Origin of the sequence: Pseudomonas arsenicoxydans, assembly GCF_006438915.1 — a bacterium.
Taxonomy (GTDB): Bacteria; Pseudomonadota; Gammaproteobacteria; order Pseudomonadales; family Pseudomonadaceae; genus Aquipseudomonas; species Aquipseudomonas arsenicoxydans_A.
In genome coordinates this window covers 343457-401127 of sequence record NZ_RCZE01000003.1, presented here as the reverse complement: position 1 = coordinate 401127, position 57671 = coordinate 343457, and the positions used below count along the sequence as shown (strand labels likewise).

Annotated in this window: 43 protein-coding genes (2 of these 43 running past the window's edge); 24 read left to right on the top strand and 19 right to left on the bottom strand. The window is 59.8% G+C overall.

Annotated features, from left to right (window positions below; translation table 11 throughout):
* Together EAH78_RS08450 and EAH78_RS08445 are read right to left on the bottom strand one after the other, a co-directional pair.
* A protein-coding gene (locus tag EAH78_RS08450; protein WP_140667159.1) for an inactive transglutaminase family protein crosses the window boundary here: on the bottom strand, positions 1–912 show its 5' portion. It extends 624 nt beyond the left edge of the window; 912 of the gene's 1536 nt are visible here — the first part of the coding sequence; the start codon lies at positions 910–912; its stop codon lies beyond the left edge, outside the window.
* A gap of 5 nt (positions 913–917) precedes the next feature.
* The gene (locus tag EAH78_RS08445) at positions 918–1454 is read right to left on the bottom strand and encodes an ATP-dependent zinc protease family protein (protein ID WP_140667158.1); all 537 of its coding nucleotides are present in this window, start codon (positions 1452–1454) and stop codon (positions 918–920) included.
* Between the two features lie 300 nt (positions 1455–1754).
* On the opposite strand from EAH78_RS08445, the gene EAH78_RS08440 reads away from it, so the two are divergent.
* From EAH78_RS08440 to prpD, 6 genes are all read left to right on the top strand, one after another.
* A complete protein-coding gene (locus EAH78_RS08440; RefSeq protein WP_430539923.1) occupies positions 1755–2471 on the top strand; it encodes a GntR family transcriptional regulator in 717 nt (238 codons plus the stop codon).
* Positions 2468–3358: a methylisocitrate lyase gene (gene prpB / locus EAH78_RS08435; RefSeq protein ID WP_140667156.1), complete on the top strand. Its 891-nt coding sequence runs from the start codon at positions 2468–2470 to the stop codon at positions 3356–3358. The genes EAH78_RS08440 and prpB overlap by 4 nt, the downstream gene beginning before the upstream one ends.
* A 42-nt stretch (positions 3359–3400) precedes the next feature.
* Positions 3401–4528 (top strand): bifunctional 2-methylcitrate synthase/citrate synthase, encoded by a 1128-nt coding sequence (gene prpC / locus EAH78_RS08430; protein WP_140667155.1) that lies wholly within the window; start codon positions 3401–3403, stop codon positions 4526–4528.
* Positions 4529–4735: 207 nt separating this feature from the next.
* Positions 4736–7330 carry a Fe/S-dependent 2-methylisocitrate dehydratase AcnD gene (gene acnD, locus EAH78_RS08420; RefSeq protein WP_140667154.1) on the top strand — a complete coding sequence of 865 codons (2595 nt, stop codon included), beginning with the start codon at positions 4736–4738 and terminating at the stop codon, positions 7328–7330.
* A gap of 66 nt (positions 7331–7396) precedes the next feature.
* The gene (gene prpF / locus EAH78_RS08415; protein WP_140667153.1) at positions 7397–8587 is read left to right on the top strand and encodes a 2-methylaconitate cis-trans isomerase PrpF; all 1191 of its coding nucleotides are present in this window, start codon (positions 7397–7399) and stop codon (positions 8585–8587) included.
* A gap of 219 nt (positions 8588–8806) precedes the next feature.
* Positions 8807–10291, top strand: coding sequence for a 2-methylcitrate dehydratase (prpD, locus tag EAH78_RS08410; RefSeq protein WP_140667152.1), 1485 nt, complete (start codon positions 8807–8809; stop codon positions 10289–10291).
* On the opposite strand, the gene EAH78_RS08405 is transcribed toward prpD, so the two are convergent.
* Positions 10260–11213 carry a DMT family transporter gene (locus EAH78_RS08405; RefSeq protein ID WP_140667151.1) on the bottom strand — a complete coding sequence of 318 codons (954 nt, stop codon included), beginning with the start codon at positions 11211–11213 and terminating at the stop codon, positions 10260–10262. The genes prpD and EAH78_RS08405 overlap by 32 nt on opposite strands.
* A 91-nt stretch (positions 11214–11304) precedes the next feature.
* Here EAH78_RS08405 and EAH78_RS08400 point away from each other — a divergent pair, with 91 nt between their 5' ends.
* Entirely contained in the window at positions 11305–12714 is a 1410-nt protein-coding gene (locus tag EAH78_RS08400) for a PLP-dependent aminotransferase family protein (protein WP_140667150.1), read from the top strand.
* Positions 12715–12827: 113 nt separating this feature from the next.
* Here EAH78_RS08400 and ppsR read toward each other — a convergent pair whose 3' ends face one another.
* Complete coding sequence (gene ppsR / locus EAH78_RS08395; protein ID WP_027922552.1) at positions 12828–13646, bottom strand: posphoenolpyruvate synthetase regulatory kinase/phosphorylase PpsR; 819 nt, start codon at positions 13644–13646, stop codon at positions 12828–12830.
* Positions 13647–13820: 174 nt separating this feature from the next.
* Here ppsR and ppsA point away from each other — a divergent pair, with 174 nt between their 5' ends.
* From ppsA to EAH78_RS08355, 8 genes are all read left to right on the top strand, one after another.
* The gene (gene ppsA / locus EAH78_RS08390; protein WP_046027056.1) at positions 13821–16196 is read left to right on the top strand and encodes a phosphoenolpyruvate synthase; all 2376 of its coding nucleotides are present in this window, start codon (positions 13821–13823) and stop codon (positions 16194–16196) included.
* A gap of 91 nt (positions 16197–16287) precedes the next feature.
* Positions 16288–17277 carry an alpha/beta fold hydrolase gene (locus EAH78_RS08385; protein ID WP_140667149.1) on the top strand — a complete coding sequence of 330 codons (990 nt, stop codon included), beginning with the start codon at positions 16288–16290 and terminating at the stop codon, positions 17275–17277.
* Between the two features lie 121 nt (positions 17278–17398).
* Entirely contained in the window at positions 17399–17890 is a 492-nt protein-coding gene (gene rraA, locus EAH78_RS08380) for a ribonuclease E activity regulator RraA (protein ID WP_140667148.1), read from the top strand.
* A 24-nt stretch (positions 17891–17914) separates the two neighbouring features.
* Positions 17915–18910: a zinc transporter ZntB gene (locus EAH78_RS08375; RefSeq protein ID WP_140667147.1), complete on the top strand. Its 996-nt coding sequence runs from the start codon at positions 17915–17917 to the stop codon at positions 18908–18910.
* Positions 18911–18973: 63 nt separating this feature from the next.
* Positions 18974–19222 carry a hypothetical protein gene (locus EAH78_RS08370; RefSeq protein ID WP_027922557.1) on the top strand — a complete coding sequence of 83 codons (249 nt, stop codon included), beginning with the start codon at positions 18974–18976 and terminating at the stop codon, positions 19220–19222.
* 2 nt (positions 19223–19224) lie between these two features.
* On the top strand, positions 19225–20049 hold the full coding sequence (locus tag EAH78_RS08365; RefSeq protein ID WP_008048604.1) for a mechanosensitive ion channel family protein: 825 nt from the start codon (positions 19225–19227) through the stop codon (positions 20047–20049).
* An 87-nt stretch (positions 20050–20136) separates the two neighbouring features.
* Entirely contained in the window at positions 20137–20727 is a 591-nt protein-coding gene (gene sigX, locus EAH78_RS08360) for an RNA polymerase sigma factor SigX (RefSeq protein ID WP_010456518.1), read from the top strand.
* 107 nt (positions 20728–20834) lie between these two features.
* A complete protein-coding gene (locus tag EAH78_RS08355; RefSeq protein ID WP_140667146.1) occupies positions 20835–21878 on the top strand; it encodes an OmpA family protein in 1044 nt (347 codons plus the stop codon).
* An 85-nt stretch (positions 21879–21963) separates the two neighbouring features.
* Here EAH78_RS08355 and cobA read toward each other — a convergent pair whose 3' ends face one another.
* From cobA to EAH78_RS08315, 8 genes are all read right to left on the bottom strand, one after another.
* Complete coding sequence (gene cobA / locus EAH78_RS08350; RefSeq protein WP_140667145.1) at positions 21964–22728, bottom strand: uroporphyrinogen-III C-methyltransferase; 765 nt, start codon at positions 22726–22728, stop codon at positions 21964–21966.
* A gap of 10 nt (positions 22729–22738) precedes the next feature.
* Positions 22739–25456: a nitrate reductase gene (locus EAH78_RS08345; protein ID WP_140667144.1), complete on the bottom strand. Its 2718-nt coding sequence runs from the start codon at positions 25454–25456 to the stop codon at positions 22739–22741.
* Entirely contained in the window at positions 25456–25773 is a 318-nt protein-coding gene (gene nirD / locus EAH78_RS08340; protein WP_027922561.1) for a nitrite reductase small subunit NirD, read from the bottom strand. Before nirD ends, EAH78_RS08345 begins: the two co-directional genes overlap by 1 nt.
* Positions 25770–28223: a nitrite reductase large subunit NirB gene (nirB, locus tag EAH78_RS08335; protein ID WP_140667143.1), complete on the bottom strand. Its 2454-nt coding sequence runs from the start codon at positions 28221–28223 to the stop codon at positions 25770–25772. Before nirB ends, nirD begins: the two co-directional genes overlap by 4 nt.
* Before the next feature lie 421 nt (positions 28224–28644).
* Positions 28645–30318, bottom strand: coding sequence for a bifunctional protein-serine/threonine kinase/phosphatase (locus tag EAH78_RS08330; RefSeq protein WP_140667142.1), 1674 nt, complete (start codon positions 30316–30318; stop codon positions 28645–28647).
* A gap of 7 nt (positions 30319–30325) precedes the next feature.
* Positions 30326–31537 (bottom strand): nitrate/nitrite transporter, encoded by a 1212-nt coding sequence (locus tag EAH78_RS08325; protein ID WP_140667141.1) that lies wholly within the window; start codon positions 31535–31537, stop codon positions 30326–30328.
* 340 nt (positions 31538–31877) lie between these two features.
* On the bottom strand, positions 31878–32453 hold the full coding sequence (locus EAH78_RS08320) for an ANTAR domain-containing response regulator (RefSeq protein WP_140667140.1): 576 nt from the start codon (positions 32451–32453) through the stop codon (positions 31878–31880).
* Between the two features lie 15 nt (positions 32454–32468).
* The gene (locus tag EAH78_RS08315; protein ID WP_140667139.1) at positions 32469–33680 is read right to left on the bottom strand and encodes a CmpA/NrtA family ABC transporter substrate-binding protein; all 1212 of its coding nucleotides are present in this window, start codon (positions 33678–33680) and stop codon (positions 32469–32471) included.
* Positions 33681–33909: 229 nt separating this feature from the next.
* On the opposite strand from EAH78_RS08315, the gene EAH78_RS08310 reads away from it, so the two are divergent.
* Positions 33910–34929, top strand: a complete 1020-nt coding sequence (locus tag EAH78_RS08310) for a quinone-dependent dihydroorotate dehydrogenase (RefSeq protein WP_059181321.1) — start codon at positions 33910–33912, stop codon at positions 34927–34929.
* A 290-nt stretch (positions 34930–35219) separates the two neighbouring features.
* Here the strand turns inward: EAH78_RS08310 and rmf are convergent, their stop codons facing one another.
* On the bottom strand, positions 35220–35435 hold the full coding sequence (gene rmf / locus EAH78_RS08300; RefSeq protein ID WP_003223300.1) for a ribosome modulation factor: 216 nt from the start codon (positions 35433–35435) through the stop codon (positions 35220–35222).
* Positions 35436–35966: 531 nt separating this feature from the next.
* On the opposite strand from rmf, the gene rlmKL reads away from it, so the two are divergent.
* Together rlmKL and EAH78_RS08290 are read left to right on the top strand one after the other, a co-directional pair.
* The gene (rlmKL, locus tag EAH78_RS08295) at positions 35967–38237 is read left to right on the top strand and encodes a bifunctional 23S rRNA (guanine(2069)-N(7))-methyltransferase RlmK/23S rRNA (guanine(2445)-N(2))-methyltransferase RlmL (RefSeq protein WP_140667137.1); all 2271 of its coding nucleotides are present in this window, start codon (positions 35967–35969) and stop codon (positions 38235–38237) included.
* A gap of 142 nt (positions 38238–38379) precedes the next feature.
* Positions 38380–40779, top strand: a complete 2400-nt coding sequence (locus EAH78_RS08290; protein ID WP_140667136.1) for a sensor domain-containing diguanylate cyclase — start codon at positions 38380–38382, stop codon at positions 40777–40779.
* A 135-nt stretch (positions 40780–40914) separates the two neighbouring features.
* Here the strand turns inward: EAH78_RS08290 and dacB are convergent, their stop codons facing one another.
* Entirely contained in the window at positions 40915–42375 is a 1461-nt protein-coding gene (gene dacB / locus EAH78_RS08285; protein WP_140667135.1) for a D-alanyl-D-alanine carboxypeptidase/D-alanyl-D-alanine endopeptidase, read from the bottom strand.
* A 236-nt stretch (positions 42376–42611) separates the two neighbouring features.
* Between dacB and EAH78_RS08280 the strand changes: the two genes are divergently transcribed.
* Positions 42612–42956 carry a YggL family protein gene (locus EAH78_RS08280; RefSeq protein WP_140667134.1) on the top strand — a complete coding sequence of 115 codons (345 nt, stop codon included), beginning with the start codon at positions 42612–42614 and terminating at the stop codon, positions 42954–42956.
* A 65-nt stretch (positions 42957–43021) separates the two neighbouring features.
* Here EAH78_RS08280 and EAH78_RS08275 read toward each other — a convergent pair whose 3' ends face one another.
* Entirely contained in the window at positions 43022–44212 is a 1191-nt protein-coding gene (locus tag EAH78_RS08275; RefSeq protein WP_140667133.1) for a benzoate/H(+) symporter BenE family transporter, read from the bottom strand.
* A 360-nt stretch (positions 44213–44572) separates the two neighbouring features.
* Here EAH78_RS08275 and EAH78_RS08265 point away from each other — a divergent pair, with 360 nt between their 5' ends.
* A complete protein-coding gene (locus tag EAH78_RS08265) occupies positions 44573–45337 on the top strand; it encodes a GntR family transcriptional regulator (protein WP_140667132.1) in 765 nt (254 codons plus the stop codon).
* 166 nt (positions 45338–45503) lie between these two features.
* Here the strand turns inward: EAH78_RS08265 and guaD are convergent, their stop codons facing one another.
* The 4 genes from guaD to xdhA all read right to left on the bottom strand — a co-directional run bounded on the left by guaD (position 45504) and on the right by xdhA (position 51641).
* Positions 45504–46808, bottom strand: a complete 1305-nt coding sequence (gene guaD, locus EAH78_RS08260; RefSeq protein ID WP_140667131.1) for a guanine deaminase — start codon at positions 46806–46808, stop codon at positions 45504–45506.
* Positions 46809–46832: 24 nt separating this feature from the next.
* Positions 46833–47678, bottom strand: a complete 846-nt coding sequence (gene xdhC, locus EAH78_RS08255) for a xanthine dehydrogenase accessory protein XdhC (protein WP_140667130.1) — start codon at positions 47676–47678, stop codon at positions 46833–46835.
* 116 nt (positions 47679–47794) lie between these two features.
* Complete coding sequence (xdhB, locus tag EAH78_RS08250; protein ID WP_140667129.1) at positions 47795–50194, bottom strand: xanthine dehydrogenase molybdopterin binding subunit; 2400 nt, start codon at positions 50192–50194, stop codon at positions 47795–47797.
* Entirely contained in the window at positions 50187–51641 is a 1455-nt protein-coding gene (gene xdhA, locus EAH78_RS08245; RefSeq protein WP_140667128.1) for a xanthine dehydrogenase small subunit, read from the bottom strand. Before xdhA ends, xdhB begins: the two co-directional genes overlap by 8 nt.
* Positions 51642–51907: 266 nt before the next feature.
* Between xdhA and EAH78_RS08240 the strand changes: the two genes are divergently transcribed.
* The 4 genes from EAH78_RS08240 to ligA all read left to right on the top strand — a co-directional run.
* On the top strand, positions 51908–52567 hold the full coding sequence (locus tag EAH78_RS08240; protein WP_140667127.1) for a GntR family transcriptional regulator: 660 nt from the start codon (positions 51908–51910) through the stop codon (positions 52565–52567).
* A gap of 2 nt (positions 52568–52569) precedes the next feature.
* Positions 52570–56058: a chromosome segregation protein SMC gene (gene smc / locus EAH78_RS08235; protein ID WP_140667126.1), complete on the top strand. Its 3489-nt coding sequence runs from the start codon at positions 52570–52572 to the stop codon at positions 56056–56058.
* Between the two features lie 258 nt (positions 56059–56316).
* Complete coding sequence (zipA, locus tag EAH78_RS08230; RefSeq protein WP_027921742.1) at positions 56317–57171, top strand: cell division protein ZipA; 855 nt, start codon at positions 56317–56319, stop codon at positions 57169–57171.
* A gap of 233 nt (positions 57172–57404) precedes the next feature.
* Positions 57405–57671, top strand: partial view of an NAD-dependent DNA ligase LigA gene (gene ligA, locus EAH78_RS08225; RefSeq protein ID WP_140667125.1) — the beginning only. It continues 2091 nt past the right edge of the window; only the first 267 of its 2358 coding nucleotides appear in the window; the start codon lies at positions 57405–57407; its stop codon lies off the right edge, out of view.

The window sequence follows — 57671 nt, the reverse complement described above, 5'->3', positions numbered from 1 at the left end:
GTACAGCGAGTATTCGAGGAAGTTGGCGTCGGTGTTTTCGTCGGTCAGCTTGGCCAGGCGAATGGCGTTCATTTCGCTGTTGTTGAGGCTGAAGGTCACGTTGGCTTTTTTGCCGCCATCGACGGTGATCAGGTTTTCGTCGCCGGTCCACCACAGCAAACGGTCGGTCGGCAGGCCTTGCTCGCCGGTTTCCGGGTTGAAGTACAGCCAGTCAGTGCCGTTGAAGCTGCGCAGCCACAGTTCAGGCAGTTGTGGCTGGTCGGCCACCAGACGAATGGTGTGAACCTTTTCTACCGGCACGTGGGCGATGGACAGGACCAGCTCGACGATTTTTGCTTTGTTCGCGGTGGACGGATCGCCGCCCAGTAGCAGCTTTACATTGTCGTCACTGAGGTTGTTGACCCGCTTGATCGCTTCGCCGACGAAGGTTTCAACGTCGGCAGAGTGTTGGCGGATCGGCGCGAGCAGGGCTTCGGCAGCGATTTTTTCCGGGCCTTCGACGGCGATGCTGTCGCGGAAGGTCGGGCCCTTGACCTTGGATTTTTCACCGGAGTAACGCTTGGTCAGCACCAGGCGGTAATAAAGGGTTTGGTTGCCCTTGGCCCGGCGCGCCGACCAGGTGACCTTGCGGTTGCCGTCAACCCGGTTCACCGCCACGCCGTAGTTATTGGAGATGAAGCTCTCGTTGAGGCTGACGAAGTCGCGGCTCAGCGGCGGCACGAACATCTGGATCTTGACCGGGTCCTTGGCACTGGCGACGAACTCGACCTTGGCGTCGATGTTCCACAAGTCGTCGGTGGCGTCTTCGGTCACGGGAATCCCGAGCACGAAGATCTGATAGGCCGTAACTGAAATGCCCAGCACCACCAAGATGGCGATCAGCATTTTCAGATGGAGGTTAAGAGAGCGCATTGGAATTACTCTGCGGTATGTACGTCGGTGGCGCAGGCGGGTTTGCCAGCAGCGTATTTAAGACTGGGGTCGACCAGCGCATCGAAGCGCTTGAGCGCTTCGGAGCCGATCAACAGCGGATATTGGAAGGCGCTGCGGTCGGTCAGGTTCACTTCGATGCTGCGTAATGCCGAACCCATGCAGATGTCCAGTTCGATCACCGGGCGGGCCGTGTACTTCTTGCCTTCTTCCGGGTCGTAGTCACCGGCCCGGCGTTTGATCTTGCTGACGCGGGCCAGTGGCCGTTCGATCGGGTGCGAATGGGCGGCGTCGATGGCCAGGTAAAAGCGCACCCAGGACTCGCCGTTGCGCTTGAAGCGTTTGATGTCGCGGGCACTCAGTGAGGCGGTCTTCGCCCCGGTGTCGAGCTTGGCCGCGACTTCAAGGTCGATGCCATCCAGGGAGGCGTACTCGTTGAGGCCGTACACCGTCTTTTCCCCCGCCGCGGCAAAACCGGGCAGACACAGTAGATAAAGGAAGGTCGGGAAGGGCTTGAGTCTCATAAATCCTGGCGCAGCGGTCCGTACGTCGATTCAAGGCCCTGGCATTGCTGCGCAAGCTCCCTCGTATGCCTATCAGCTATTTGTGACAAACAGTGCAGATGTCACAAACAAATGCGGGCGGCATTCTAGCACGGTGGTTTGCTGGCGCCAGCGCTGGCGGGCGGCTATAAACCACTGTGCTGCTTTGTTATGGTGCGGCGGGTTATTAGACGATTGTCGACAATATCGAATTAACCTTTGACTGCGCGGCCTGTTTTCGCTAGTTTTTGCCGCATCAGCTTTCAAGGTGTCGACAATATGCTGGATCAACTGGATCCCCCGCTCACTCCCCAAGACGATTCGGAGACACTTTCCGAAAACGTCTTCCGGCGCATTCAAGCGGCCATCGTCAAGGGCGAGATCGCCCCGGGCAGCAAGATCTCCGAGCCAGAGCTGGCGCGCACCTATGGCATCAGCCGCGGTCCGCTACGTGAGGCGATCCACCGCCTGGAAGGCCAGCGTCTGCTGGTGCGTGTGCCGCATGTCGGGGCACGGGTGGTTTCGCTCAATCATGCCGAGTTGCTGGAACTCTACGAGATCCGTGAATCCCTTGAAGGCATGGCCTGCCGCCTCGCCGCCGAGCGCATGACGCTCGAAGAAATCGACGAGCTGCGCCGCGTCCTCGAAACCCACGAGCGTGACGAAGCGTTTCAGGCCGGGCGAGGTTACTACCAGCAGGAAGGCGATTTCGACTTCCACTACCGGATTATCCAGGGCAGCGGTAACCGCACCCTGACGCAAATGCTCTGCGGCGAGCTGTATCAACTGGTGCGCATGTACCGCATCCAGTTCTCAACCGTACCTAATCGCCCGCACCAGGCATTTGCCGAGCACCACCGAATTCTCGATGCCATCGCCGACCGTGACGGTGAGTTGGCCGAGTTGTTGATGCGCCGCCACATCGGCGCCTCCAAACGCAATATCGCCCGTCATTACCAGGACGGCGCCAACCCGACAGCCAAACGAGGTGAGTCATGAGTTTGAACAAGAGCACTCCAGGCCAGCGTTTCCGCGATGCGGTCGCCAGCGAGCATCCATTGCAAGTGGTCGGCGCGATCAACGCCAACCACGCGTTGCTGGCCAAGCGCGCCGGTTTCAAGGCGATTTACCTGTCCGGTGGCGGTGTGGCCGCGGGCTCCCTCGGCGTGCCGGACCTGGGCATTACGGGCCTGGATGACGTGCTGACCGACGTGCGTCGCATCACCGACGTCTGCGACCTGCCGCTGCTGGTGGACGTGGACACCGGTTTCGGTTCCTCGGCGTTCAACGTCGCCCGTACCGTGAAATCGATGATCAAGTTCGGCGCTGCCGCCGTTCACATCGAAGACCAGGTCGGCGCCAAGCGTTGCGGCCACCGTCCGAACAAAGAAATCGTCTCGCTGCAGGAAATGGTCGACCGCATTAAAGCGGCCGTGGATGCGCGTACCGATGACAGCTTCGTGATCATGGCGCGTACCGATGCCCTGGCGGTCGAAGGTCTGGAATCTGCTCTGGATCGCGCAGCGGCGTGCATCGAGGCCGGCGCCGACATGATCTTCCCGGAAGCCATCACCGAACTGGACATGTACAAGCTGTTCGCCAACCGCGTGAAAGCGCCGATCCTGGCCAACATCACCGAATTCGGCGCAACGCCGCTGTACACCACCGAGCAGCTCGCCGCTGCCGATGTATCGCTGGTGCTGTACCCGCTGTCCGCCTTCCGCGCGATGAACAAAGCCGCGGAAAACGTCTACACCGCCATCCGCCGCGACGGCACGCAACAGAACGTCATCGACACCATGCAGACCCGCATGGAGCTTTACGATCGCATCGACTACCACACCTTCGAGCAGAAGCTCGATGCGTTGTTCGCCGCGAAGAAGTAAGTCGAATAACTCCCTAATAAATTCAAGAAACTGGAGGCAGAAATGGCCGAAGCAAAAGTACTCAGTGGCGCCGGGCTCCGTGGTCAGGTTGCCGGGCAAACCGCACTGTCCACCGTGGGTCAATCGGGCGCAGGCCTGACCTATCGTGGCTACGACGTTCGCGAACTGGCGGCTGACGCGCAGTTCGAAGAAGTCGCCTACCTGCTGCTGTACGGCGAACTGCCGAGCAAAGCGCAACTGGCCGCCTACGTCAGCAAACTGAGCAAGCTGCGTGACCTGCCGCAAGCCTTGAAAGAAGTGCTGGAACGCATTCCCGCCGACGCCCACCCGATGGACGTGATGCGTACTGGCTGCTCGTTCCTGGGCAACCTGGAACCTGAGAACAACTTCTCCGAGCAGCACGACAAAACCGACCGTCTGCTGGCCGCGTTCCCGGCGATCATGACCTACTGGTATCGCTTCAGCCACGACGGCAAGCGCATCGACTGCGTGACTGACGAGCCATCCATCGGTGGTCATTTCCTGCACCTGCTGCACGGCGAGAAGCCGAGCGAGTTGCACGTCAAGGTGATGAACGTTTCGCTGATCCTCTACGCAGAGCACGAGTTCAACGCGTCGACCTTCACCGCACGTGTGTGCGCCTCCACGCTGTCGGATCTGTTCTCCTGCATCACGGCTGCCATCGGTTCGCTGCGCGGTCCACTGCACGGCGGCGCCAACGAAGCGGCGATGGAAATGATCGAACGCTTCAGCTCGCCGGAAGCGGCGATCGAAGGCACCCTCGGCATGCTCGAGCGCAAAGACAAGATCATGGGCTTCGGTCACGCGATCTACAAAGACAACGATCCGCGCAACGAAGTGATCAAGGGCTGGTCGAAAAAACTCGCTGACGAAGTGGGCGACAAGGTGTTGTTCGCGGTTTCCGAAGCCATCGACAAGACCATGTGGGAACAAAAGAAACTGTTCCCGAACGCCGACTTCTACCATGCCTCGGCGTACCACTTCATGGGCATCCCGACCAAGTTGTTCACACCGATTTTCGTCTGCTCGCGCCTGACCGGCTGGGCCGCCCACGTGTTCGAACAACGCGCCAACAACCGCATCATCCGCCCGAGCGCCGAGTACGTCGGCGTTGAACAGCGCAAGTTCGTGCCAATCGAACAACGCTGAATGGTGGGGGCTACCACACTGGTCGCTGAACGAACCGGAAACCAGTGTGGGAGCGGGCTTGCTCGCGAAGACGGACTGACATTCAACATTGATGTCGACTGATACACCGCTTTCGCGAGCAAGCCCGCTCCCACATTTGATCCGGTTTCAGTTCAAGCCCGGTGCCAGGCCCCACCCTTTGTATTTACCGTGACCCGAGTCCTGACGATGAACACAGAATTTCGCAAACAGCTGCCCGGCAGCCATCTGGATTACTTCGACGTCCGTGCGGCTGTCGAAGCCATTCAACCTGGCGCCTACGACACCCTGCCGTACACGTCCCGCGTGCTGGCGGAAAACCTTGTGCGTCGCTGCGACCCGGCCACGCTCACCGAATCCCTGAAGCAATTCATCGAACGCAAACGCGACCTCGATTTCCCTTGGTTCCCGGCCCGCGTGGTGTGCCACGACATTCTCGGCCAAACCGCACTGGTCGACCTCGCCGGTCTGCGTGACGCCATCGCCCTGCAAGGTGGTGATCCTGCGCAAGTGAACCCGGTGGTGCCGACGCAATTGATCGTCGACCACTCCCTGGCCGTCGAGCGCGGTGGTTTTGATCCGGAGGCGTTCGAGAAAAACCGCGCCATCGAAGACCGTCGCAACGAAGACCGCTTCCACTTCATCAATTGGACCAAGAAGGCGTTCAAGAACGTCGACGTGATCCCGCCAGGCAACGGCATCATGCACCAGATCAACCTGGAGAAAATGTCTCCGGTGATCCAGGTACGTGACGGCGTGGCGTTCCCCGACACCTGCGTCGGCACCGACAGCCACACCCCGCACGTCGATGCACTGGGCGTGATCGCCATCGGCGTCGGTGGTCTCGAAGCCGAGAGCGTGATGCTCGGCCGTGCGTCCTGGATGCGTCTGCCAGAAAGCGTCGGCGTCGAACTGACCGGCAAGCTGCAACCGGGCATCACCGCCACCGACATGGTGCTGGCGCTGACCGAGTTCCTGCGCCAGCAAAAAGTCGTGGGCGCATGGCTGGAATTCTTCGGTGAAGGCGCCGCGGCGCTGACCCTCGGCGACCGCGCAACCATCTCCAACATGGCCCCGGAATACGGCGCCACCGCGGCGATGTTCTACATCGACCAGCAGACCATCGACTACCTCAAGCTCACCGGCCGTGAAGACGATCAGGTGCAACTGGTCGAGCACTACGCCAAGACCACCGGCCTGTGGGCCGACAGCCTGAAGGGCGCGCAATACGAGCGCGGCTTGACCTTCGACCTGTCCTCGGTCGTGCGCAATATGGCCGGCCCGAGCAACCCGCACGCCCGTGTCGCGACCTCGGACCTGGCTGCCAAAGGCATCTCCGGCCAGTGGGACGATGTGCCTGGCCAAATGCCGGATGGCGCTGTGATCATCGCCGCCATCACCAGTTGCACCAACACCAGCAACCCGCGCAACGTGATCGCTGCCGGCCTGCTGGCGCGCAACGCCAACAAGCTCGGTTTGACCCGCAAGCCATGGGTCAAATCGTCACTGGCACCGGGTTCGAAAACCGTCGCGCTGTACCTGGATGAAGCCGGTCTGACCGACGAACTGGAACAGCTCGGTTTTGGCGTCGTCGCCTTCGCCTGCACCACCTGCAACGGCATGTCCGGCGCACTGGACCCGGTGATCCAGCAAGAGATCATCGACCGCGACCTGTACGCCACCGCTGTACTGTCCGGCAACCGCAACTTTGACGGCCGGATCCACCCGTACGCCAAGCAAGCGTTCCTCGCTTCGCCGCCACTGGTGGTCGCTTACGCCATCGCCGGGACCATCCGTTTCGACATCGAAAAAGATGTGCTGGCCGTGGTCGATGGCAAGGAAATTCGCCTGAAAGACATCTGGCCGAGCGACGAAGAAATCGACGCCGTGGTCAAGGCCTCGGTGAAGCCGGAGCAGTTCCGTCAGGTCTACATCCCGATGTTCGCCATCCACGAAGACACCGGCCCGAAAGTGACGCCGCTGTACGACTGGCGCGAGATGAGCACCTACATCCGCCGTCCTCCGTACTGGGAAGGCGCGTTGGCCGGCGCACGTCCGCTCAAGGGCATGCGCCCATTGGCGGTGCTGCCGGACAACATCACCACCGATCACCTGTCGCCGTCGAACGCGATCATGCTCGACAGCGCCGCCGGCGAATACCTGGCGAAAATGGGCCTGCCGGAAGAGGACTTCAACTCTTACGCGACTCACCGTGGTGACCACCTGACTGCGCAGCGCGCGACCTTCGCCAACCCGAAACTGTTCAACGAAATGGTTCTGGAAAACGGCAAAGTCAAACAAGGTTCGCTGGCGCGTGTCGAGCCGGAAGGCCAGGTCATGCGTATGTGGGAAGCCATTGAAACCTACATGGAACGCAAGCAGCCGCTGATCATCATTGCCGGCGCCGACTACGGTCAGGGATCGTCCCGCGACTGGGCGGCCAAAGGCGTGCGCCTGGCCGGTGTAGAAGCGATTGCCGCTGAAGGTTTCGAGCGCATTCACCGCACCAACCTGGTGGGCATGGGCGTGTTGCCGCTGGAATTCAAGGCCGGCACCAACCGCCACACCCTGGCCATCGACGGCAGCGAAACCTACGACGTGATCGGCGAGCGCACACCGCGCGCCGAGCTGACGCTGGTGATCAATCGCAAGAACGGCGAACGCGTCGAGGTGCCGGTGATGTGCCGCCTCGACACCGCCGAAGAAGTGTCGATCTACGAAGCCGGCGGCGTGTTGCAACGCTTCGCCCAGGACTTCCTCGAAGAGTCGGCAGTCGCCGTCTGACACACGCTGTGCTGACACGGGACTTCAAGTCCCGTGTCTGTTTTCAAGGTAAGGAGTAACGAGTACATGGCTCACGCAGCTCAGATCAAAATCCCTGCCACCTACATGCGTGGCGGCACCAGCAAAGGCGTGTTTTTCAGCCTCAAAGACTTGCCTGAAGCGGCACAAATTCCAGGCCCGGCCCGCGATGCGTTGCTGCTGCGCGTGATCGGCAGCCCCGACCCGTACGACAAGCAAATCGACGGCATGGGCGGTGCAACGTCCAGCACCAGCAAAACCGTGATCCTGTCGAAAAGCCTCAAGGCCGATCACGACGTCGACTACCTGTTCGGTCAGGTGTCTATCGACAAGCCTTTCGTGGACTGGAGCGGCAATTGCGGCAACCTGTCGGCAGCGGTCGGTTCCTTCGCGATCAGCAACGGTCTGGTCGACGCCAGCCGCATTCCGCACAACGGCGTGGCGGTGGTTCGCGTGTGGCAGGCCAACATCGGCAAGACCATCATCGCCCACGTGCCGATCACCAACGGTGAAGTGCAGGAAACCGGTGATTTCGAACTTGATGGCGTGACCTTTCCGGCCGCTGAAGTGCAGGTCGAATTCATGGACCCGGCGGCGGAAGAAGAGGGCGGCGGTGGCTCGATGTTCCCTACCGGTAACCTGGTGGATGACCTCGAAGTCCCCGGCGTCGGAACCTTCAAGGCAACCATGATCAATGCTGGCATCCCAACGATTTTCGTCAATGCCGAAGACATCGGTTACACCGGCACCGAGTTGCAGGGCGCGATCAACAGCGACCCGAAAGCGTTGCTGATGTTCGAAACCATCCGGGCTTACGGCGCATTGCGCATGGGCCTGATCTCGAACATCGACGAAGCGGCCAAGCGTCAGCACACGCCTAAGGTGGCCTTCGTGGCCAAGCCGGCGGATTACGTGTCGTCCAGCGGCAAAGCCGTTGCGGCAGCGGACGTCGACCTGCTGGTGCGGGCGTTGTCGATGGGCAAATTGCACCACGCGATGATGGGCACGGCGGCGGTGGCCATCGGCACGGCAGCGGCGATTACCGGCACGTTGGTCAACCTCGCGGCGGGTGGTGTCGAACGCAACGCAGTACGTTTCGGTCATCCGTCCGGCACGCTGCGTGTGGGCGCAGAAGCGAGCCTGGTCAACGGTGAATGGACCGTGAACAAAGCCATCATGAGCCGCAGCGCGCGGGTACTGATGGAAGGTTATGTTCGCGTGCCGGGTGATTCTTTCTAACCCACCGCAGAACCCATGTGGGAGCGGCGGTGCGACGATTCGACTTGCTCGCGAAGACGGACTGACATTCAGCATCAATGTCGACTAATAGACCGCTTTCGCGAGCAAGCCCGCTCCCACATTTGATCTCCATTTCCAGAATAAGAAAGTAGTAGGCCACCGAGATAAAAAACCTGAACCGAGGTCCCATCAACGAACCACTTCAAGAGTGAATCGAACATGAGTGCCAACGTCGACCAGAACATCCGCCCCGAGTACGACAGTGTCCTGCAGGACATTGCCGACTACGTCCTCACCTTCAACATCCAGTCCCAAGAAGCCCTCGACACCGCCCGCAACTGCCTGATGGATACGTTGGGTTGCGGTCTGCTGGCGCTGCGTTTTCCCGAATGCACCAAACACCTGGGGCCCATCGTCGAAGGCACCGTCGTGCCGTTCGGTGCCCGCGTGCCCGGCACCAGCTATCGCCTTGATCCGGTCAAAGCGGCGTGGGACATCGGTTGCATCGTGCGCTGGCTCGATTACAACGACACCTGGCTCGCGGCCGAGTGGGGGCATCCGTCGGATAACCTCGGCGCGATTCTCGCGGTGGCCGATCACCTCTCACAAAAACGCCTGGCCAATGGCGAGGCGCCGCTGACCGTTCGCGCGGTACTCGAAGCGATGATCATGGCCCACGAGATTCAAGGCGTGATCGCCCTGGAAAACTCCTTCAATCGCGTCGGCCTCGATCACGTCATTCTGGTGAAGGTCGCCTCGACGGCTGTCACCGCCAAACTCATGGATGCCAGTCGCGAGCAGCTGTTGTCGGCGTTGTCCCATGCGTTCGCCGATGGTCAGGCGCTGCGCACGTATCGGCATGCACCCAATGCCGGTTCGCGCAAATCCTGGGCGGCCGGCGATGCGACCAGTCGCGGCGTACGATTGGCAGACATTGCGATGCGCGGGGAGATGGGTATCCCCGGTGTGCTGACGGCCAAACAGTGGGGCTTTTACGACGTCTTGTTCAGCCACACCAACAATGATCTGGCGCTCAAACCCGAAGACAAACGGGCCTTCAGTTTCTCGCGGCCGTACGGCAGTTACGTGATGGAAAACGTGTTGTTCAAAATCAGTTTTCCGGCGGAGTTTCATGCGCAAACCGCCTGCGAAGCGGCCGTGACATTGCACCCGCAGGTTCGTAATCGGCTGCATGAAATCGACCGCATCGTCATCACCACACACGAGTCGGCGATCCGCATCATTTCCAAGGTCGGTCCTCTGGCTAATGCGGCGGACCGCGATCACTGCATCCAGTACATGACTGCCGTGCCGCTGGCGTTTGGCAATCTGGTGGCCGAGCACTACGAAGATGAATTCCATTCAGCGCATCCGTTCATCGATGTGCTGCGCGAGAAAATGGTCATCGTCGAAGACCCGCGCTTCACCCGCGAATACCTCGAAGCCGACAAGCGCTCCATCGCCAATGCGGTGCAGGTGTTCTTCAAGGACGGCTCCAGCACCGAGAACGTGGTGGTCGAATACCCGATAGGCCATCGCCGTCGTCGCGTCGACGGTATCCCGCTGCTGGAAGACAAGTTCAAGGCCAATCTGGCCACGCGTTTCACCGCCCAGCGCAGTGCGCAGATTGTTGCGTTATGCACGGATCAGGCGGCCCTGGAAGCCACACCGGTCAATCGCTTCGTGGACCTGTTCGTGCTCTGAGCCACTTTTCCATCGGCAATTTGGTGATCGCAAACCCGGTCAGTAAAATCGCTGAATACATCATCAGTTCCCGGGACAAGGGTTGCCCCTCGTACCAGGCGCCGATGATCACGGCGAACACCGGAAAGATGATGAACACGAAGGACAAAATGATCGGGCTCAGGCGTTTGAGCAGCAGGAAGTAAACGATGAATCCGCCCACCGACGCGACCAGTCCCAGATAGAGCAGGGCCGTCCACGACCGCGCGCTGATGGCGGTAAAAATTGGCGCCTCAACCTTCAAACCGGCGATAAACAACATCGCTCCGGCGATGCCGATGGGCAGGGTGTTGTAGGTGATGACGCTGATCGCCGTGCCGTGTTTTTTGGTCACCACGTAACACAACGCATGCATCACCGCCGCGCAGAGAATCGCCAACACCCCGAACAATTCCGCATGGTCCAGATGCAAGCCCTGGCTGCGGATAATCATGAACAGACTGCCGAAACCGATGGCGATGCCGAGCACTTGCGACGGGTAGATTTTCTCGCGCAGAAACAGCGCCGAAAACAACAGGATGAACACCGGCATGCAGCTGAACAGCAGCGCTGTCAGCCCTGACGAAACGTGCATCTCGCCGTAGTTAAGCAAGTAATACGGCAGGCTGAAATACGACAGCGTGACGAACACGAAAAACCAGCGGCTTTCCTTGGGAAACAACAGCGGTTCGCGACGGAGCCGGGCGAAGCCGAGGAACAACGGAAACGCGATCAAAAATCGCAAACCGGCAGCCGTCAGCGGCGGCACGGTTTCGACGGCAATCTTGATTCCCAGCCACGTCGTGCCCCAACTCAGGCACACGATCAGGAACAGCACGCTGGTGACCCATGCAGTCAGCCAGGGTTTTCGAACGCTTGAGGTGGCACTGATGGCGATGGACATGACTCGGCTCCCTTATCGTCGGAATTGACCTGCAACTGCAAAAGGTCTATCCCTGATTGCACCTGTTTCAAGCACGCTATTCGGGGATGCAATGACTGTCAAAGCAAGTATTGCCATGGTGTCAATCCTGCGCGATGGCCTCGCCAACGGGGTGGGCGTGAAGTACAAGCGTCTGGCGGACGCCGTGGAACAAGCCATCACCGAAGGGGTGATCGAACCCGGCAGCAAGTTGCCGCCTCATCGACTGTTGGCGGACAGCCTGGGCGTGACCATCGGCACCATCAGTCGCGCGTATGGCGAGCTTGAGCGCGTGGGCCTGGTCGTTGCTCGCGTGGGAGACGGCACTTATGTGCGTCAGCGCGGAATGGAGCGTCCGCGTGACGGCGGCTTTCGCAATGTCAGCGAAGAGCCACAGGTTTTTTTTGACATGAGCCGCAACCAGCCGATTCCAGGGCAGGAGGCGTTTTTTCTGAGTCAGAGCCTGCAAGCGCTGGCGCTTGATCCACAGGCGTTGCAGCACCTCAGCGGCTACACCGCCGACGCCGGATTACCGCGTCATCGTGCGGCGGGTGCGCACTGGTTGCGGCACCAGGCATTTGTGCCGAATGCCGAGCAGATTGTCTGCGTCAACGGCGGTCAGCACGGTCTGTTGTGTGCCTTGATGGCGCTGCTCAAGGCGGGCGATACCGTGGTCACGGAACACCTGACGTATCCGGGGTTGATCAGCGTTGCGCGCATGCTCGGGATCAAGTTGATCGGTGTTGCGATGGATGATGAAGGGCTGATGCCAGATGCGCTGGAGGACGTTTGTCGTAACCATCGTGTGTCGGCGTTGTATTGCACACCGACGATCCAGAATCCTACGGCGTCGGTGATGTCCGTCCCACGGCGCGAGGCGACTGCCGAGGTCTGCCGACAGCACAATCTGCTGATCTTTGAAGACGAAGCTCACGCGGTATTGGCAGAGCAGCGACCTTTGCCCCTGAGCCATTTTGCCCCGGAGCGTTCGGTATTGATTGGCAGCTTGAGCAAGGCTGTTTCGGCCGGTTTGCGCGTCGGTTATCTGCATGCGCCGCAACCGTTGATCGGACGCTTGAGCGCGGCAGTGCGCGGGACATGCTGGATGGCCAGCCCGCTGACGCTGGAAGTGGCGACTCAGTGGATCGAAAACGGCATTGCCGAGCAGTTGTTGGGGCAGCAGATTATCGAGATCAGTCGACGTAAATCATTGGTCGCGGGGTTGCTGGATGGGGTGGTTTACAAGACTCATTCCCACAGCCCGCACTTCTGGATCGAAGTGCCCGAGCCATGGCGGGCGTCGCAGATCGCGTCGGAGCTCAAGGAGAATAATTTTTTGGTGGCGACTGCCGAGGCGTTTGCGGTGGGGCATGGGGCGGTGCCGCAGTTCATTCGGGCGAGTGTGTGTAATTCGGCGGGGGATGATCGGTTGTTGCTGAGAGGGTTTGAAGCGTTGGCCGGGGCACTTGCCGAGACCGAGTGATCGTTCTTCGCGAGCAAGCCCGCTCCCACATTTGACCGCATTATTCCTGAAGGAACTCGGTCGAATGTGGCAGTGGGCTTGCTCGCGAAGGCGGTCTGACAGACGCTAAAAATCTACTTGAACCGCCGCTCCACACCTTTCTCAACCAGGATTTTCGCCGAAATCTCTTCCACCGAAAAATGCGTGGAGTTGATGTGCGGGATGTTCTCGCGACGGAACAGATTCTCCACCTCGCGCACTTCAAACTCGCACTGGGCATAGCTCGAATAGCGGCTGTTCGGCTTGCGCTCGTTGCGGATCGCGGTGAGGCGGTCCGGGTCGATGGTCAGGCCAAACAGCTTGTGCTGGTGGGCGCGCAGGGCGCTTGGCAACGTCAGGCGTTCCATGTCGTCTTCGGTCAGCGGGTAGTTGGCCGCGCGGATGCCGAATTGCATGGCCATGTACAGGCAGGTCGGGGTCTTGCCGCAACGCGACACGCCGACCAGGATCAAATCGGCCTTGTCGTAGTAGTGCGTGCGGGCGCCGTCGTCGTTGTCGAGGGCGAAGTTCACGGCCTCGATGCGTTCCATGTAATTGGTGTTGGCACCGATGGAGTGGGACTTGCCGACGGTGTAGGAAGAATGCTCGGTCAGTTCCTGCTCAAGCGGTGCCAGGAAGGTCGAGAAAATGTCGATCATGAAACCATTGGAGGTCGCGAGGATCTCACGGATGTCCTGATTGACGATCGTGTCGAAAATAATCGGCCGGAAGCCGTCGGTTTCGGCGGCTTTGTTGATTTGTTGTACCATGGCCCGCGCTTTATCCACGTTGTCGATGTACGGTCGCGTGAATTTGCTGAAGGTAATGTTTTCGAACTGCGCCAGGAGGCTTTGACCCAGGGTTTCGGCCGTGATGCCGGTACCGTCGGAAATAAAGAAAGCAGATCGTTTCATTTGCACCTTGGGCCTTAAGCTAATGACGAATCTTGGATATGATAGGCGCGATTTGTCGGCCGCCAGTGGCCCGCATTCTCACTTATTTTCCAGGTCCAGGCCATACAGCTGGCAAACGCTCCCCCGAGCAGCCGGCTTCTGAGCTTTTCCAACACAGTTAGTGGAGAGATCACCTTGGTAGAGTACGTAGTTTCCCTCGATAAGCTCGGCAAACACGACGTTGAGCACGTAGGGGGCAAGAACGCATCCCTGGGCGAGATGATCAGTAACCTTGCAGGTGCCGGTGTATCGGTGCCCGGTGGCTTCGCCACGACAGCTCAGGCTTATCGTGATTTTCTGGAACTGAGCGGCCTTAACGATCAGATCCATGCCGCCCTCGACGCCCTGGATGTCGACGATGTCAACGCCCTGGCCCGTACCGGTGCCCAGATTCGTCAATGGATCATGGAAGCCGAGTTCCCCGAGAAGCTCAACGCCGAAATCCGCACCGCGTTCGCCACGCTGTCGGCCGGCAACCCTGACATGGCCGTGGCCGTGCGCTCTTCCGCTACCGCCGAAGACTTGCCGGACGCTTCCTTCGCCGGTCAGCAGGAAACTTTCCTGAACATCCGTGGTGTCGAAAACGTCATTCGCGCCGCCAAAGAGGTGTTCGCTTCGCTGTTCAACGACCGCGCGATTTCCTACCGCGTGCACCAGGGCTTCGACCACAAGCTGGTGGCCCTGTCGGCTGGCGTTCAGCGCATGGTCCGCTCCGAAACCGGCACCGCGGGCGTGATGTTCACCCTCGATACCGAATCGGGTTTCCGTGACGTGGTGTTCATCACCGGCGCCTACGGCCTGGGTGAAACCGTCGTACAAGGCGCGGTGAACCCGGATGAGTTCTACGTCCACAAAGGCACGCTGGCCGCTGGTCGCCCGGCCATCCTGCGCCGCAACCTGGGCAGCAAAGCCATCAAGATGATCTACGGCGAAGTCGCCACGGCCGGTAAATCGGTCAAGACCATCGACGTCGACAAGGCTGATCGCGCACGCTTCTGCCTGAGCGACGCCGAAGTCAGCGAACTGGCCAAGCAAGCGATGATCATCGAGAAGCACTACCAGTGCCCGATGGACATCGAATGGGCCAAAGACGGCGATGACGGCAAGCTCTACATCGTTCAGGCCCGTCCTGAAACCGTGAAGAGCCGCACCCAGGCCAACGTCATGGAACGTTACCTGCTGAAAGAAACCGGCACCGTGCTGGTTGAAGGTCGCGCCATCGGCCAGCGCATCGGCGCCGGCAAGGTCCGCATCATCAAGGACGTGTCCGAGATGGACAAAGTCCAGCCAGGCGACGTTCTGGTCTCCGACATGACCGACCCGGACTGGGAACCGGTCATGAAACGCGCCAGCGCCATCGTCACCAACCGTGGCGGTCGTACCTGCCACGCGGCAATCATCGCTCGCGAGCTGGGCATCCCGGCCGTGGTCGGTTGTGGCAACGCCACCCAGCTGTTGAAAGACGGCCAGGGTGTGACCGTTTCCTGCGCTGAAGGCGACACCGGTTACATCTTCGAAGGCGAACTGGGTTTCGACATCAAGAAAAACTCCGTCGACGCCATGCCGGACCTGCCGTTCAAGATCATGATGAACGTCGGCAACCCGGACCGCGCCTTTGACTTCGCGCAACTGCCGAACGCCGGTGTGGGCCTGGCCCGTCTGGAATTCATCATCAATCGCATGATCGGTGTTCACCCCAAAGCGCTGTTGAACTACGACGGTCTGCCACAGGACATCAAGGACAGCGTCGACAAGCGTATCGCCGGTTACAACGACCCGGTCGACTTCTACGTCGACAAACTGGTCGAAGGCATCAGCACCCTGGCTGCAGCGTTCACGCCGAAAAAAGTCATCGTGCGTCTGTCGGACTTCAAGTCCAACGAATACGCGAACCTGATCGGCGGCAAGCTCTACGAGCCGGAAGAAGAAAACCCGATGCTGGGCTTCCGTGGCGCTTCGCGTTACATCAGCGAATCGTTCCGCGACTGCTTCGAACTCGAGTGCCGTGCCCTCAAGCGCGTGCGCAATGAGATGGGCCTGACCAACGTCGAAATCATGGTGCCGTTCGTCCGTACACTGGGCGAAGCCAGCCAGGTGATCGATCTGCTGGCCGAAAACGGTCTGGCTCGCGGCGAAAACGGTCTGCGCATCATCATGATGTGCGAACTGCCATCCAACGCGATTCTCGCTGAAGAGTTCCTCGAATTCTTCGACGGCTTCTCGATCGGTTCCAACGACCTGACTCAGCTGACGCTGGGCCTGGACCGTGACTCAGGGATCATCGCGCACCTGTTCGACGAGCGTAATCCTGCGGTCAAGAAGCTGCTGGCGAACGCCATTGCCGCGTGCAACAAGGCTGGCAAGTACATCGGTATTTGCGGTCAGGGTCCTTCGGACCACCCTGATCTGGCCAAGTGGCTGATGGAGCAGGGCATTGAAAGCGTTTCGTTGAACCCGGACTCCGTACTGGAAACCTGGTTCTTCCTGGCTGAAGGTCAGGCGCAGGCGTGATGTGAATGAAGCCCTGGTCAAGTGGCCGGGGCTTTACGAATTGAGTAGGGCGGGCTCCTCTGGATGCCGCCCTTTTTTGTGCAAGAGCATTATGCAAAGCAGCAGCAACCTATTTCCTGTCGCCCTGATCAGCGCCGAGCGGCGCGGTGATCTGAGCGAAGATGTTTATCGATTGAAGCCGGCCAACAGTCCCGACGTCAGCGTCGAGCTGGCTGTTACCCGGCTGGGCATGGCCGATGAGCCGGCGGTACGTGGTGTGCCGGTGATCCTGTTGCACGGCAGCTTCTCTAATCGACGCTTCTGGTTTTCCCCGAAAGGGTTGGGGTTGGGCGCCTATCTGACGCGTCTGGGATTCGATGTATGGATTCCCGAAATGCGCGGCCACGGCCTGTCCCAGCGTAACCAGAACTACCGCAAGAACCGTGTCGCCGACTACGCGCGATACGATCTGCCGGCCATTGGTGCGTTCGTGCGTGAGCAAAGTGGCCAGGTCCCGCACTGGATCGGTCACTCGCTGGGCGGGATTACGCTGGCAGCGGCATTGGGCGGTGAGTACATCGGCGAGCCAGTGGTGGCGTCTGCGGCGTTTTTTGGTACACAAGTCAGCCGCACCTACTGGCCGTTGAAGATTCCCCCGGTGGAGTGGAGCGGGCGCTTTATTCTCAAGCGTTTTGCGCAACTGTCGGGTTCACGGCTCAAGCGCGGCCCGGAAGACGAGCCGATTGGCCTGGCCCTGGAAAGCATGCGCTGGTACGGCCTGTTCGGGCGTTTTGGCGATGCCGACAAGGACTGGTGGGCCGGGCTGGCGAACGTTGCGATGCCGGTGCTGGCCGTGAGTGCAGTCGGCGATCATCAGGATCCGGCCTGGGCGTGCCGCAAACTGTTCGAGCAGATCGGTTCCGAGCACAAGCAATTCATCAACCTGGGTCGCGAGCAGGGCTTTGGCGACAATTTTGGTCACGTTGAAATGCTGGTCAGCAAAGCTGCTCAAACCGAAGTCTGGCCATTGGTAGCGCGTTGGTTGGCTGATCAGCAGACGCCCTTGATGGGCGCCAAGCCGGATCTGGCGACGGCCGTTTGAGCCTGATGCTCTAACAAGGGCATTTCGCTCTGATCGGCTTGCGGCTAAGATATGACGCATTGAGCAGTTTTGGTCACGTTTCGACACCCTTGATTGTCTTCCTCTTTACAGGAGTTTCTCGATGAATCATTACCTCACGCCTGACCTGTGCGACGCCTATCCGGAGCTGGTGCAGGTGCTGGAACCGATGTTCAGCAATTTCGGTGGCCGTGATTCGTTCGGCGGCGAAATCGTGACCATCAAGTGCTTCGAAGACAACTCGCTGGTCAAGGAACAGGCCGAGCTCCAGGGCAATGGCAAGGTGTTGGTGGTCGACGGTGGCGGTTCCCTGCGTCGTGCGCTGCTGGGCGACATGATCGCCGAGAAAGCCGCGAAAAACGGTTGGGAAGGGCTGGTGATCTACGGTTGCATCCGTGACGTCGACGTCATTGCACAAACCGACCTGGGTGTTCAGGCCCTGGCCAGCCACCCGATGAAAACCGACAAGCGCGGCATCGGCGATCTCAACGTCGCGGTGACCTTCGCCGGAGTGACGTTCCATCCAGGCCATTACATTTATGCGGACAACAACGGCGTGATCATCTCGCCAAGCCCGCTGAAAATGCCTGAATAAACAGAAACCGACAAAGGGATGCGGATGTTCGAGGAAGAAAACGCGCAGTGGGGCCTGGTGCATGCCCTGGTGCTGGACGGTAAAGGCAGTGCGCGTTCGATAGCCCGGACTGAACTCGATGACTTGCAGCTTCAGGCCCATGAGAGCTTGTGGCTGCACTGGGATCGCAGTCATCCGCAAACCCAGACCTGGCTGCGTAAATTCAGCGGCCTGAGTGAATTCAGCTGCGACCTCCTGCTCGAAGAAAACACCCGACCGCGTCTTCTACAGCTTTCGGACAGCGAACTGCTGCTATTTTTGCGTGGGGTCAATTTGAATCCCGGCGCAGAACCGGAAGACATGGTCTCGGTGCGGATTTTCGCCTCGGCCCAGCGGGTTATTTCCCTGCGTTTACGTCCATTGCGCGCCACCGATGAATTGTTGGTGCAGCTTGCCGACGGCAAAGGGCCGAAAACCGCGTCCGAACTCGTCCTGTATATGGCGCAGTACCTCACCCATAAAGTGCAGGATCTGGTCAGTTGCCTCTCGGAAGTGGTCGATGAGGAAGAAGAAAAACTGGACGCCGACGAACGGTACACTCCGGAGCACGGCGCCATATTGCAGATCCGTCGCAGGGCGGCGGCGTTGAAACGTTTCCTTGCACCTCAACGGGATATTTTCGGGCAATTGACGCGTATAAAATTGCCCTGGTTTGTCGAAGACGATGGCGATTACTGGAACGAATTGAACAACAGCCTGACCCGCTACCTTGAGGAGTTGGAATTGACCCGGGAGCGGGTGGGGCTGGTCCTCGAGGCTGAGGACAGACGCTTGAGCGTACGAATGAACCGCACGATGTACCGCTTCGGGATCATCACCGGGATCTTTTTGCCGATGAGTTTCCTAACCGGTCTTCTGGGGATCAACGTCGGGGGTATTCCATTCTCGGCGAGCCCGTATGGCTTCCTGATTGCGTGCCTGATGATGGTCTCGGTGGCGCTCGGGCAGTGGTGGTTATTTCGACGTTTGCGTTGGGTGTGAGCATGCGTCATGTGACCCGGGCAAATTTGATCGCGTCTTTCACAGACATCACGAGAGGTGCGTATGCACGATCCGTTTGAACAGTCTTTGCGCGACATGCTCAATGCATCACCGTCCACCCGGGACGACGATGCGTGCCTTGGGCGTGTACTGAAAACCGCCAACCGCCAGGTCGGCGCTGGCGATCTGTTCAGCCTGCTGGGCCGCTGGTTGCCCGCGCTGATGATTGCCCTCAATAACGGCTCGGCCCACGTCGCGCCGGTATCCCGCCATCGTAAACCTACCGTTCGCACTGCTGATAAGGCTGATTGAATATGGAACTTGATCTCTGGACTCAGAGCCTCGTCACTGCAATGACTGCGTTATGGACAAAGGTTGCGAACTTCATTCCGAACCTGTTCGGCGCACTGGTTGTGCTGCTGTTGGGTTTTGTCGTTGCGAAACTTTTGGACACTTTGTTGTCGAAGCTGCTCGCCAAGCTGGGTCTGGATCGCCTGATGGGCGGCACCGGTCTGACTAAATTGCTGTCCCGGGCTGGTCTTCAAGTGCCGATCTCGACGTTGATCGGGAAGATTGTCTATTGGTTCGTCCTGCTGATTTTTCTGGTTTCTGCAGCAGAATCCCTTGGGCTTGAGCGAGTTTCAGCTACGCTGGATATGCTTGCTCTGTATTTGCCTAAAGTTTTCGGCGCGGCGCTGGTGTTGCTGGTGGGTGTGTTGCTGGCGCAATTGGCCAATGGGCTGGTGCGCGGCGCGGCAGAAGGCGTAGGACTGGACTATGCTTCGGGGTTGGGACGGATTGCCCAAGGCCTAGTGATTATCATCAGTATCTCGGTAGCGATCAGCCAGTTGGAGGTCAAGACTGACCTGCTAAACCATGTGATCGTCATCGTATTGATCACCGTTGGTCTGGCGGTTGCGCTGGCCATGGGCTTGGGAAGCCGGGAAATTGCCGGTCAGATTCTTGCGGGAATCTATGTGCGTGAGCTATATCAGGTTGGGCAACAAGTGCGTGTTGGCGAGGTCGAAGGCCAGATCGAAGAGATCGGCACGGTTAAAACCACATTGCTGACCGATGAGGGTGAGCTAGTCTCTCTCTCCAATCGGATTCTCCTGGAGCAGCATGTGAGTAGCCGCTAACCCGGCAAACCCTGCTAATGTATGCCGCCGCAAATTGCCCCCAAAGGGCAGCGGCGGACATTGACCTGACTGTCGGCCCGACTTGTTTTGAATAAAGCTCAATCGCTCTCCACGCGCTACGACCCCCGCGAGCTCTCTGATGAGGAGTTGGTCGCGCGCTCGCATACCGAGCTGTTTCACGTAACGCGCGCCTATGAAGAACTGATGCGGCGTTACCAGCGAACATTATTTAACGTCTGTGCACGATACCTTGGGAACGATCGCGACGCAGACGATGTCTGTCAGGAAGTGATGTTGAAGGTGCTGTACGGCTTGAAGAACTTCGAGGGGAAATCGAAGTTCAAGACATGGCTATATAGCATCACGTACAACGAATGCATCACACAGTATCGGAAGGAACGGCGAAAGCGTCGCTTGATGGACGCTTTGAGTCTGGACCCCCTCGAGGAAGCGTCTGAAGAGAAGACGCCGAAACCCGAGGATAAGGGTGGACTCGATCGTTGGCTGGTGTATGTAAACCCGATTGACCGTGAAATTCTGGTGCTACGTTTTGTCGCAGAGCTGGAATTTCAAGAGATCGCGGATATCATGCACATGGGTTTGAGTGCGACAAAAATGCGGTACAAACGGGCTCTAGATAAATTGCGTGAGAAATTTGCAGGCATTGCTGAAACTTAGTTCAGCGCAAATATCTCTTACGTGTAGGCAAGTTCTGATAGACTTGCCGCCGAGTTGTCCCCCGGTTTGAGGGACTGCTTTACAATCACCAGATGGGGATTTAACGGATGAAACTGAAAAACACCTTGGGCTTGGCCATTGGTACTCTTATTGCCGCTACTTCGTTCGGCGTTCTGGCACAAGGCCAAGGCGCAGTTGAAGGCGAGCTCAACTACGGGAAAAAGTACAACGACAGCGTTAACAACGTTGAAGACGGCTACACTCCTGGCGCCTCCATCGGTTACTTCTTGACCGACGACGTATCGTTGAACTTCACCTACAACAACGATGACTACACCCGTTCGAACAACAACACCGGCAACCAGAAAATCGAAGGCGATCAGTTCGGTCTGAACGCTCAGTACCACTTCAACAACGCTGGCGACGCTCTGCGTCCTTACGTTCAAGGTGGTGTTAAGCACGGCAGCCTGACCAACGTAGCCGCTGACGGCCACACCGGTCGCGATCAGTCGACTTTCCTGACTGCTGGCGCTGGCCTGAAGTACTACTTCCTGGAAAACGTCTACGCTCGTGCTGGCGTAGAAGCTGACTACAAACTGGACAACGGCCGTTGGGACTACATCCCATCCGTTGGTCTGGGCGTGAACTTCGGTGGCGGCAACAAGCCAGTCGCTGCTGCTCCAGCTCCAGAAGTCTGCTCCGACAGCGACAACGATGGCGTGTGCGACAACGTTGACAAGTGCCCAGACACCCCAGCCAACGTAACTGTTGACGCTGATGGCTGCCCGGCAGTTGCTGAAGTTGTTCGTGTTGAGCTGGACGTGAAATTCGACTTCGACAAGTCGGTAGTCAAGCCAAACAGCTACGGCGACATCAAGAACCTGGCTGATTTCATGAAGCAGTACCCATCCACCACCACTACTGTTGAAGGTCACACTGACTCCGTCGGTCCTGACGCTTACAACCAGAAACTGTCTGAGCGTCGTGCAAACGCCGTTAAACAAGTTCTGACCAACCAGTACGGTGTTGAATCGTCCCGCGTTCAGTCGATCGGCTACGGCGAAACTCGCCCAGTTGCTGACAACAAAACTGAAGCTGGCCGCGCTGTAAACCGTCGCGTAGAAGCGCAGGTTGAAGCTCAAGGTAAGTAATTACCCGCCGCTCTGAGTAAAAGCCCGGCTTAGGCCGGGCTTTTCTTTGTCTGCGATTTGGTGAGGCAAGGTGATTGAGGCAGCATCAGGCGGATCGGTCGGCCGTCATCGCAGGCAAGCCGTGCTCCCACAGGGATCGACTGGCACTGGCTGCGACCGCGCCAATCACCAGGATGGCCGGGCTTTTCAATTCGAAGGCACAGGCATCTTCCTCCATTGCCATCAGGCTGCTGCGACATTCCCGTTGATGCGGCAACGATGCATTTTCAATCATCGCCACCGGCGTATCTGCTGCCATAGCGCCCGCCAGCAGTTGCTCACGGATCTCGCTGAGCTTCGCCACCCCCATGTAGATCACCAGTGTCGTTCCACCTTGGGCCAGCGCCTGCCAGTTCAAGCTGCTGTCATCCTGGGTGTGGGCGGTCACCAGCGTCACGCCTCGCGCTACACCGCGCAGGGTCAACGGAATATTGCATTGCGTGGCGCCCGCCAGGCCGGCGGTGATGCCATTGACCAGCTCAACCTCGACACCACGCTCGCGCAGCCACTGCGCTTCTTCACCACCACGCCCGAAGATGCACGGGTCACCCCCCTTGAGCCGCACCACGCATTTGCCCTGACGGGCATAACGCAGCATCAAACGATGAATGAACGCCTGTGGCGTAGAGCGGCAACCACCGCGTTTACCTACAGGAATAATCCGCGCGTCGGGGCAGTGTTCCAGCACCGCGTCGTTGACCAGGTCGTCGATCAGCACCACATCCGCTTCTCTCAACGCCCGAACAGCTTTAAGGGTGAGCAATTCAGGGTCACCGGGGCCCCCGCCCACCAGCCAGACTTTTGCGTTCATTGGGTTTTCCTCACGAGATGACTGCGACTGGCTGCGCGGTGGCGGCCAGCAAACGCTTGATTTCAGGGACGCAGGAGCCGCATTGCGTGCCGCAACTCAATTCTTGTTTCAAGCCCTGCAAGTCCAGGCCACGGCGGATGCCGGCGCAGACTGTGTTTTGGCTGACGTTTTTGCAGTTGCACAGGATTTTGTTACCGATGGCTGCGGCATCGACGTGGCCCGGCGGGGCACTCAGCGGTGCAAGCAGCCAGCGCCGCAGTTGTTCATCGGCGCGACCTTCGAGCCAGAGGTTTTGCAGCCAGTGCCGGGCTAGGGTTTCACCCGCCAAGCGGATTGCGGTGATCCGGCCGTTCTCGATACGCACCCGCTTGCCGATGGAGCGTCGAGGGTCGTCGTAGGCCAGCACGGGGCCGTCGTTGAGCCCCAGGCATTGATCGATATCGCGCAGCAGTTGTGGATCTGGCGCCGCGGTGCTGGCAGCGCGTATCAGCAGCGCAGGGCGCTCACGACCTGTCAGGCTGAGGCTGGCGTAGGAAAACGCCTCGCAAAGGGGTCGTAGCGTCTCAAAATGCTGTTGGACATCGCCCTCTACCAGCGCGAAAAGGTGCCAGGGCAATTGCACCGGTTCGAGGCGCACGCCGCTGTGTTTGAGCTCAGGTTGTTTCGACAACGGGTCAAAGGCGGGAAGGGTGAGGCTGTTCACGCCACCCTTGAGAAAACGGTCACCAAAATGCATCGGCAAAAAGACTTGGCCCGGACGCACGCTGTCGTCACTGGCGACCGGCACGATCACCGCGCCGCGACGACTTTTCAGGCTGATCAAGTCTCCGGATTGCAGGCGATGCCGGCGCAACTCATCCGGGTGCAGGCTCAACACGGCTTCGCTGACATGACCGAACAGTTGCGCGGCAGTGCCGGTTCGGCTCATGCCGTGCCATTGATCGCGCAGGCGACCGGTGATCAGCGTCAGCGGGAAGCGCGCGTCTCGTTGTTCCTTGGCGGCGCGATACGGATCGGCCACGAACTGCGCGCGTCCGCTGGCAGTCGGGAAAATACCGTCGAGATAGAGGCGCGCAGTGCCTGCGCTGGAGCCCGCAGGAAAGGGCCATTGTTGCGGGCCGATCTTGTCGATCAATGCGTGACTGATCCCGGACAAATCCAGATCCCGTCCACGGGTCAGTTGTTTGTATTCGTCGAACACCTGCGCCGGGGTTTCAAAGGTAAACAGGCTCGTCGCATCCGGGCGCAGACGTTTCTCTAGACGCTGTGCGAAATCCACTGTGATCGCCCAGTCTGAGCGCGCTTCACCCGGTGCGACGATCGCCCGGCGGACGTGGGAAATGCGCCGCTCGGAGTTGGTCACCGTGCCGTCCTTTTCGCCCCAGCTGGCGGCGGGCAATAACAGGTCGGCAAACCGGGCGGTTTCAGTGGTGCGAAAGGCCTCCTGCAACACCACGAACGGGCAGGCTTCCAGTGCCGCGCGCACGGCAGTCTGATCGGGAAGCGACTGCGCGGGGTTGGTGCAAGCGATCCACAAGGCTTTGATCTTGCCGCTGCCCACCTGCTCAAACAACTCGATGGCGGTCAGCCCCGGGTTTTCCGGCAGTTGATCGACACCCCAATAAGCCGCCACATCTGCGCGGTGCTCGGCATTGGCGGCATCGCGATGGCCTGGCAGCAGGTTCGACAGGCTGCCGGTTTCCCGGCCGCCCATGGCATTTGGCTGACCGGTCAACGAGAAAGGTCCTGCACCTGGACGGCCAATTTGCCCGGTTGCCAGGTGCAAATTGATCAATGCACTGTTCTTTGCGCTGCCGGCGGTGGACTGGTTCAGCCCCATGCACCACAGCGACAGGAAACTCGGTGAAGTACCGACCCATTCGGCGCATTGCTGCAGGTGCTCAACGCTGATTCCGCACAGCTGCGACACCATCTGCGGGGTGTAATCGCGTACCAGGTTCTTCAACTCCGGCAAGCCGTCGGTGTGGGCCTTGATGTAGTCGCGGTCGATCCAGTCTTCCCATAACAGCAGGTGCAAAATTCCATGGAACAAGGCGACATCGGTCCCCGGAAGAATTGCCAAATGCAGGTCAGCCAAATCACAGGTGTCGGTACGACGCGGGTCGATGACGATGACTTTCATCTGTGGTCGGTGGGATTTGGCCTCTTCCAAGCGACGAAACAGTACCGGGTGGGCGTAGGCCATGTTGCTGCCGACGATCATCACGCAGTCGCTCATTTCGAGATCTTCATAGCTGCACGGTGGTGCATCGGCGCCCAGGCTGCGCTTGTAACCGACCACCGCCGACGACATGCACAGCCGCGAATTGCTGTCGATGTTATTGGTGCCCACCAGCGCCCGCGCCAGTTTGTTGAAGGCGTAGTAGTCCTCGGTCAGCAACTGCCCGGAAATATAGAACGCCACGCTGTCCGGGCCATGTTCGGCAATGGTTTGGGCGAAAACGCTGGCGGCGTGATCAAGTGCGGTATCCCAGTCGGTGCGGCTGCGCGCCAGGCCTTTGCCCAGGCGCAGTTCCGGGTACAGCGCCCGAGCGGTCAAGTCGCCGGTCAGATGCAGGGATGATCCCTTGCTGCACAACTTGCCGAAGTTTGCCGGGTGCGCCGGATCGCCGCTGACGCCGAGGATGCGCTCGCCGTCGTGTTCGATCAGCACGCCGCAGCCGACCCCGCAATAGCAGCAGGTGGACGCGGTGATCTGGCGGTTCATCAGCCTGCGTCCCGCAGGGCCAGCATCACTCGGCCATTTTCGACCCGCGCCGGGTGGTGATGGGCGCAGCCGATGTCCGGGGCCTGGGCTTCGCCGCTTTCCAGGTCGATTTGCCAATTGTGCAGCGGACAGGCCACACGCTTGCCGTAGATCAAACCTTGGGACAACGGTCCGCCCTTGTGCGGGCAACGGTCATCGAGGGCGAACACTTCATCGTCGCTGGTGCGAAAAATCGCGATGTCACCTTTGGGGCCGGCGATGATCCGCGAGCCCAGGGCGTTGATTTCTTCCAGTGCGCAGATATCCAGCCAGTTCATGCCAGCACCTCCAGGTTCTTCACGGGAATGACGTCAAATTCTTTCTTCAGCAATGGCTGGGTCAGGCGTTCCTTCCACGGGTCCTGTTCGAACGACAGCGAGAATTGCAGCCGGTCATTGAGTGCCTTGCGCCGTTCCGGGTCTTCCAGCACGGCTTTCTTGATGTGGTCCATGCCGACCCGTTGCAGGTAATGCACGGTGCGTTCGAGGTAGAAGGCTTCTTCGCGATAGAGCTGCAAGAACGCTCCGTTGTATTCGCGCACTTCTTCAGCAGTTTTCAGTTTCACGAAGAACTCGGCGACTTCGGTTTTGATCCCACCGTTGCCACCGATGTACATCTCCCAGCCGGAATCGACACCGATGATTCCGACATCCTTGATGCCCGCTTCCGAACAGTTGCGTGGGCAACCGGAGACGGCCAGTTTCACTTTGTGCGGCGACCACATGTTGAACAGGTCGTGCTCCAGCTCGATGCCTAACTGCGTGGAATTCTGCGTGCCGAAACGGCAGAACTCGCTGCCGACGCAGGTCTTCACGGTGCGGATGGATTTGCCGTAGGCGTGGCCGGACGGCATGTCGAGGTCTTCCCAGACACCCGGCAGGTCCTGCTTCTTGATCCCCAGCAAGTCGATACGTTGACCGCCGGTGACCTTGACCATTGGCACGTTGTATTTGTCGGCGACGTCGGCGATGCGGCGCAATTCCGAAGGGTTGGTCACGCCACCCCACATCCGCGGGACCACCGAGTAGGTGCCGTCTTTCTGGATGTTGGCGTGGGCGCGCTCGTTGATCAGGCGCGATTGCGGGTCGTCCTTGGCTTCGCCCGGCCAGGTGGAAATCAGGTAGTAGTTGAGCGCCGGACGGCAGGTGGCGCAGCCGTTCGGGGTGCGCCAGTTCAGATAGCTCTGGGTGCCGGCGATGGTGAGCAGATGTTGTTCGCGAATGGCCTGACGGATTTGCCCGTGGTTGAGATCGCTGCAACCGCAGATGGCTTTTTCGCTTTTCGGCTTCACGTCTGCCGCGCCGCCCACGGTATTGATCAGGATCTGCTCGACGAGGCCGGCGCAGGAACCGCAAGAGCTGGCAGCCTTGGTGTGTTTTTTCACTTCGTCGACACTGAACAGCCCGTGTTCCTGGATCGCCTTGACGATGGTGCCTTTGCATACGCCGTTGCAACCGCAGACTTCCGCGGTGTCGGCCATGCTCATGGCTTTGTCCTGGCCCTGATGTCCTACGTCGCCTAAAGCGTTTTCCCCAAACATCAGGTGATCGCGGATCTCGCCAATGGCGTGATTCTCACGAATCTGCCGGAAATACCAACCGCCATCTGCTGTATCGCCGTACAGACAGGCGCCGACCAGCACGTCATCCTTGATCACCAGTTTTTTGTAGACCCCGCCGATCGGGTCGGAAAGGGTGATGGTTTCCGTGCCTTCGCCACCCATGAAGTCGCCGGCGGAGAACAGGTCAATCCCGGTGACTTTCAGTTTGGTCGACGTCACCGAACCTTGATAACGGGCGAAGCCCAATTGGGCGAGGTGATTGGCGCAGACCTTGGCTTGCTCGAACAGCGGCGCGACCAGGCCGTAGGCGATGCCGCGATGGCTGGCGCACTCACCGATGGCGTAGACCCGTGGGTCGTAGGTTTGCATTGTGTCGTTGACCAGAATCCCGCGATTGCAGGGGATGCCGGATTTTTCCGCGAGTTCGGTATTGGGGCGAATGCCCGCGGCCATGACCACCAGATCGGCAGGAATGATGTCGCCGTTCTTGAATTCAACCGAGCCGACGCGGCCATTGCCGGCATCGTGCAGGGCCTGGGTTTGTTCGCACAGGCGAAAGTGCAGGCCACGCGCTTCAAGGGCGGTTTGCAGCAACTGGCCGCTGGTCTTGTCGAGTTGGCGCTCCAGCAGCCATTCGCCGAGGTGCACCACGGTCACGTGCATGCCGCGCAGCATCAAGCCGTTTGCGGCTTCCAGGCCCAACAAGCCGCCGCCGATGACCACGGCGTGCTTGTGGGTCTTGGCGGTGTTGATCATCGCCTGGGTGTCGGCGATGTCACGGTAGCCGATCACGCCCTGCAAGGTGTTGCCCGGAATCGGCAGGATGAACGGGGTCGAGCCGGTAGCGATCAGCAGGCGATCGTAGTCGGCCTCGGTGCCGTCTTCGGCGATGACCCGGCGTTTGACCCGGTCGATCTGCACCACTTTGCGGTTGAGCAGCAGCTTGATGTTGTTATCCAGATACCAGTCAAGGTCGTTGAGCACGATCTCTTCGAACGTTTGCTCACCGGCCAGTACCGGCGACAGGAGGATGCGGTTGTAGTTGGTATGGGGTTCGGCACCGAAGACCGTGATGTCGTACAGCTCGTTGCTCAGCTTGAGCAGTTCTTCCAGGGTACGGACCCCGGCCATGCCGTTGCCGATCATCACCAGTTTTAATTTTTTCATCAGGTTCTCCGGGGAGCCCAGACCCGCCTCATCAGGGCTTCAGGTCTGGCTCGACAAATTTTGCGCAAACAAAAAAAGGCGTCCCGCTAGTTGCCTAGCGAGGACGCCTTTGTCCTGGTCCCGTTCTCTCGGGAAGCGCAACCTTCATCGTTGAAGGCAGGGCTTTATGTGTGGTGGAAAGGCTAATGCAGTGATTGTGCCAAGTATTCAGAGCTGCGGATTTGTTGGGTCTCGGGCCGGCGTGACAGGAGCGGAACGCTTGTTTATGCACCGATTCGAGGCGGGTTGCCCGGTCCTGGAGCATATGAAACCTGTGGCGAGGGAGCTTGCTCCCGCTGGGCTGCGAAGCAGACCTGACATCGGCGACCGCTTCGCGCTCGAGCGGGAGCAAGCTCCCTCGCCACAGGGGATCAAGTTCGAGTCAAGATGAGTGGAGCAACACAAATAGCAGCACCAGATTCAGCAGCAACGACACCAATGCCAATGTCCGCCAAACCTTCAACGGCTCACGCTCCATCAACGGTCTGGGCCGCACGCTCAAGCTGCGCCGCTCGCCCTGTTCCAGCACCAGCAACCACTCTTCCGCCGTTTCAAACCGTTGACCCGGATCGGCCACAACGGCACGTCCCAGACATTGCGCAATCCATTCCGGTAAATCCGGACGATAGCGACTGGCGCTGACCGGTACACCAAACCGTGGTCGCTGGAACGCTTCGATTTCGCCGTAGGGATAATGCCCGGTCAGCAGGAAATACAGGGTCACGCCCACCGCGTACAGGTCTTGTTGCGGCGTCGGGATGTCCCCGCGAAAGGCTTCCGGTGCAATGTAACTGGGCGTTCCAGGCAGGGCAGAGGCTTGATCCTCGGACAGGCCGGGGCAATACGCGAGGCCAAAATCGAGCAGGCGCAATTCGCCGTCGTCACCCAGCAGCAAGTTTTCCGGCTTGATGTCGCGGTGCAGAATCTGCCGCCGATGCAACAGGCCAACCGCGCGAAGCAAGCGCTCGGCCAGATCTTGCCATTGCGCCAACGGCAAAGGTCCGACACTGGCTTGCAGGTCTGCCAGTGTCGTGCCGGAATATTCGCGCATCACGTAGTACAAATGCTGACGCTGACTGGCGGTATGGACTTCAGGGAAATGCCGTCCGGCCACGCGCTTGAGAAACCATTCCTCCGACAGCAACGCTTGCCCGGCCAGGTGATCGTCGTGCAGCGCGGCGGGCAAGGTTTTCAACAGCCAGGGTTGCTGTTGTCCGTCGCGAACCCGATAGAGCAGCGATTGCTGGCTCTGGCCAAGGATCCCTTCCACGTGCCAGCCTTCAAAGGATTGACCGGGTTTCAGCGCCGGTGGCAATGGCCATTGCTGTAAATGAATCAATGCATCGCCGATGCTCGTTTCACCCAAGGCATCGACCCGTACCAGCAGGGCGCTGGCATTGTCCTGGCTGCCAGCCAAGTGCGCGGCTTTGACCAAGGTCTGCGCTGCACTGTCCAGATCGGGCTGATCCCGCAGAATCGCGGCAATCGCGGCGTCGCCCAGCACGGCCCAGATGCCATCGCTGAGCAGCACGAAACTCTCATTCAGGCGCAATTCGCCATCGAGAAAATCCAGCACCAGATGCTGATCCAGGCCCAGTGCCCGTTTCAGCACATGCTGCATGCCGGGTTGGTCCCAGACATGATCCTCGCTGATGCGCTGCAACTGATCCGCGTGCCAGCGATAGACCCGGCAATCGCCTACATGGGCCAAGGTAAAACGCCTGCCGCGCATGACCAGTGCGCTGACCGTGGTCAGCAGCGGTTGCCCGCCACCATTGGCCTGCAGCCAGCGATTTTGCGCCAGCAGCAAGCGGTCCAATGCTTGCGCGACACCCCAGGTTTCCGGGGTGGCGTAATAGTCCAGCGCCAGCGCCTGCAAGGTCGAACGGGCGGCGAGACCGCCGTCGGCGCATTGGCTGACGCCGTCGGCAATGGCGAACAAGTAGCCTTTGCTGGCTGCCAGCGCCGGAGCAGGTGTCACGAGGCGCAGGGCGTCCTGGTTTTCCTCGCGCGGGCCGATGGCGCTGGCTTCGGCAAAGCTCAGTTGCAGGCTCATCGAGGCCTCAGACCCGGGCCGCCGTCACGGCGGCCGAACCCCAAGTGGTTCTCCAGCGACGTTTCACCCCGTGCAGACCGAACCAGGCGAGAACGCCGAGGCTGGCGAACAACCACAGAGCCAACTGATAACTGCCGGTGCTCTGCTTGATCGCGCCCATGCCTGCTGCCAGGGCAAAGCCACCGATACCGCCGGCCATGCCGATCAAACCGGTCATCACACCGATCTCGCGACGAAAGCGCTGCGGCACCAACTGGAATACCGCGCCGTTACCTGCGCCCAAACCGAGCATGGTGCAGACGAAAAGCGCCAGCGCCGCGTAGGAACTTGGCAGGTTGAAACCCACTGCCGCAATGCAGAGCGCCGCCACCGTGTACATCGCCAGCAGCGTGCGTATCCCGCCGAAACGGTCTGCCAGCGCACCGCCCAATGGGCGCATCAGGCTGCCACCGAACACACAGGCCGCGGTGTAGTAACCGGCCGTCACCGGGCTCAGTCCGTACTGGTCGTTGAAGTAGCCGGGCAGGGCGCTGGCCAGGCCGATGAAGCCGCCGAAGGTCACGCTGTAGAAAAACATGAACCACCAGCTGTCGCGATCACCCAAGGCCTTGAAGTAGTCGGCCACAGACTTGGCTTTCGGCCGTTCCGGCGCGTTTTTCGCCAGCCAGGCAAAGACAATCAGGGTCAGGATCAGCGGGATCAAGGCGAAGCCGAACACGTTGCTCCAGCCGAACGCGGCGGCCAATACCGGGGCGATCAGAGCAGCCAACACCGTGCCAGAGTTACCGGCACCGGCGATGCCCATGGCTTTGCCTTGATGCTGTGGCGGATACCACTGCGAGGCCAGCGGCAGGGCGACGGCGAAGGACGCACCGGCCATGCCGAGGAACAGGCCCAGCACCAGCGCTTGCTCGTAGCTGTGGATGCCGAGTTTCCAGGCGCCGAACAGCGCGCAGATGACGATCACCTGGCCGATCATCCCGGCGGTTTTTGGCGAAAGACGATCCGCCAGCATGCCCATGATAAAACGCAGCACCGCCCCGGCCAGGATCGGCGTGGCCACCACCAGCCCGCGTTGTTGGGTGGTCAGGTGCAGGTCGGCGGCAATCTGCACGGCCAGCGGACCGAGCAGGTACCAGACCATGAAGCTCAGGTCGAAATAGAGGAAGGCCGCAAACAGTGTCGGCGTATGGCCGGATTTCCAGAAGCTTGAATTCATCGCGCACCTCAGCTGTGAAGAGTCTCGAGAAGGAGTCATGAGCTAGCAGGTGGGGCGCCTGTGGGCCGCACCACCGGCCCCGGGCTGTGGGGCCAAAACGAAAAAACGCCGCTACCTGATTCGCCAGTGGCAAATGAGGTGAGCGACGTCTTTGTCGTAGGTGGGGCAACCGCCGTTGGTTACCTGTGGTGATTACTTAGCCAGATTTGTGCCAACCCTCAAAGACAGAGTCGCGGCCATTCGCGAGCAAGCCCGCTCCCACATTTGATCTGCGTCGTACACAAATCAAATGTGGGAGCGGGCTTGCTCGCGAAGGGGCCTTCAACGGCACCACAAAACCTCAGCCGAGCAACTCACTCATGGCAATAATCTGCTCGGCGACCTGGATCAACTTCTGCTGCCGGCTCATCGCCTGTCGACGCATCAGGGTGTAAGCCTCTTCCTCATTGCAGCTCTTCATCTTCATCAACAGCCCCTTGGCCAGCTCGATGCGCTTGCGTTCAGCCAGTTGCTGGTCGCGGGCATGCAGTTGGGCGCGCAGGGCCTGGTCACTTTCAAACCGCGCCATGGCCACATCGAGAATCGGCTGCAGGCGCTGTGCGTGAATGCCTTCGACGATGTAGGCGCTGACCCCGGACTTGATCGCCTGACGCATCACGCCAGGGTCATGTTCATCGGTAAACATCACGATTGGACGAGGCTGGTCGCGGGTCACCAGCACCACTTGCTCCAGCACATCGCGGCTCGGTGACTCGGTATCGATCAGAATCACGTCCGGACGCACTGTTTCGACGCGTTCGGGCAGGTCGATGGTCAGGCCCGATTCGTCGATCACCTCGAACCCGGCTTCGGTCAGGGCGGTTTTTAGTCGACCGACTTTCTTCGCGGTGTCGTTGATCAGCAGGATACGCAGCATGTTCGCAGTCTCCTGTCAGCGCTGGGCGAATAGGTGCGAGCTGTCGCTCAGGGCGTGCAACTTGAAGCTGCGGGCATAGCCGGCCGGGTCGGAACCGTCCCAGACTTTGCCGTCGATCAACTGGCTGCTGCGCATGTCCTGCCCCCGGATATCGACTCCGACAGCACCGGCGGCCTCGCGGTACAGGTCCAGTTGCTGGATCTGACGGGCCACGCCGAGGTAATCCGGGTCGTCGCGCAACAAACCCCAGCGCCGGAACTGAGTCATGAACCACATGCCGTCGGACAGGTACGGCACGTTGACCTCGCCGCCCGCATGGAAGCGCAACGCGTGCGGGTCCTGCCAGCGATGGCCCAGACCGTCGGCGTAATCGCCCAGCAGGCGCGGTTCGATGCAGTCGAGGGGGGCGTCGAGGTAATCCGGCGCGCTCAACAGTTGTGCGGTGCTGCGGCGGTTTTCCGTGCTTTGTTCAATGAACTGGCTGGCTTCCAGGATCGCCATTACCAAGGCCCGCGCGGTGTTGGGGTACTGCTCGGCAAACGCACGGGTGCAGCCGAGGACTTTTTCCGGGTGATCGGGCCAGATGGTCTGGGTCGTCGCCAGGGTGAAGCCGAGATTCTGTTGCACTGCGCTGGCAGACCACGGCTCACCCACGCAAAAGCCATCGATACGCCCGGCTTGCAGGTGCGCGACCATTTGCGGTGGCGGGACCACGACGCTGTCGACATCCTGTAATGGATGTATGCCCTGGCTCGCCAGCCAGTAATACAGCCACATGGCGTGGGTGCCCGTCGGAAAGGTCTGGGCGAAGGTGAGTTTCGGGCGAGTTTGGTGCACGTGGTGTTCGAGTGCCTCAGGACTGGTCACGCCCAGCGCTTGCAAACCGTGGGAGAGATTGATGCTCTGGCCATTCTGGTTCAGGCCCATCAGTACGGCCATGTCGGTGGAGGCCACGCCGCCGATGCCCAGATGGACGGCATAAATCAGGCCGTACAGGCTGTGGGCGGCGTCGAGTTCGCCGCTGACCAGTTTGTCCCGCAGGTTGGCCCAGGACGACTGGCGCTTGAGGTTCAGGGTCAGGCCGTAAGGCTGGGCGAACCCCTGAGTGGCGGCGACCACCACCGAGGCACAATCGCTCAGGGCCATGAAGCCGAGGTTGATGTCGGTCTTTTCCGGGGCATCGCTGCCATTGACCCACGCCAGGGGGTTGGCTGGAACTTCAATCATGGTTAAGCACCTTGCATAAAAAAACGCCGTACCGAGCCGCTTGCCAAAGCAAGGGCCAGTGACGACGCCGTTGTCTTTCGACCCATTCCGCCGTTGGCATGAGTGCTGATACCTTTGGCGGTGCAAGGCATATGCCATCGCTCGCTGATTTTGTCGCGCGCCTCGCCTGCGACCTCGATGCGCGGCTATAATTGCCGCCACTTTTCGTAGCCCAGAGTCAAACCCGCCCATGTACACCCTGGCCCGTCAGCTGTTGTTCAAACTTTCCCCGGAAACCTCCCACGATCTGTCCCTGGACCTGATCGGCGCGGGCGGACGTTTGGGCCTCAACGGCTTGCTGTGCAAGGCCCCGGCGAAAATGCCGGTGTCGGTCATGGGCCTGGACTTCCCTAACCCGGTGGGTCTGGCGGCCGGTCTGGACAAGAACGGCGCGGCCATCGATGGTTTTGCCCAGTTGGGTTTTGGTTTTGTCGAAATCGGCACCATTACCCCGCGTCCGCAACCGGGCAATCCGAAACCACGGATTTTCCGTCTGCCGGAAGCCGAGGCGATCATCAACCGCATGGGGTTCAACAACCTTGGCGTCGATCACCTGCTGGCCCGTGTAGCTGCCGCCAAGTACAAGGGCGTGCTGGGCATCAACATCGGCAAGAACTTCGATACGCCGGTCGAGCGCGCGGTCGACGATTACCTGATCTGTCTGGACAAGGTCTACGCCCACGCCAGCTACGTGACGGTTAACGTCAGCTCGCCGAACACCCCGGGCCTGCGCAGCCTGCAGTTCGGCGATTCGCTCAAGCAGTTGCTCGCTGACCTGGCCACCCGCCGAGCGGAACTGGCGTTGCGTCACGGTAAACACGTTCCGCTGGCGATCAAGATCGCACCGGACATGACCGACGAAGAAACCGCGCAGGTCGCTCAAGCGCTGATCGAAACCGGGATGGACGCGGTGATCGCCACCAACACCACCCTGAGCCGCGTCGGCGTCGAAGGCATGGAACACGGCGACGAGGCGGGCGGTCTGTCCGGCGCGCCGGTTCGTGACAAGAGCACCCACACCGTGAAAGTACTGGCCTCGGAACTGGCCGGTCGCTTACCGATTATCGCCGTGGGCGGGATCACCGAAGGCAAGCACGCGGCTGAGAAAATCGCTGCAGGCGCGAGCCTGGTACAGATCTACTCCGGCTTTATCTACAAAGGCCCGGCATTGATTCGCGAGTCGGTAGACGCCATCGCCGCCCAGCGATGACCCCTGTGGGAGCTTTTGTGGCGAGGGAGCTTGCTCCCGCTCGGCTGCGCAGCAGTCGTAATCTTGCCAATGTGTTCTGCCTGACTCACCGCGTTCCCTGGTTTTAGGGCCGCTTCGCAGCCCAGCGGGAGCAAGCTCCCTCGCCACAATGGTATTTGCGGTGAATTTACGGGCATAAAAAAGGGCACCTCTAGGGTGCCCCTGGGCCGGAGCCCGCCGCCCGGATGGGACGTGCGTGGTTAATTCATTCAGTCATCAGATTGTCGTGTCGGAGTGTTAGGCCCTGTAAATTAGCCGACGGCGTGAAGTTCGTTGAGTCTGTGGATTCCCGCAGTGCCGGTCATACCGTCCCAGTTGTCGCCGCGTCCCTCGCGCCAGCCGTTAATCCAGGCTTGGCGTACTGACGGTAGAGTAAATGGGCAAAGCTCACGGGATTTGCCACCAACGCCATATTGATATCCGCGCAAAAATGCTCTTTCCAACGGATCACGCTTAAGTCTTCTCATAGGGTGTTGCCCTCACTTGTTGACTGTATTTATCGCGTAGACCTCAATCGAGGTCTGGCAGAAAAAAACTTCTGCCGATGGGGCCCGCTGCCGGCGTCGCGAGCCAAGGTGTTGACGTCGTTGCGGCGTCAACCTGAGTTGAGTTCTAACCAATGCGTCACATCGAGGGAATGATCGTTTTGTCATAAGGACGTAACGATAAAGATGCTATGGCCATAAGTAACACGATGTTTGCCCGTGTTTATTGGTCAAAGCCCTGTATGATCGGCCCCCCGCAGGATGACGGGGTTAATCCTTTAGTGAGAATGACTTCTGTTGAGCAGAAGCATTATTCGACGAAGGGTCGACTTATGACATTTTGTTGCATCAACTTTTTTATCTGCCTGTGCATCTAAGCTCTTCTAACCTGAGCAGCACAGGTGGGACGGCACACCTTCGTGCCACGCGGGCGCTCTTTTAGAAAAGCGCCTGATTGAAAACCGGACCGGCAATGCGTTGTCGGTTCACTTAGCTAAAGGCTCTGAAATTCCAATGTCCGATCAATTCGAAATCTTCCTCACTTGCCCCAAAGGCCTTGAAGGCCTGCTGATCGAGGAAGCCGTCGGGCTTGGCCTTGAAGAAGCACGTGAGCACACCTCTGCCGTGCGCGGCATGGCAACCATGGAAACCGCTTATCGCCTGTGCCTGTGGTCGCGTCTGGCGAACCGGGTGCTGCTGGTGCTCAAGCGGTTCCCGATGAAGGACGCCGAAGATTTGTACCACGGCGTGCTCGATATCGAGTGGCAAGACCACATGCTCAACGACGGCACCCTGGCCGTCGAGTTCAGCGGTCATGGCTCGGGCATCGACAACACCCACTTCGGCGCCTTGAAAGTCAAAGACGCCATCGTCGACAAACTGCGCACCCCGCAAGGCGACCGTCCGTCGATCGATAAGCTCAACCCGGACCTGCGCATTCACCTGCGCCTGGACCGTGGCGAAGCGATTCTGTCCCTCGACCTGTCCGGCCACAGCCTGCACCAGCGCGGTTATCGGTTGCAGCAAGGCGCGGCGCCGCTGAAGGAAAACCTCGCGGCCGCGATCCTGATCCGTTCCGGCTGGCCACGCATTGCGGCCGAAGGCGGCGCGCTGGCTGACCCGATGTGCGGTGTCGGTACGTTCCTCGTCGAAGCGGCGATGATCGCCGCCGACATGGCGCCGAACCTGCGTCGCGAGCAGTGGGGCTTCACCGCCTGGCTCGGTCACGTCCCGGCGCTGTGGAAAAAACTTCACGAAGAAGCCACCGAGCGTTGTGCGGCTGGCTTGGCCAAGCCACCGCTTTGGATTCGCGGTTACGAAGCCGACCCGCGCCTGATTCAACCGGGCCGCAACAACGTCGAGCGTGCCGGCCTGAGCGAGTGGATCAAGATCTACCAGGGCGAAGTCGGTACGTTCGAGCCGCGTCCGGACCAGAACCAGAAAGGCCTGGTGATCTGCAACCCTCCGTACGGCGAGCGTCTGGGCGACGAGGCGAGCTTGCTCTACCTCTACCAGAACCTCGGCGAGCGTCTGCGTCAGGCCTGCCTGAACTGGGAAGCCGCGGTGTTCACCGGCGCCCCGGACCTGGGCAAGCGCATGGGCATTCGCAGCCACAAACAGTATTCGTTCTGGAACGGCGCGCTGCCGTGCAAGCTGCTGCTGATCAAGGTCACGCCCGACCAGTTCGTCACCGGCGAACGTCGCACCCCGGAACAGCGTCAGGTCGAGCGCGAGCAGGCTGAAGTCGAAGTCGCTGACAATGATGTGGCACCGGGCAAGTACGAGAAGTACAACAAGAACGGCAACCCGATCAAGCCTGCCCCGGTGGTGATCGAGCAACCGCGCTTGAGCGAAGGCGGGCAGATGTTTGCCAACCGTCTGCAGAAAAACCTCAAGGCACTGGGCAAGTGGGTCAAGCGTGAAGGCATCGACTGCTATCGCGTGTATGACGCCGACATGCCGGAATATTCCATGGCCATCGACCTCTATCAGGATTGGGTCCACGTCCAGGAATACGCCGCGCCGAAATCCATCGATCCGGAAAAAGCTTCGGCCCGCATGTTCGATGCCCTGGCTGCGATTCCGCAGGCCTTGAACATCGACAAGAGCCGCGTGGTGGTCAAGCGTCGCGAACGTCAGAGCGGCACCAAGCAGTACGAACGTCAGGCTGCGCAGGGCAAGTTCGTCGAGGTCAATGAAGGTGGCGTGCAACTGCTGGTCAACCTCACCGACTACCTCGACACCGGACTGTTCCTCGACCACCGCCCGATGCGCATGCGCATTCAGAAAGAGGCGGCCGGCAAGCGCTTCCTCAACCTGTATTGCTACACCGCGACCGCCAGTGTCCACGCGGCCAAGGGCGGCGCACGCACCACCACCAGCGTCGATCTGTCGAAAACCTACTTGGACTGGGCGCGTCGTAACCTGTCGTTGAACGGTTTCTCTGACAAGAATCGTCTGGAGCAGGGCGACGTGATGGCTTGGCTCGAAGCCTGCCGTGACGAGTACGACCTGATCTTCATCGACCCGCCGACGTTCTCCAACTCCAAGCGCATGGAAGGGATCTTCGACGTGCAACGCGATCAGGTGCAGTTGATCGACCTGGCCATGGCCCGTCTGGCACCCGGTGGCGTGTTGTACTTCTCCAACAACTTCCGCAAGTTCACCCTTGAGGAAAACCTCGCAGAGCGTTACGCCGTTGAAGAAATCACCGCCCAGACCATCGATCCGGATTTCGCCCGTAACGGCAAGATCCACCGTGCCTGGAAAATCACCGCGCGTTGACACTTGAGCTGATTGGATCCACAGAGCCTTGATTTTTAAAGGCTCTTGGGTCATTTCAGTGCTGGCCAAATTAGTGGCTAATGGCTATAACTCACTCATGGCCAATGGGCTTTTCCGGCACCTGGCATTTTGAGTTGCCTTTATGTCGTTTCAGGCCGTACGCCCAAAGATCCTGGGTTTTATCAGCGAAGATGCGTCGGCCTGGCTGGTCGCGCTGTTGGTATTGCTCATGGGCGGCGTGCTCACCGGGTTACTGGCCTGGTCGACGGTCAATGTGTTTCACCATCAACTCAAGCAACGCTTCCAACTGCTGGCCAGTGAGCGTTACAGCCGCATTGAAGAACGATTTCAGGACCAGGAACAGCGCCTCGACGGCCTGCGCCGGTTCTTCGCCAATTCCGACTCGGTCTCCCGCGAGGAGTTCGACGGTTACACCAAGCCCCTGTTGCACCGAACCCAGGCCTATTCATTCGCGGCCCGAGTGACCCGTGCCGAGCGCGCGCAATTTGAGCAAAAGGTGCGGGACGAAGGCTTCAGCAATTTCACCCTTCGTGAACTCGACGGCAACAGTCAACTGCAATTGGCCGCCGAGCGCGATGAATACGTGGCGGTGCTGTACAGCCAGACGCAAAGTCGCCTGGGCTCGCCGCTGGGCTACGACTTGCTGGCCCAGCCGATGCGCCGCGCCACCCTTGAACGGGCGGACAAACTGGGCAGCATGGCGGTGTCGCAGCCGATGCATCTGGTCAGCATCGAGCCGGCCTTTGCGCGCGGCGTGTTGCTGGTGGCTCCGGTGTTTTCACGCAACCCACCCAGCGCTGCGGGGGTAAAACCCTTCGGTTATGTGATGGCCGTGATCAGCATGCGCCAGTTGCTGGCCGATGGATTACCGGACGCCAACTACGACTATCTTTCGGTGCGCATTCTCGACTTGTCGATCGACGATCAGCACGAAGTGCTCTACGAATCGATCAACCCACCGGCGGCCAGTGATTTGTCCGCGAGCCGACTGTTGCGATTGGCCGATCACGATTATCAGGTCGACATCACGCCGAGCGAGGCCTTTATACAAGCCAATCATTCCTCGGTGACGACCCTGATGGTGTTGGGCGGCTTGCTCAGTCTGTTGCTCAGCGCGCTGGTGTATGTGTTGGTCAGCCAGCGCCAGCGCGCACTGAAAATGGTGGAACAACGGACCGAGGAACTGCGTGCCCGTGAGCAGGAACTGAGCGGCACCCACGGCCAGTTGCGCGGCGTGCTGAATGCCGCGACTCAGGTGGCGATCATCGCTACCGACTTGCGCGGGGTTATCAGTACGTTCAACGCCGGCGCTGAGCAGATGTTGGGTTACGCCAGCGTTGAGGTCGTTGGGCACATGACCCTGGAAAACCTGCACCTCCCCCGGGAGCTGGTGGCACGGGCAGCGGAGTTGAGTGCGCGGTATGGCAAACCGATTCCGACCTGTCACGCAATGTTGGTCGAAGGGGGCGAAGAGGGCGCAAGCGAGGCGCGGGAGTGGACGCTGGTGCGCTGCGATGGCAGCCATTTGGCGGTGAACATGCTCGCCACCCCGGTGCTCGACGAGCAGGGGCTGTGGGTCGGTCACCTGGCGATCTGCATCGACATTACCGAGCGCAAGCGCGTGCATGAGGCGCTGGCGGCACGGGACCTGTTGTTGAAGAAACTCAGCGCCCATGTGCCCGGTGGCATCTACCAATTCAAGATGGAATTCGACGGCCGCTTCAGTGTGATTTATGCCAGCGACGGTATTCGCGAGATCTACGAACTCGAACCGGATGTGCTGCTGTTGAATGCCGAAGCGATCTTCACGCGCATCCATCCACAGGACACGACCCGGGTCCGGGCCTCGATCCGCGCCTCAGCGGACACCCTCAGCCCGTGGCGCGAGGAATACCGCGTGCAACTGCCCATGCGTGGCCTGCGCTGGGTTCGCGGTGAGGCAACCCCCGAAGAGTTGCCCGGTGGCGGCGTGCTCTGGCATGGCTACATTTCCGACATCTCTGACCTGAAGCGGGTGGAAGAAGAGTTGCGCGCACTGTCGATCACCGACTCGCTGACCGGGATCCACAACCGCCGTTATTTCCAGGAGCGCCTGACCACCGAGATGGCGAGGGTCCAGCGTGGGGTGGGCGAGTTGTCGGTGATCATGCTCGACATCGACCACTTCAAACGCATCAATGACCAGCATGGCCATGCCGTAGGGGATCGGGTGTTGCAGGCCGTGTGCGAGCGCATCGGTCATCGATTGCGGCGCACGGACGTGTTCTGTCGGCTCGGCGGAGAAGAATTCATGGTGCTCTGCCCGGACACCGACCGCGAGCAGGCGCACGTGCTGGCCATGCAATTGTGGCAAGGGCTGCGCAGTTCACCGATCGACAGCGTGGGGTTCGTTACCGCGAGTTTCGGGATTGCCAGTTGGCGCGTCGGGGAGGGCGCGGATGCGCTGTTGTTGCGGGCGGATTCGGGGGTGTATGCGGCGAAGCAGGCGGGACGCGATCGGGTTGAGGCGCAGAAAACCTAAGGCTGGATACTGGACCTTGTGGGAGCGGGCTCGCTCGCGAATGCGGTGTGTCATTCAACATTTTAGTTGACTGATACACCGCATTCGCGAGCAAGCCCGCTCCCACATTTGATCTTTGGTGATCTTTGGATCGGGTTAGAGCACCGAAGCCGTGTCTGGCAGTTTCGGCTGGCGATACAGGTCCAGCAGCACTTGATCCAGTACCGACGACGCGCCAAACGGGGCCTTGTCGTTGAGGATTGCCACCACTGCCCACGTGTTGCCATTGACGTCGCGGCTGAAGCCGGAGATGGCGCGTACGGTGTTCAGGGTGCCGGTCTTGACGTGGGCTTCACCGCGCATCGCGGTGGTCTTCAGGCGTTTGCGCATGGTGCCGTCGGTGCCGGCAATCGGCATCGAACTGATGAACTCGGCGGCATACGGGCTGTGCCACGCGGCTTGCAGCATCGCTGCCATTTCACGGGCGCTGACGCGTTCGGCGCGGGACAGGCCGGAACCGTTCTCCATCACCAGGTGCGGCGCGGTAATGCCTTTCTTCGCCAGCCACTGACGTACGACGCGCTGCGCGGCTTTGGCATCGTCACCATCGGCATCGGTACGGAATTTCTGGCCCAGGCTCAGGAACAGCTGCTGAGCCATGGTGTTGTTACTGTATTTGTTGATGTCGCGGATGATTTCCGCCAGGTCCGGCGAATAAGCCCGGGCCAGCAATTTTGCGCTGCTTGGGGTCGGGGCCAGCACATCTTTACCCTGAATGCTGCCACCCAGCTCTTTCCAGATGGCCCGCACGGCGCCGGCGGTGTAGGTCGCGTGGTCAAGCAGCGACAGGTACGTCTGCGAGTTGCAGCCATCGCCCAACTGGCCGCCGACCGTTACGGTCACGCTGCCATCGGCCTGGGTCACCGGGTTGTAGCGCACGCCGCCGGTGCATTGCTTGGAGTTGACAGCCTTGACCTGGTTTTCGATGCGAATGCTGGCAATCGGCGGTTCCACCGACACCAACACCCGGCCGCCGTCGTTACGCGCGACAAAACGCAGTGCCTTGAGGTTGACCATCAACGAGTCGGGCTTGACCAGGAACGGCTTGTTCTCGTCATTGCCATCGTCATTGAACTCGGGCAATTGCGGTTGGGTGAAGAAGCTGCGGTCCAGCACCAGATCTCCGGTGATTTGCGTCACGCCGTTGGCACGCAGGTCACGCATCAGCAGCCAGAGTTTTTCCATGTTCAGCTTGGGATCGCCGCCACCCTTGAGGTAGAGGTTGCCATTGAGGATGCCGCCGCTGAGGGTGCCGTCGGTGTAGAACTCGGTTTTCCACTGATGGTTCGGCCCGAGCATTTCCAGCGCGGCATAGGTGGTGACCAGTTTCATGGTCGAGGCCGGGTTGACCGAAACGTCAGCGTTGAAAATGGTCGGTGTGCCCGGGCCGGTGAGCGGGATCATCACCAGCGACAGGGCGCTGTCCTGCAACTTGCTGGCCTTGAGGGCCTTTTCGACGTTGGGTGTAAGCGCAGTGTTGATCGGAGCGGCGGAAACGGAGAAGGCCAGCGGAAGAATGAAGCTGGTCAGCAACAATGGACGCAAAGATTTGATCATGTGTAATAAAACCCTACAGCCGAGGGGGAAAAAAAGACGAGGGCATGGCGATAAAATCCCTCAGTGGTCATGAAAGTGTCGGCATTATGCCCCAAGGCTTGAAAGCGTGTGCCGTGCCATGGCCTTCAAATCTGCTATTTTTTTACCGGCGGTCAGCGATGCACCCCAGAGAGTCGGGCAATTAGCGGCTTAAACTGCTAAAGTGCCGCCCGTTATTACTTATGAGGATTGTTCCAATGGCGACTAACCGTTCCCAGCGTCTGCGCAAAAAACTGTGCGTCGATGAATTTCAAGAGCTGGGTTTCGAACTGAACCTGGATTTCAAAGAAGATTTGGCTGATGAAGCCATTGATGCTTTCCTCGACGCGTTCCTGAAAGAAGCCATGGAAGCCAACGGTCTGGGTTATGTTGGCGGCGACGACTTCGGTCTGGTTTGCCTGCAGAAGCGTGGCTCGGTGTCCGAAGAGCAGCGCGCTGCTGTTGAAGCCTGGCTCAAAGACCGCAGCGAACTGACCGAAGCAACCGTCAGCCCGCTGATCGACGTCTGGTACCCGGAAAAGCCGATCAATCCGGTAGCTTGATGTCCTAGCTTTTTGTCTTAAAAAAAACGGCGACCCAAGGGTCGCCGTTTTTTTGTGCGCAGATGTCAGCCTTTACGCCAATTCAAAATCAACAACGTCAACACACCCGCCACAATCCCCCAGAACGCCGAACCAATGGAAAACAGCGTCAGCCCCGACGCCGTGACCATAAAGGTGATCAGCGCCGCTTCCCGTTCCTTCACCTCGGTCATGGCGATGCTCAAGCCATTGATGATCGAGCCAAACAACGCCAGCGCCGCAATCGACAGCACCAGTTCTTTCGGCAACGCGGCAAACAGCGCCGCCAATGTCGCGCCGAACACCCCGGCGATCCCGTAGAAAATCCCGCACCAGACCGCCGCCGTGTAGCGTTTGTTGCGATCTTCATGGGCATGCGGCCCGGTGCAGATCGCGGCACTGATGGCCGCCAGGTTGATGCCGTGGGAGCCGAACGGTGCCAGCAGCAACGAGGCGATGCCGGTGGTGGTGATCAGTGGGGAGGCCGGCACGGTGTACCCGTCGGCGCGCAAGACGGCGATGCCCGGCATGTTCTGCGAGGTCATGGCCACCACGAACAGCGGAATGCCGATGCTTATAGTCGCGGCCAGCGAGAAGTGCGGCGTGGTCCAGACCGGCGTCGCCACTTCCAGATGGAAACCGCTGAAATCCAGCAGCCCCATGAATCCTGACAATGCAGTGCCGATCAACAACGCGGCCAGCACGGCGTATCGCGGCGACAGGCGCTTGATCACCAGATACGTAAAGAACATACCCAGCACGAGGCCGGTGCGATGCTGGGCGGCAACGAAAATTTCGCTGCCGATCTTGAACAGAATGCCCGCCAGCAGGGCCGCGGCCAGTGAGGCTGGAATCTTTTTCACCAACCGTTCGAAGCTGCCGGTCAGCCCGCAGATCGTCACCAGCACTGCGCAGGTAATATAGGCGCCGATGGCTTCGCCATAACTGACACCGCCGAGGCTGGTGATCAGCAACGCCGCGCCCGGGGTCGACCAGGCAATGGTGATGGGCGTGCGATAACGTAACGACAGGCCGATCGAGCACACCGCCATGCCAATCGAGATCGCCCAGATCCACGACGAAATCTGCCCGCTGGTCAGGCCCGCCGCTTGTCCGGCCTGAAACATCAGGACCAGGGAGCTGGTGTAACCGGTCATCATCGCGATGAAACCGGCGACGATGGCCGACGGCGAGGTGTCGGCCAGTGGTCGAAGCTGCGTGTGCGTGGCGTCGTTCATGACAGCGGTGTTCCTTATTACGTATGAAGATGTCCGCTGCAACGCTTAACCTTGTGGGAGCGGGCTTGCTCGCGAAGGCGGTGTGGCAGTCAAAGCAGATGTCGACTGATACACCGCCTTCGCGAGCAAGCCCGCTCCCACATTAGGGATTCGCGTTCAAGCGCGGATTCTGCGTTCAAGCCTAAACTCAAACGTAAGGGATCGTTGCAATACAGCGGAAGCGACAAACAGCCGTACAGTCGTGTTGCCACCCTCCATTGTGTACAATCGCGGTGTTTTTTACGCGATACTTGCCAGCGACCCTCTGTGCCGTATTACAGTCACCGTCAATTCGCCGCAGTTCTCCCGACTCGAGTGCCCATGAACGAACAGTTGCAGCCCCTAAAAAAACAACCGCGAGCAGGCAAAGCCGGCCGCACCGGGACCCAGGACGATATTGTCTACGCGCATATCTTCGAGGCCATCCTCGAACAGCGTCTGGCGCCCGGCACCAAGTTGAGCGAAGAAGCGCTGGGGGAAATTTTCGGGGTCAGTCGCACCATCATCCGCCGCGCGCTCTCGCGCCTGGCCCATGAAGGCGTCGTGCTGCTGCGTCCGAACCGTGGCGCGGTCGTCGCCAGCCCGAGCGTCGAAGAAGCCCGTCAGGTGTTCCTCGCGCGCCGCCTGGTGGAACGAGCGATCACTGAACTGGCGGTGCAACACGCAACCGCCGAGGAAATCGCCGAATTGCGTCAGATGGTCAACGACGAGCGCGACAGCTTCTCGCGCGGTGATCGCGGTGCCGGCATCCGTCTGTCGGGCGAATTCCACCTGAAACTCGCCGAAGCGGCTAAGAATGCGCCGCTGATCAGCTTCCAGCGCAGTCTGGTGTCGCAGACGTCGTTGATCATCGCCCAGTATGAAAGTGGCAACCGTTCGCACTGTTCTTACGACGAACACACCCAATTGATCGACGCTATCGAAGCGCGCAACGGTGAGTTGGCTGTGAATTTGATGATGCACCACATGGATCACATCGACAGCAAACTCAACCTCGACGAAGAAAGTGCGTCGGATGATTTGCATGCGGTGTTCTCGCATTTGTTGCAGACCAAGAAGCCTGGGCGTCCTGCTGCCAAGCTCTGACACCGAGTTGCCCCATTCGCGAGCAAGCCCGCTCCCACATTCGACCGCATCCTGCTGGGAGAACTCGGTCTAATGTGGGAGCGGGCTTGCTCGCGAAGGCGGCCTCAACGACAAAAAAATCCCCCGGGCTTCACCGCTACGGGGGATTTTTTATGCCCGAAGAAAACTAGCGCTGATGCACCTGATACCCCGCCGCATACGTCTGCATAACAGTCCGGTCATCCCCTAGCGTCATCAACACAAACAACGTCTCGGCAATGTTATTGGCCTGCTTCAAGCGATAGCTCAGCAACGGCGTTGCGTTGTAATTCAGCACCAGGAAGTCGGCATCGGTGCCCGGTTTCAAGGTGCCGATCTTGTCCTCCAGACGCAGCGCCCGCGCACCGCCAAGAGTCGCCAGGTACAGCGACTTGAACGGGCTCAACCGCGCACCTTGCAGCTGCATGACTTTGTACGCTTCGTTCAAGGTTTGCAGGATCGAGAAACTGGTGCCACCGCCAACGTCCGTGCCCACGCCGACATTCAGCTTGTGCTTCTCGGCCATCGGCAGGTTGAACAACCCGCTGCCCAGGAAGAAGTTCGACGTCGGGCAAAAGGCGATGGCCGAACCGGTTTCCGCCAGTCGCGCGCACTCGTCGTCGCACAGGTGCACGCCGTGGGCAAACACCGAACGCTCGCCGAGCAATTGGTAATGATCGTAGACGTCCAGGTAGCCTTTACGCTCCGGGAACAGCTCCTTGACCCATTCGACTTCCTTCAGGTTTTCGCTGATGTGAGTCTGCATGTACAGGTCAGGGAATTCGCTGAGCAGTTGACCGGCAAGGGTCAGTTGTTCCGGGGTGCTGGTCGGGGCGAAACGCGGGGTGACCGCATAGTGCAAGCGGCCCTTGCCGTGCCAGCGCTCGATCAGTGCCTTGCTTTCCACGTAGCTGGATTCGGCGGTGTCGGTCAGGTAGTCCGGGGCGTTGCGGTCCATCATCACCTTGCCGGCGATCATGCGCAGGTCGAGCTGTTCGGCGGCCTCGAAGAACGAGTTCACCGATTGCGGATGCACGCTGCCGAACACCAGCGCCGTGGTGGTGCCGTTGCGCAGCAGTTCCTTGATGAAAATGTCCGCGACTTCGTCGGCGTGTTTCTTGTCAGCGAACTGGCTTTCGCACGGGAAGGTGTAGGTGTTGAGCCAGTCCAGCAATTGCTCGCCGTACGCGCCGATCATGCCGGTTTGCGGCAAGTGAATGTGGGTGTCGATGAACCCCGGGGTGATCAGCGCGTCCTGATAATGGGTGATCTCGATGTCGGCCGGCAGGGTCGGCAGCAAGTCGCTGGCGTGGCCAAGCGCGCTGATCTGGCCGTTGTCGACCACCAGCAAGCCGTCTTCGAAATACTCGTACGAAGCTTCAATACCGACTTCGGCTGGGTCGGCAATGCTGTGCAGGATGGCGGCGCGGTAAGCTTTGCGAGTCAAAGGCATGGGGGCTCTCGGTTTTTAGGCTTATCAATTAAAAGCTTGGCTGCGGCGTGAAGCGGGCAGCAGTTTGGCAATCGATGATCCGGCGCTGGCGGTCTGCTGGCCGAAATTCGCGTTATAGGTGGCGATGATTTCGCCGGCGATGGAGATGGCGATTTCCACAGGCAATTTGCCTTTGACTTCGCCGATGCCCATCGGGCAGCGCATGCGTTGCACGACGCTGTTGTCGAATCCGCGGTCGCGCAGACGGTGTTCGAACTTCACCCGTTTGGTCTTCGAACCGATCAGGCCGAAGTAGGCGAAGTCGTTGCGCTTGAGGATCGCGGCGGTGAGTTCGAGGTCGAGCTTGTGGTTGTGGGTCATGACGATGCAGTAGCTGCCGGCGGGCAGGTCGTCGATTTCATCCACCGGTTCTTCGCTGACAATCTTGCGCACGCCGTGGGGGATCTGTTCAGGGAATTCGTCTTCCCGCGAATCGATCCAGCGCACCCGGCAGGGCAGACTGGCGAGCAACGGCACCAAGGCGCGACCGACATGACCGGCGCCGAACACGGCGATCTGCGCCTGGACCTGGCCCATCGGTTCGAACAGCAACACCGTCGCGCCACCGCAGCACTGGCCAAGGCTGGCGCCGAGGCTGAAGCGCTCCAGGTGCGTGTCCTGTTTGCCGCTGGCGAGCATGTCGCGGGCGATCTGCATGGCTTTGTATTCGAGATGTCCGCCACCGACGGTGTCGAAGGTCTGGGTGGCGCTGATGACCATTTTCGAACCGGCATTGCGCGGCGTCGAGCCGAGCTCTTCGATGATGGTCACCAACACGCAGGGTTCACCCTGGGATTGCAGGTCGGCGAGGGCGTCGATCCAGTTGTACATATTCACCTCAACATTTCTGTTGTCTGTTCGGGCCTCATCGCGGGCAAGCCACGCTCCCACATTTGGAATGCATTTCAATGTGGGAGCGGGCTTGCTCGCGATAGCCGCGCCTCGGTCTAGAGCGAAGCCAACTCGGTTTCAGCTTCCACGGCTTTCACCGCCTTCAACTGCCGCATCTGCTCACACCCCCACAACACCCGCTCCGGGGTCGCCGGCGCATCGATCTTCGGTTGATGCTTGTAGTCACCAAGGCTCGCCACGGCGTCCTTGATCGCACACCACGACGCGATGCCGAGCATGAACGGCGGCTCACCCACGGCCTTGGAATGGAACACCGTGTCTTCCGGGTTCTTGCGGTTTTCCACCAGCTTCACCCGCAGGTCCAGCGGCATGTCCGCCACGGCCGGGATCTTGTAGCTGGCCGGGCCGTTGGTCATCAGTTTGCCCTTGTTGTTCCACACCAGTTCTTCCATGGTCAACCACCCCATGCCCTGGATGAAACCACCTTCGACCTGGCCAATGTCGATGGCCGGGTTCAGCGAGGCGCCGACGTCGTGGAGGATGTCGGTACGGAGCATCTTGTACTCGCCGGTCAGGGTGTCGACGATCACCTCGCAGCACGCTGCACCGAAGGCGTAGTAGTAGAACGGACGACCACGGGCCTGACTGCGGTCGTAGAAGATTTTCGGGGTCTTGTAGAACCCGGTGCTCGACAGCGACACCTGAGCGAAATACGCCTGCTGGATCAGCGCTTCAAAGGTCAGGATGTGATCGCGAACCCGCACATGGCCGTTGTGGAATTCGACGTCTTCTTCGCTGACCTTGTAGTGCCTCGCGGCAAATTCGACCAAGCGTTTCTTGATGATTTCAGCGGCGTTCTGTGCGGCTTTACCGTTGAGGTCAGCACCGCTGGACGCGGCAGTCGGCGAGGTGTTTGGCACCTTGTCGGTGTTCGTCGCGGTGATCTGCACGCGGTCCATTTCCACCTGGAACACTTCGGCCACGACTTGCGCGACTTTGGTGTTCAAACCCTGGCCCATTTCGGTGCCGCCGTGGTTCAGGTGAATGCTACCGTCGGTGTAGACGTGGATCAGCGCGCCGGCCTGGTTGAGGAAGCTGGCGGTGAAGGAAATACCAAATTTCACCGGGGTCAGCGCCAGGCCTTTTTTCAGGATCGGGCTGTTGGCGTTGTAACGACGAATCGCTTCACGACGCTCGGCGTACTGGCTGCTTTCTTCCAGTTCGGCGGTCATTTCTTCGAGCATGTTGTGCTCGACGGTCTGGTAGTAGTGCGTGACGTTGCGCTCGGTCTTGCCGTAGTAGTTGGCCTTGCGCACCGCCAGCGGATCGAGGGCCAGGTGCCGGGCGATCGCGTCCATCACTTCTTCGATGGCGACCATACCTTGCGGCCCGCCGAACCCCCGGTAAGCGGTGTTTGATGCGGTGTTGGTCTTGCAGCGGTGACCGTTGATCGTCGCGTCGCCCAGGTAGTAAGAGTTGTCGGCGTGGAACATCGCACGGTCGACAATCGAGGCCGACAGGTCTGGTGAGCAACCGCAGTTGCCCGCCAGTTCCAGAGCGATGCCGTGCAGGCGGCCGGTGCTGTCGAAGCCGACGTCGTACTCGACGTAGAACGGGTGACGCTTGCCGGTCATCAACATGTCTTCGACGCGCGGCAGGCGCATTTTGGTCGGCTGGCCGGTGAGGTGCGCAATCACGGCGCACAAACAGGCCGGGCTCGCGGCTTGCGTTTCCTTGCCACCAAAACCGCCGCCCATGCGGCGCATGTCGACCACAATTTTGTTCATCGACACATCAAGCACTTCGGCGACCAGCTTTTGCACTTCGGTCGGGTTCTGTGTCGAGCAGTAGACGATCATGCCGCCGTCTTCCGTCGGCATCACCGATGAAATCTGGGTTTCGAGGTAGAAGTGTTCCTGGCCGCCGATGTGCAACGTGCCCTGGATGCGGTGCTCGGCAGTCGCCAAGGCACCGGCCGAATCACCGCGCTGATGCGTGTGACTGTCAAGCACGAAGTGGCGTTTGCGCAGGGCTTCAACCACGTCCAGCACAGGCTCCAGATCTTCATATTCGATGATCGCGGCCATGGCGGCTTTACGTGCGGTTTCGAGGTCTTTCGCAGCCACGGCAAGCACCGGCTGACCGACGAACTGCACATCATCGATGGCCAGCAGCGGGTCGCCCGGCAACAGCGGCCCGATGTCTTTCAGGCCTGGCACGTCTTCGTGGGTGATGGCGATGCGCACGCCTTCGAAGGCGTAGCAGGGCTTGGTGTCGATGCTGATGATTTTCGCGTGGGCGCGGTCCGACAGGCGTGCGTAAACGTGCAACTGGTTCGGAAACTCCAGTCGGTCGTCGATGTACTGCGCTTCACCGGATACGTGTTTGGCGGCGCTGTCGTGCTTGACGCTGCGGCCGACACCGGTGGTCAGGTCCTTGGCGAACAGTTCAGCCAGTTCGGCTTGGGTCTTCTCTACAGCGTGATGATTAGACATAAGCGGTCACCCGAGTCTCGATGTGCGGTGTTTGCAGTTCGATGAAGTATTTGCGCAGCAGGTTCTGCGCGCTGAGCAGGCGGTATTCCTTGCTGGCGCGGAAGTCCGACAGCGGGGTGAAATCTTCGGCCAGTGCGGCGCAGGCGCGTTCGACGGTGGCGTGATTGAACGGCGCACCGAGCAATGTTTTTTCGCAGGCGCTGGCGCGTTTCGGGATGGCCGCCATGCCGCCGAAGGCAACGCGGGCATCGGCGATCACACCGTTTTCCAGACGGATCTGGAACGCGGCGCACACGGCGGAAATATCATCGTCCAGACGCTTGGACACCTTGTAGGCGCGGAATAGTTGTTCGGCGCTGGCACGCGGCACGATGATCTTCTCGATGAACTCGCTTTCCTGACGCGCGGTGACCCGGTAATCGATGAAGTAATCTTCCAGGGCCAGGGTGCGCCGGGTTTCGCCTTTGCACAGGACGATTTGCGCGCCCAGGGCGATCAGCAGGGGCGGCGAGTCACCGATGGGCGAGGCGTTGCCGATGTTGCCGCCGAGGGTGCCCTGGTTGCGGATCTGCAGCGAGGCAAAGCGTTGCAGCAATTCACCGAAATCCGGGTACTCGGCCTTCAATGCTTCGTAGCAGTCGGAGAGGGCGGTGGCAGCGCCGATTTCCAGGCGATCGTCGAAACGCTCGATGCGCTTCATCTCGGCCACGTTGCCGACGTAAATCATCACCGGCAAGGTGCGGTGGAATTGCGTGACTTCCAGCGCCAGGTCCGTGCCGCCGGCCAGCAGGCGCGCCTGTGGATAAGCGTCGTAGAGGTCGGCCAGGTCGGCAACGGTCAGCGGCACCAGGCAACGTTTGTCGCCACTGTTGAGTTCGCCGATGGACGTCGGGGCAATCGCTTTCAAGCGCGCGATGGTGTCGGCTTCCCGCGCATCGAACTGGTCCGGTTGCTTGCCGCAGCAGGACTGTTCGGCAGCTTGCAGGATCGGCCGATAACCGGTGCAACGGCAAAGATTGCCAGCCAATGCTTCGTGGGCCTTGTGGGAATCGGGTGCATCGCTGTTCTTTTGCAGGGCGAACAGCGACATGACGAAGCCCGGGGTGCAGAAGCCGCATTGCGAACCGTGGCACTCGACCATGGCTTTTTGCACGCTGTGCAGTTCGCCCTGGTGCTTGAGGTCTTCAACGCTGATCAATTGTTTGCCGTGCAGCGACGACACGAACGTCAGGCACGAGTTGAGGCTGCGATAGCGAATGTGTTCGCGGCCATCGTCATCCGTTTGCAACTCGCCAACCACCACGGTGCAGGCGCCGCAGTCACCGCTGGCGCAGCCTTCTTTGGTGCCGGGTTTGCCCACATGGTCGCGCAGATAATTGAGCACGGTCAGGTTTGGGTCCAGGGCGTGCTCGCTACGGAGTTCCTGGTTAAGTAAAAACTGGATCACGGAAGGCCTCGCAGACTCATTATTGTTGTTAACCGACTTGAACCGAATTTAGCAGGTCTGACTTTTCGGTCAATGATTTTCTGACTTAAAGGTCAGGAAATAGCATTTTGTCGACAAACACTTCATTTCTTCAGTATTGACCCTCATGCACATGCCTGCTTTTTTGCTTGAATCGTGCCAAAACCGCCGAGTGGGCCCTGCGCCATGACCTATCAACTGGGTTACACTGCGCCGCTTGTGCAGATCGAAGAGTTTGAAGGACAACCATGACGTTCAAGGCGCCGGACAGCCTCGCCGAGCAAATTGCTCACCACCTCGCCGAACGCATCATTCGCGGCGAAATGAAGCCCGGGGAGCGCATTCAGGAACAGAAGGTCACGCTGGCGCTCAATGTCAGCCGCGGCTCGGTCCGTGAAGCCTTGCTGATCCTCGAACGTCGCCACCTGATCGCGATCCTGCCGCGTCGGGGCGCCCATGTCACCGAACTCACGGCGCACAAGGTCCAGAGCCTGTGCACGCTGATGAGCGAGCTGTACATCCTGCTCGGCAATGCCGTGGCCAACGGCTGGAAAGTCCAGGCCGACATGGCGCCGTTCGTGCAGATCCAGCAACGCCTGGCCGCCAGCTACGAGCGTCAGGACATCCGCACCTTCGTCGACGACAGCTTCAATGTGATGCGCGCCGCGTACCCGTTCGCCAACAACCCGTACTTGCAGGAAACCGTCGAGAATCTGCAGCCGGCCATGAGCCGCGCGTATTTCCTCGCCCTCGACCAGCGCAAGGCGTCGATGAGCGAATTCCTCGAACTGTTCGAGCGCCTGCTCGCTGCCGTGCTGGCCCGTGACTTTCCGCAGATCCGCGAAGTGCTGACGGCGTATGCCCAGCGCAGTTGCGATCTGGTGGTTTCTGCCCTGACGGACGCTTAAGCGTGCGGCTCAAGTGCATCAAGCTGGCGGGGTTCAAGTCCTTCGTCGATCCGACCACGGTGAACTTCCCCAGCAACATGGCGGCAGTGGTCGGGCCCAATGGTTGCGGCAAGTCGAACATCATCGACGCCGTGCGCTGGGTGATGGGCGAGAGCTCGGCGAAGAACTTGCGCGGCGAGTCGATGACCGACGTCATCTTCAACGGTTCGACCAGTCGTAAACCGGTGAGCCAGGCCAGCATCGAGCTGGTGTTCGATAACTCCGACGGCACCCTGCTCGGCGAATACGCCGCCTATGCGGAAATTTCCATTCGCCGCAAAGTGACCCGCGACAGCCAGACCACTTATTACCTCAACGGCACCAAATGCCGTCGTCGCGACATCACCGACATCTTCCTCGGCACCGGCCTCGGCCCGCGCAGCTACTCGATCATCGAGCAGGGGATGATCTCCAAGCTGATCGAGTCCAAGCCCGAAGACCTGCGCAACTTTATTGAAGAAGCGGCAGGCATCTCCAAGTACAAGGAGCGTCGGCGCGAGACCGAAAACCGCATCCGCCGCACCCACGAAAACCTTGCACGCCTGACCGATCTTCGCGAAGAACTTGAGCGTCAACTCGAACGTTTGCATCGCCAGGCTGAAGCCGCAAAGAAGTATCAGGAATACAAAGGCGAAGAGCGTCAGCTCAAAGCCCAATTGTCAGCCTTGCGCTGGCAGGCGCTGAACGAACAGGTCGGTCAGCGCGAAGCGGTGATCGGCAATCAGGAAGTCACCTTCGAAGCGTTGGTCGCCGAGCAACGCAACGCCGATGCCGCCATCGAACGCTTCCGGGACGGGCACCATGACCTGTCGGAGCGCTTCAATCTGGTGCAAGGGCGCTTCTATTCGGTCGGCGGTGACATCGCCCGGGTCGAGCAGAGCATCCAGCACGGCCAGCAGCGTCTGCGTCAGTTACAGGACGATCTGAAAGAAGCCGAGCGCGCGCGACTGGAAACCGAGTCTCATCTGGGCCACGACCGTACGCTGTTGCTGACTCTCGGCGAAGAGCTCGACATGCTCACGCCGGAGCAGGAAGTCACCAGCGCCGCCGCCGAAGAAGCCGCCGCCGCGCTGGAAGAATCCGAAACCACCATGCACGGCTGGCAGGAGCAGTGGGACACGTTCAACCTGACCGCCGCCGAGCCGCGTCGCCAATCCGAAGTGCAGCAGTCACGCATCCAGCAGCTGGAAACCAGCATGGAGCGTCTGGCCGACCGTCAGAAGCGCCTCGGCGAAGAGCGCGCATTGCTCTCGGCGGACCCGGAAGACGCGGCGATCATGGAACTCGGCGAGCAGTTGGCCGCCAGTGAAGCCACGCTCGAAGATTTGCAGGCCAGCGAAGAAGCCCAGGTCGAACGCCTTGAGCAACTGCGTCAGGAGTTGCAGCTCGCGTTGCACAATCAGCAGCAGGCGCAAGGCGATTTGCAGCGCCTCAACGGTCGTCTCGCGTCCCTTGAAGCCTTGCAGCAGGCCGCGCTTGATCCGGGCACCGGCACCGCCGAATGGTTGCGTGAGCAGCATTTGGCGGATCGTCCGCGTCTGGCCGAAGGCCTGAAGGTTGAGGCGGGTTGGGAGCTCGCGGTGGAAACCGTGCTCGGCGCCGACCTGCAAGCGGTGCTGGTGGACGACTTCGGCGACTTCGATCTGGCCGGTTTCGCCCAAGGCGATTTGCGTTTGCTCAGCCCGGCCAGTGATGGCGTGCGCGTGCCGGGCAGCTTGCTCGACAAGGTCGAGGCGCAGATCGATTTGTCGCCGTGGCTGGGCCAGGTCAAGCCGGTCGACAGCCTCGAACAGGCGCTGGCGCTGCGCAGTCAATTGACCACAGGGCAGAGCCTGATCAGCCGTGACGGTTACTGGGTCGGTCGGCACTTTTTACGTGTGCGTCGGGCCAGCGAAGCTGAAAGCGGTGTGCTGGCGCGTGGTCAGGAAATCCAGCGTTTGACCGAGGAGCGTGAAGAGCGCGAGGCCACGGTCGAGACCCTGGAAACCCAGCTGCAGAATCTCCGGGCGCAACAGCGTCAGCAGGAAAACGGTCGCGAACATCTGCGCCGACTACTGCAAGACGAAGCACGCCAGCAAGGTGAATTGAAAGCTCAGCTATCCGCCGGCAAAGCCAAGGCAGAACAGCTGACGCTGCGCCGTAAGCGCCTCGACGAAGAGCTCGCCGAGCTGAGCGAGCAACGCGCGCTGGAACACGAAAACATCGGCGAAGCGCGCCTGCAATTGCAGGAAGCCCTCGACGCCATGGCGCTGGACACCGAGCAGCGTGAATTGCTGCTGGCCCAGCGCGACAGCTTGCGCGAGCGCCTCGATCGGGTGCGCCAGGAAGCCCGGCAGCACAAGGATCACGCGCATCAATTGGCGGTGCGTCTCGGTTCGCTCAAGGCGCAACACGACTCGACGCGTCAGGCGCTGGAACGGCTGGAAATGCAGTCCGAGCGCCTGACCGAAAAACGCGAACAGCTCAGCCTCAATCTGGAAGAGGGCGAGGCGCCGCTGGAGGAGCTCCGACTTAAGCTGGAAGAACTGCTCGACAAGCGCATGACCGTCGACGAAGAACTCAAGACCGCGCAGATCGCCCTGGAAGACGCTGACCGTGAACTGCGCGATGCGGAAAAACGGCGTAATCAGGCCGAGCAGCAGTCGCAGTTGATTCGCGGCCAGATGGAAACCCAGCGCATGGAATGGCAAGCCCTGACCGTGCGCCGCAAGACCCTCGAAGATCAATTGCTGGAAGACGGCTACGACCTGCACGGTGTGCTCGCCACGTTGACGGCAGAGGCGAACGAGAAGGACGCCGAAGAAGAACTCGAGCGCATTGCCGCGCGCATCCAGCGTCTCGGCGCGATCAACCTCGCGGCCATCGACGAATACACGCAACAATCCGAGCGTAAACGTTATCTGGATGCACAGAACGATGATCTGGTGGAAGCACTGGACACACTCGAGAACGTGATTCGCAAGATCGACAAGGAAACCCGCAACCGCTTCAAAGATACCTTTGATCAGATCAATGGCGGTTTACAGGCGCTTTTCCCAAAAGTTTTCGGTGGAGGACGCGCGTATTTGGAACTGACGGGCGAAGATCTACTCGATACAGGGGTAACGATCATGGCGCAGCCGCCAGGGAAGAAGAACAGCACCATCCATTTGCTCTCCGGTGGCGAAAAAGCCCTGACCGCACTGGCTCTGGTTTTTGCGATCTTCAAGTTGAACCCGGCGCCGTTCTGCATGCTCGATGAAGTTGACGCACCACTGGACGACGCTAACGTTGGACGCTACGCACGACTGGTCAAGGAAATGTCGCAGACGGTGCAGTTCATCTACATCACCCACAACAAGATCGCCATGGAAATGGCCGATCAACTGATGGGTGTGACGATGCACGAACCGGGCTGCTCGCGTCTGGTGGCGGTGGATGTCGAAGAGGCGATGGCGATGGTGGATGCCTGATTTGGCGTCTGTAGGGCAAGTATTACGAGGCTGTAGGATGTTTTTACTGGCCCTGACTTGCTGGCCAATCGACATATTCGCTAAAGCCATTGTGACAGACGGTGTAAAGTTGCCTTTGGTCGTGCTAGTTTAATGTCAATTTTTCGTATACGTGGGCAAAACGCCTGTCAGAACATAGAGTTGGCGCCACGTTTTAAAGCGGTTTGCGAGTTGTAAACCCCTTATTTTTCAGCATTTTTTATAGAGGCACGGGATTACATGGAAATCGGTCTGCGCGAGTGGCTGATCGTCATCGGCATTATTGTCATTGCCGGTATTCTTTTTGATGGCTGGCGCCGGATGCGCGGCGGCAAGGGAAAACTGAAATTCCGTCTTGACCGAAGTTTGTCCAATCTGCCGGACGAGGACACCAGCGCCGAGCTGTTGGGCCCGCCCCGTGTGCTGGACACGCACAAAGAACCGCAACTGGACGAGCATGATCTGCCGTCGGTTAGCATGCCTGCCCGTGAACCGCGCGAATCGGGTTCCAAGCGCGGCAAGCGTGGCCATGGCGAACCGTCGCAAGGTGACATGAATCTCAGCCTGGATCTGGATGGTGGCCCGAGCTTCAGTAGCCGTGACGACGATTTCCCCGATGACACCAAGGCCTCGCCAGCGGTCACTGAAAAAGATCAGCCGCAAGCTGAAGAAGTGCTGGTGATCAGCGTGATCTGCCGCGACGCCGCCGGTTTCAAAGGCCCGGCGCTGTTGCAGAACATTCTGGAAAGCGGTTTGCGTTTCGGTGAGATGGACATCTTCCACCGTCACGAAAGCATGGCGGGTAATGGTGAAGTCCTGTTCTCCATGGCCAATGCGGTCAAGCCGGGTATCTTTGATCTGGACGACATCGACCACTTCAGCACCCCGGCCGTGAGTTTCTTCCTCGGTCTGCCTGGCCCGCGTCATCCCAAGCAAGCCTTCGACGTGATGGTGGCTGCGGCGCGCAAACTGTCCCAGGAGCTGAACGGCGAACTGAAAGACGACCAACGCAGCGTGCTGACCGCCCAGACGATTGAGCATTACCGTCAGCGCATCGTTGAGTTCGAACGTCGCGCGTTGACCCAGAAGCGTTGATTCGAATGATTGGGGCGGGCTCTTGTGGCGAGGGAGCTTGCTCCCGCTGGGCTGCAAAGCAGCCCCAAAACCAGCCCATCCGTTGTGTCAGATAAACCACGATTGCAGGATTTACGACTGCTCCGCAGCCCAACGGGGGCAAGCCCCCTCGCCACATAGTGCAAGCCTTTAGGCTATCGTGATTAGAAAATTGAGCAGCCTCGGCTGCTCTTTTGCTTTATGAGAGAACACCCATGACCGCCGCCAAAAACCGCATTCTAGAGCTGCGCGCTGAGCTGGATCAGCACAACTATCGCTACCACGTGCTGGACGAGCCGAGTATTCCGGATGCCGAATACGATCGTTTGTTCCACGAACTCAAGGCCCTCGAAGCGGCTAACCCTGACCTGATCACCAGCGATTCGCCGACCCAGCGCGTTGGCAGTGCGGCGTTGTCGGCGTTCACGCAGGTTCGTCACGAAGTGCCGATGCTCAGCCTCGGCAATGCCTTCGAAGAAGCC

Excerpts from the sequence above, each read along its gene's own strand:
- nirD (WP_027922561.1), bottom strand. The coding sequence starts at position 25,773 with ATGAACTGGCTGGATATCTGCGCACTGGAAGAAATCAACGCCCTGGGC.
- EAH78_RS08265 (WP_140667132.1), top strand. The coding sequence starts at position 44,573 with ATGAACGAACAGTTGCAGCCCCTAAAAAAACAACCGCGAGCAGGCAAA.
- EAH78_RS08445 (WP_140667158.1), bottom strand. The coding sequence starts at position 1,454 with ATGAGACTCAAGCCCTTCCCGACCTTCCTTTATCTACTGTGTCTGCCC.
- EAH78_RS08320 (WP_140667140.1), bottom strand. The coding sequence starts at position 32,453 with ATGCTGCGTATCCTGCTGATCAACGACACCGCGAAGAAAGTCGGTCGA.
- prpC (WP_140667155.1), top strand. The coding sequence starts at position 3,401 with ATGGCCGAAGCAAAAGTACTCAGTGGCGCCGGGCTCCGTGGTCAGGTT.
- acnD (WP_140667154.1), top strand. The coding sequence starts at position 4,736 with ATGAACACAGAATTTCGCAAACAGCTGCCCGGCAGCCATCTGGATTAC.
- EAH78_RS08275 (WP_140667133.1), bottom strand. The coding sequence starts at position 44,212 with ATGAACGACGCCACGCACACGCAGCTTCGACCACTGGCCGACACCTCG.
- EAH78_RS08315 (WP_140667139.1), bottom strand. The coding sequence starts at position 33,680 with ATGATTGAAGTTCCAGCCAACCCCCTGGCGTGGGTCAATGGCAGCGAT.
- rlmKL (WP_140667137.1), top strand. The coding sequence starts at position 35,967 with ATGTCCGATCAATTCGAAATCTTCCTCACTTGCCCCAAAGGCCTTGAA.
- nirB (WP_140667143.1), bottom strand. The coding sequence starts at position 28,223 with ATGAAAAAATTAAAACTGGTGATGATCGGCAACGGCATGGCCGGGGTC.
- EAH78_RS08280 (WP_140667134.1), top strand. The coding sequence starts at position 42,612 with ATGGCGACTAACCGTTCCCAGCGTCTGCGCAAAAAACTGTGCGTCGAT.
- EAH78_RS08365 (WP_008048604.1), top strand. The coding sequence starts at position 19,225 with ATGGAACTTGATCTCTGGACTCAGAGCCTCGTCACTGCAATGACTGCG.
- EAH78_RS08385 (WP_140667149.1), top strand. The coding sequence starts at position 16,288 with ATGCAAAGCAGCAGCAACCTATTTCCTGTCGCCCTGATCAGCGCCGAG.
- prpB (WP_140667156.1), top strand. The coding sequence starts at position 2,468 with ATGAGTTTGAACAAGAGCACTCCAGGCCAGCGTTTCCGCGATGCGGTC.
- EAH78_RS08355 (WP_140667146.1), top strand. The coding sequence starts at position 20,835 with ATGAAACTGAAAAACACCTTGGGCTTGGCCATTGGTACTCTTATTGCC.
- EAH78_RS08330 (WP_140667142.1), bottom strand. The coding sequence starts at position 30,318 with ATGAGCCTGCAACTGAGCTTTGCCGAAGCCAGCGCCATCGGCCCGCGC.
- EAH78_RS08240 (WP_140667127.1), top strand. The coding sequence starts at position 51,908 with ATGACGTTCAAGGCGCCGGACAGCCTCGCCGAGCAAATTGCTCACCAC.
- EAH78_RS08290 (WP_140667136.1), top strand. The coding sequence starts at position 38,380 with ATGTCGTTTCAGGCCGTACGCCCAAAGATCCTGGGTTTTATCAGCGAA.
- EAH78_RS08400 (WP_140667150.1), top strand. The coding sequence starts at position 11,305 with ATGACTGTCAAAGCAAGTATTGCCATGGTGTCAATCCTGCGCGATGGC.
- EAH78_RS08405 (WP_140667151.1), bottom strand. The coding sequence starts at position 11,213 with ATGTCCATCGCCATCAGTGCCACCTCAAGCGTTCGAAAACCCTGGCTG.
- EAH78_RS08370 (WP_027922557.1), top strand. The coding sequence starts at position 18,974 with ATGCACGATCCGTTTGAACAGTCTTTGCGCGACATGCTCAATGCATCA.
- EAH78_RS08345 (WP_140667144.1), bottom strand. The coding sequence starts at position 25,456 with ATGAACCGCCAGATCACCGCGTCCACCTGCTGCTATTGCGGGGTCGGC.
- xdhC (WP_140667130.1), bottom strand. The coding sequence starts at position 47,678 with ATGTACAACTGGATCGACGCCCTCGCCGACCTGCAATCCCAGGGTGAA.
- guaD (WP_140667131.1), bottom strand. The coding sequence starts at position 46,808 with ATGCCTTTGACTCGCAAAGCTTACCGCGCCGCCATCCTGCACAGCATT.
- ppsR (WP_027922552.1), bottom strand. The coding sequence starts at position 13,646 with ATGAAACGATCTGCTTTCTTTATTTCCGACGGTACCGGCATCACGGCC.
- zipA (WP_027921742.1), top strand. The coding sequence starts at position 56,317 with ATGGAAATCGGTCTGCGCGAGTGGCTGATCGTCATCGGCATTATTGTC.
- rmf (WP_003223300.1), bottom strand. The coding sequence starts at position 35,435 with ATGAGAAGACTTAAGCGTGATCCGTTGGAAAGAGCATTTTTGCGCGGA.
- EAH78_RS08325 (WP_140667141.1), bottom strand. The coding sequence starts at position 31,537 with ATGAATTCAAGCTTCTGGAAATCCGGCCATACGCCGACACTGTTTGCG.
- cobA (WP_140667145.1), bottom strand. The coding sequence starts at position 22,728 with ATGAACGCAAAAGTCTGGCTGGTGGGCGGGGGCCCCGGTGACCCTGAA.
- prpD (WP_140667152.1), top strand. The coding sequence starts at position 8,807 with ATGAGTGCCAACGTCGACCAGAACATCCGCCCCGAGTACGACAGTGTC.
- xdhB (WP_140667129.1), bottom strand. The coding sequence starts at position 50,194 with ATGTCTAATCATCACGCTGTAGAGAAGACCCAAGCCGAACTGGCTGAA.
- dacB (WP_140667135.1), bottom strand. The coding sequence starts at position 42,375 with ATGATCAAATCTTTGCGTCCATTGTTGCTGACCAGCTTCATTCTTCCG.
- EAH78_RS08310 (WP_059181321.1), top strand. The coding sequence starts at position 33,910 with ATGTACACCCTGGCCCGTCAGCTGTTGTTCAAACTTTCCCCGGAAACC.
- prpF (WP_140667153.1), top strand. The coding sequence starts at position 7,397 with ATGGCTCACGCAGCTCAGATCAAAATCCCTGCCACCTACATGCGTGGC.
- EAH78_RS08375 (WP_140667147.1), top strand. The coding sequence starts at position 17,915 with ATGTTCGAGGAAGAAAACGCGCAGTGGGGCCTGGTGCATGCCCTGGTG.
- rraA (WP_140667148.1), top strand. The coding sequence starts at position 17,399 with ATGAATCATTACCTCACGCCTGACCTGTGCGACGCCTATCCGGAGCTG.